The sequence below is a fragment of the Nocardia coffeae genome, from assembly GCF_019890715.1.
Taxonomy (GTDB): Bacteria; Actinomycetota; Actinomycetes; order Mycobacteriales; family Mycobacteriaceae; genus Nocardia; species Nocardia jiangxiensis.
Genome location: NZ_JAINZY010000005.1, coordinates 57,672 through 115,342, shown reverse-complemented (window position 1 = coordinate 115,342; position 57,671 = coordinate 57,672). Strand labels below are relative to the sequence as shown.

The window sequence follows — 57,671 nt, the reverse complement described above, 5'->3', positions numbered from 1 at the left end:
TCGCCGATATGGTCGGCTACACCCGGTTGACGCGGCATCTGGATCGCGACGAGCTCTCGGATCTGCTGGAGACGTTCGAGACCGTCACCACCGAGGCCATCACCGCCAATGGCGGCTGGGTGATCAAGAACGTCGGCGACGAGGTGATGTTCGCCGCCGAGACGGCGGTGGTCGGCGCGCGGATCGCGCTGGACATCCAGACCGCCGCGGCGGCCCGGACCCAGCGCGGTGAATCCGATGCCACGACGATGCCCGAACTGCGGGTGGGGCTGGCCTACGGGCAGGTGTTGCAGCGGTTCGGCGATCTGTACGGCTCGACGGTGAACGTCGCCGCCCGGCTCACTGGTGTGGCGCGTCCGGGGACCGTGCTGATCGATGACGGCGCCGCCACGCAGTTGTCCGGGCAGCGGGAATTCGCGATGCGGCATCTGCGCAGTGTGCGGGTCCGGGGAATCAACCGGCTGCGCTCACATGTGCTGCGCCGCAACGGACGTGGGTGATACGCACCCGATTCGTGAAGGCTCTTCACCTAGTGTGGGCGGGCCGTGGGACGGCCGCCGCCACCGTGCTGAACCGCCTGGAAAATTAGGAGCGGGCCTCGGCGAAGGGGGGGAGTTTGCCGAGGCCCGCGTAGGGTCGGCCCGGGGGGGAGGGGCCGACGTGAATGATCCTACGCGACGATCGGCGATTGTGTGAGTATGAGGGCTGCCACTTTTCGAAAGTTTTTCCGGCGGGCGTGTCGATGGGGCTGCTGAACCGTCGCGAGTGATCACTCGGCTCATGGGCGATGTGGTGAAATCTGTTGTTACACAGTTAGTTCTGATGTTTCAGGTGCCCATTTTCCGGTTCGCTGGATAGTCGCTGTCGACCGGTCGGTATGCGAATTCGCGACACGGTCGCAATTGAGAAGTACACATTCCGGGCGTGTCCGGGAGCGGCCGTGACGGGTGGTCGAGTAGGGCCGGTCGCGGACTCGGGTAGTGCGATACTCGCGCACTTCGCGCGGCCGGACGAGACGATGACATCGGTCGCATCCCGCCGGCACCCCCGAGCACCCGCCGGACCCCCGGGGTGCGGCCCCTGACTTCTGCCCGCATCGACCGGTTCGTCGAATATTCGCCCTGGCAGCGGCGAAATTCGGAGGAAATTGTCGGTGGTCTGGGCAATACTTGCCGCGAGATCCGCCGATATCCGGTTCGCGGCAGGCGGGAACGTCAGGAGAGGTCATGGTCGATGCGATCGTCGCCGAGGGCCTGGTCAAGAAGTACGGCCGCCTCGTCGCCCTGGACGGTCTGGATCTGCGCGTGCCCGAAGGCACGGTGACAGCGCTGCTCGGTCCCAACGGTGCGGGCAAGACCACGACGGTCCGGGTGTTCACCACCCTGCTCACACCCGATTCCGGCCGCGCCACCGTCGCCGGGATCGATGTTCTGCGCGAACCGCGGCGGCTGCGGTCCCGCATCGGCGCTTCCGGGCAGTACGCGGCCGTGGACGAATATCTCACCGGTTTCGAGAATCTGGAGATGGTCGGGCGGCTGTACCACCTGGGCGTGACCCGCAGTAAACAGCGGGCGCGCGAGCTGCTCGACCGGTTCGACCTCGCCGAGGCCGCCGACCGGCCGGTCAAGGGCTATTCCGGCGGTATGCGGCGACGGCTGGATCTGGCCGGTGCGCTGGTCGCCAATCCGCCGGTGCTGTTCCTGGACGAGCCGACCACCGGCCTGGATCCGCGCGCCCGGCTGGATCTGTGGGACGTCATCGAGGAGTTGGTCGCCGCCGGTACCACCCTGCTGCTCACCACGCAGTACATGGAGGAGGCGGATCGGCTGGCCGACGCGATCGCGGTCATCGATCACGGCACGGTGATCGCCCGCGGCACCGCCGACGAGCTCAAGACCATGGTCGGCGGCGATCGCATCGAACTGACCGTCGACCATGTCGGCAGCCTGGACGTCGCGCGGGAGGCGCTGGCCGAGCTGGCGGTCGGGGAGATGCATCTCGAACCGGGCCTGCGCCGGATCACCGTGCCGGTCAGCGACGGCTCGCAGGCGCTGATCGATGCGATCGGGCGGCTCACCGCCCGCGAGGTCAAGATCCACGACGTCGGGCTGCGGCGACCCTCGCTGGACGACGTCTTCCTCACCCTCACCGGGCACGAAGCGCGCGAATCCATTGCGGGCCAGGATGATCCGGCGGACGGGCCGACCACGGAAGGATCCGCACGATGACTTCTGCGACAGGCGTCTGCGACGAGCCCTCGCTCATCGCGCGCGCGGCGATGCTGATCAGCGACAGCGTGACCGTCACCAAGCGCAACGTCATCAAGATTCGCCGGGTGCCCGACGTGCTGATCTTCTCGACGCTCTCGCCGATCATGTTCGTGCTGCTGTTCGCGTACATCTTCGGCTCGGCGATCAAGGTCTCCGGCACGTCCTACCGGGAGTTCCTGATCGCGGGAATCTTCGCGCAGACGGCGGTGTTCGGCGCGACGTTCACCGGGTCCAGCCTCGCGGAGGATATGCAGAAGGGCATCATCGACCGTTTCCGCTCGCTGCCCATGGCCCCGGCGGCGGTGCTGATCGGTCGCACCGTCGCCGATGTGGTGATCAACGTGGTGAGCCTGGTGGTGATGTCGATCACCGGGCTGCTGATCGGCTGGCGGATTCGCGGCTCTTTCCTCGACGGTGTGCTCGGCTATGTGCTGCTGTTGCTGTTCGCCTACGCGGTTTCGTGGATGATGGCCGTGGTCGGTTTGCTGGTCCGGGCGCCCGAGGTGTTCAACAACGCCAGTTTCATGGTGATCTTCCCGCTGACGTTCATCGCCAACACCTTCGTACCCAGTGCTCAATTGCCAACGCCGCTGAAGATTTTCGCCGATTGGAATCCGGTGTCGGCGGTGACGCAGGCGATCCGCGACCTGTTCGGCAACACCAGTTCGCTCACCCCGCCGCCGGACGTGTGGTCCATGCGGCATCCGGTGCTGACCACGCTGATCTGGGTGGTCGTGCTGTTGGCGGTCTTCGTGCCGTTGTCGCTGCGTCAGTTCGAGCGCACCGTCAGCCGGTGACTGCACTCCGGCCCGAGTACTGCCTACTGCGCGAAGTTCGCGGCTGTGACACAGTGGTCCTATGCAGTTGGGCAGTTCCCGCAAGGGCCGGTTGCGCAACCGGTTGATCGTCGCAGTTCTGGCCGCCGTCGCAGGCGGCGCCGCTTGGCGGGTCGCCACCCGTCGCCCGCAACTCCCGGAGCCCGCCCCCGAACCGCCCCGTCTCGGCTACAGCACCAACGGTGCGAGCCCCAGGCACGCGATCCATCACTGATGCGTTCCCGGCTGGTCCGGCCGGGTTTGATCACACTGCGGGACAGCTGATTTCGCGAGAAACAGGGTAGCTCGCACGCGCGCGTCCACAAGTCGGCTCGTCGGCCCGATGCGGATGTCCCGTCGCGTCCGCGACACGCCGAAGTAGCAGGCAAGCGAGGAGCACCGGCCAGTGCGCAGCGGAACGTTGCCTCCCATGTGCCAACATGTTCGGCGTGACTTCACCGAATCAGACCTCCGTGGTAACGCTGCATACGAACCACGGTGATATCAAGATCTCGCTTTTCGGTAACCACGCTCCGAAGACGGTGCGTAATTTCATCGCTCTGGCCGACGGCAGCGCGCCCTACTCGACGCAGAACGCGAGTGGCGAGACCACCGGCCCGTTCTATGACGGCAGCACTTTCCACCGTGTCATGGACGGGTTCATGATTCAGGGCGGCGATCCGACCGGGACCGGACGCGGCGGTCCGGGGTACGAGTTCGGTGACGAATTCCATCCCGAGCTTCGATTCGACCGCGCCTATCTGCTGGCGATGGCGAATGCCGGACCGGGCACCAACGGCTCGCAGTTCTTCATCACCGTCGGCCCGCAGCCGCACCTGAACCGCAAGCACACCATCTTCGGTGAGGTGTTGGAGCCGGATTCGCGCAAGGTCGTGGATTCCATCGCCACCACCGCCGTCGATCGCAACGATCGGCCGAAGGATCCGGTGGTCATCAGTAGCATCACGCTCGGCTGAATTTCTCCGCCCGGGATGAGCGGTCCGATTTGCGAGGGTAGCGTGCAATTACCGCCCTCGCGCCGCTCGTAGTCGATGAACACGGAGTTTCGTGAATCCCCAACCGCCCGCACCGACCTGTTTCCGCCACGCCGACCGGACCACCGGTCTGGCATGCACTCGGTGCGGGCGGCCTGCCTGCCCGGATTGCCTGCGCCAGGCCGCGGTCGGGCAACAGTGCGTGGAATGCGTGGCCCAGGGACAACGTGATGTGCGGCAGGTGCGCACACCCGTGGGCGGCCCCGCCCCGACGCGTCCCACGCCGTATGTGACCTACGCGCTGATCGCGCTGAACGTCGCGGTTTTCGCGATCACCGCCGTACAAGCGCACAGCGTCGCCGCCAACAGTTCGTCGAATCTGTTCCACGACTGGATGCTCTGGCCGCAGGCGGTGGCGCACGGCCAGTGGATTCGCGTGGTCGGGAGTGGGTTCCTGCACTACGGGCCGCTACATCTGGTGGTTAACATGTTCGCGCTGTACGTGCTCGGGCGCGACGCGGAGACGGTGCTGGGTCGCTGGCGCTACCTGGCGATCTATCTGACCTCGCTGCTCGGCGGTGCGGCCACGGTGATGTGGCTGGCCCCGAACGACGCGACCGCAGGGGCATCGGGGGCCATCTTCGGACTGTTCGGCGCGCTGACCGTCGTACTGCTGCGACTGCGGCGCAGTCCCACCCAGATGCTGGTCGTGATCGGGATCAACCTGATCATCAGCATTTCGGTGCCGGGCATCTCGCTGTGGGGGCATCTCGGCGGCCTGGCCGCGGGCACGCTGGCCACGGTCGGATTGCTCTACGGACCGCAGTGGCTGCGGGTTCGCACGCAGGAGACGGGACTGCGGGTCGGATGGGCCGCCGTGGCGCTGGTCGCCGTGTTGGCGCTCGTGCTGATCGGCGGGGCCGCGGCCTCCCTCACTTCCTGACCCGCGATCGGGCAGGTCAGTGTGTGGCCAGGCCGTGCGCTACGAGTGCGTCCATGACGTCCTGGGGATGTGCGCCCAGATCCCAGCGACCGAAGATGAGCAGGCGGTCCTCACCGTCGTGCTCGACGTCGATCTCCAGATTCGGTGATTTGCGCCCGAGTCGGCGAAAGCTCACCACCCGGGCCCGCAGGATTCGCTCCCGGGGATACTCCACCGCGCCCAGCAGCCCGCGCACGACCAGCACAGGGCGTTGACCGGGAACGATGGTGATCCGTGGACGTTGCCGCAGCCCGACTGCGGTCAGTACCAACAGCAGAATCGCCGCGAGTCCGACCAGTAGCCGACTCGGTGCGTCGCCGGTGAGCACGGCGGCCAGGGCCAGCACGATTCCGCCCACACCGGCGGTCACCAGAGCCAGGGGCGGGGTGGACCACTGCAGCCGGGACACCGGTTCGGATGCCGTCACGATCCCCACTCGCTCCTCGGTTTGTCCACAGGCTCATCCACAGGTGTGCATGAATAACACAGGTGTAAGCACGCTCCGCGCGAGATCAGCGCCACCGCATCGTCATGACCAGGCCGACGACCATGAGCCCGAAGCCGATCAGGAAGTTCCAGGCGTCGAGGTTCGCCATCCAGGTCAGCTTGTCGCTGGCCAGGTAGTACACGATCAGCCAGGCCAGCCCGGCCAGCATGAAGCCGAGCATGATGCTGACGTACCAGACCGACGAGGGGCCGCCCTTGATCTTGACCGGGGTGCGACTGGCAGGGTTGATCGTATGATCGGTCTTCTTGCGGACCTTCGACTTGGGCATGACGTCCTCGTATTCGGGTGCGGGTCGTACCGGCGGGGGCGTGCGCGCGCGACGCCCGGCGTCGCCGGTCTGCCCTCAGGCTATCCCAGCTGGGTGTACGTGCGTGGTTCGCGGTGCTCGCGAGCAGGTCACCCGGGCGTCGACGGGGCGGTGCGCAGGTATTCACGCGACGTCCGATCCGGCACCCCGTAGGCTTGCGCCATGCGTGTACTGGTCGTCGACAACTACGACAGCTTCGTGTTCAACCTGGTGCAGTACCTGGGCCAGCTGGGCGTCGAGGCCACGGTGTGGCGCAACGACGATGCACAGCTGGCGGATCCGGACCGGGTCGTCACCGAATTCGACGGTCTGTTGATCAGCCCGGGACCAGGGACGCCGGACCGCGCCGGGGCCAGTATCGAGCTGGTGCGCGCCTGCGCTCGCCATCGGGTCCCGCTGCTCGGCGTATGCCTCGGGCATCAGGCGATCGGCGAGGCGTTCGGCGCGACGGTCACTCGTGCCGCCGAGCTGCTGCACGGTAAGACCAGTTCGGTGTTCCACATCGGCGCGGGTGTGCTGGCCGGGCTGCCGGATCCGTTCACCGCGACCCGCTATCACTCGCTCACCGTGCTCGAGGACACCCTCCCGCCCGAGATCGAGGTGCTCGGCCGGACCGAGAGCGGAATCGTGATGGCCATGCGGCATCGCACCCTGCCCATCCACGGCGTGCAGTTCCATCCCGAATCGGTGCTCACCCAGGGCGGGCACCGGATGCTCGCCAACTGGCTCGAGGTCTGCGGCGAACGTCCGGCCGAAGGATTGATCGAGACGTTGGAGGCGGAGGTCGCGGCGCTGGTCTGAAACCGCGTCGTGAGGTGAGGAGTCTCGTGCGGCTTATGACGAGGTCGAGCGGGTGCGGTCATTGAGCGGTGACGACGACCGGCGACCGTATGTGCTGCTGTCCGCGGCGGTCAGCCTCGACGGTTACCTCGACGATGCGAGCCCGGACCGGCTGCTGCTGTCCAATCCCGCGGATTTCGACCGGGTCGACGCGGTGCGCGCGGATTCCGACGCGATCCTGGTCGGCGCGCAGACCCTGCGCAGCGACAATCCCCGGCTGCTGGTCACCGATCCGGATCGTCGCGCCCGGCGGATCGCCGACGGAAAACCGGAGTACCCGGTGAAGGTCACCGTCAGCGCGAGCGGTGACCTGGACCCGGCCCTGCGCCTGTGGCATCACGGCGGCGACAAGATCGTCTACACCACCGACCTCGGCGCGAGCCGGCTCGGTGACCGGCTCTCAGGTCTCGCCGACGTGGTATCCCTCGGCGCCACAATTGATTTCGGCGCACTGCTGGACGACCTCGGTCGGCGCGGCATCGCCCGTCTGATGGTCGAGGGCGGTGGCCGCACCCACACCGCCTTCCTGTCCGCCGCCCTCGCCGACGAACTCCTGCTGGCAGTGGCGCCAATCCTGGTCGGCGATTCCACCGCGCCCCGATTCCTGCACCCGGCCGCTTATCCGGGAGGTCCCGGGCATCGGATGGTATTGGCCGATGTGACCCGTGTCGGGGATATCGCTGTGCTGCGCTACCTACCCAGGGGACACGACGCCGGTACCTGACCCGACCGCCTGTCCGGTGGTTTCGCGGAGCAGAATGGGAAGTGGCCGATCGGGCCTGCGTCCGCGATATCGCGCACCTGGGCGATCGGCCGATGACATCTGAAGCAGTTGGCTGCTCGAAGGGACTTACCAGCGTGACAACTGATTTCGTGAGGGTACGGGTACTCGAGGTGAGGGGGCGCCGAGATGGCCGCTGAGGATTCGGGGCGGCGGGCTCGTATGCGGCACGCGATCGAACTCGCCCGGCTGTGCCCGAAGAGTCCGGGGGCGTTCTCGGTCGGGGCGGTGATCGTCGACGAGAACGATATCGAACTCGCACACGGGTATTCGCGCGAAACCGATGAGAAGGTGCACGCCGAGGAGTCCGCGCTGAACAAACTCGCCGACGATCCACGCCTGGCGCACGCGACGCTGTACAGCACCCTGGAGCCCTGCTCACAGCGCGCTTCCAAGGACCGCGTGCCGTGCACGGATCGCATTCTGGCGGCCGGGATCCGGCGCGTCGTCATCGCCTGGCGGGAGCCGTCCACCTTCGTCGCGGACTGCGTCGGGGTGGAGAAACTGCGGGAACACGGCGTCGAAGTGATCGAACTGCCCGATATGGCCGATGAGGCCATGTCGATGAACCGCCACCTCGAACTCGGCTGAATCGCGTTCCGAGCCGGGCGCGTTCACCCGGCTCACGCCCGGCTCACGGCGGGCCGAGCACTCCCGTGACGATCGTTATCGTCGCGTCCTTGGAGATCGTCGAATTCGCCTTCGGCTGCTGATCGACGATCCGCCCGACGCTCGCGGCATCGAAGGTGCCCTGGGTGGTCTGGCTGATCTGGCCGACGCCGCCGGTCCACCCGGCCGCACGCAGTTTGTCCAGGGCCTGCGAGGAGGTCAGTCCGGCCAGATTCGGCATGGTGATCTGGTCGCTGGACACCTGCACGGTCACGGTCGAACCTCTGTCCGCCATCGAACCGCCCGGCGGATCGGTGGCGATCACCTCGCCGCTGGGACGCGACGAGGGCACCTTCTGCACGACCACCTTGAAACCACTGCTGTCGGTCAGATTCGGCTCGGCCACGGTGAGCGACTGACCCACCACCTGTGGCACCCGTACCTGTTCGGGACCGCCGCCCAGGGAGATGGTGACCTTACTTCCGGCATCGGTCTTCGAGCCCTCGGGCGGATTCTGGCTCACCACCTTGTCCTTTTCCTCGGCGCTGGACGGGGCGCGGCCGACCTTCGGATCCAACTGCAGCCCCAACGCGTCGAGTTGCTGCTCGGCCTGCTGCTGGGTCAGCCGGGCCAGCCGGGGCACCGGGATCTGCGCCGGACCGGTGGACACCTGCACGGTGACGGTGCTGCCCTTCGGCGCGCGCGAACCGCCCAGCGGCTGCGTCTCGATGACGTTCCCGCTCGCGGTCTTGCCGTCGGACTTCTGCTGAATGGCCACCGAGAATCCGGCCTTCTGCAATTCGTCCTGCGCCTGGGCCGCCGGCCGGTTCGCCAGATCCGGGATGCCCACCTGATTGAAACTGCTGCCCGGCCCGAGGAACACCCAGTACAGCGCGACCAGCACCACCACGACACCGGCGGCGATCCCGCCGATCATCATGGTGCGCCGCGGATCCCGCGGACGGGGCGGCTCGGTGTCCTCGGGATCCTCCTCCGAGCGCGGTGCGTCGATCGCGCCGAGGAACGTCGTGCGATCCTCCTCGGTCATCACCGTCGGCGCCTGCGGCTTCTGCCCGCCGAGCACCCGGATCAGATCCGAACGCATCTCCGCCGCGGTCTGATAGCGGTTCGCCGGATTCTTGCTCATCGCCTTGAGCACGACCGAATCCAACTCGCGCGGCACGCCCGCATGGACGTTGGAGGGCAGCTTCGGATCCTCGCGAACGTGCTGATAGGCCACTGCAATCGGGGAATCGCCGGTGAAAGGCGGTTCCCCGGTGAGGATTTCGTACAGCACACAGCCGACCGAATAGACGTCCGAGCGGGCGTCGACCTGTTCGCCGCGGGCCTGCTCGGGCGAAAGGTACTGCGCGGTGCCGATGACCGCTGCGGTCTGCGTCATCGGATTGGAGCTGTCGGCGATCGCGCGGGCGATGCCGAAGTCCATCACCTTCACCGCACCCTGCCGGTTGATCATGATGTTGGCAGGCTTCATGTCGCGGTGCACGATGCCGTTCTTGTGGCTGAAGTCCAGTGCGGCGCACACGTCCGCGACGATCTCCATCGCGCGCCGCGGAGCCACCGGGCCACTGCCGCGCACCATATCGCGCAACGTGTCGCCGTCCACGTACTCCATCACGATGTACGGCAGCGGACCGCCGTCCACCTCCGCCTCACCGGTGTCGTACACCGCGACGATGGCCGGATGATTCAGCGCGGCGGCATTCTGCGCCTCACGTTTGAACCGCAGATAGAAGGTGGGGTCGCGAGCCAGATCCGCGCGCAGCACCTTGATGGCGACATCGCGGCCCAGCCGTTCGTCCCGGGCCTTGTGGACCTCGGACATTCCGCCGAATCCGATGATCTCGCCGAGCTCATAGCGAGAAGACAGATTCTTCGGGGTGGTCATGGCTGTCCTTGTGAGGAGGTGTCCGGCGGGCTGACGTCGGTGTACTGGTCGTGCGAATGGTGAGTGGGATAGCTGTTCTGGGTGTACCCGTTGTGGCTGTACCCGTTCTGGCTGTATCCGTTGATTCCCGGAACGCCCGGCAACGATGGTATGTCCACCGAGGGGTATGTCGAGTCATCCGTGGCCCACGGCGGCAGGTTCGAATGATGCCGCCCGCTGGTGGTCGTGGTGGGCCCGTCGGTCGTCGTGGTGGCGCCGGTGGTCGTGGGCGGCGCGCTCGTCGTGGTGGGCGGCGCGCTCGTGGTCGTCTCGACCGGGGGAACCACATGCCTGGTCGTGGTCGGTTCCTCGGTGGTGGTCGGCGCCTCGGTCGTCGTGGTCGGCGCCGGGGCGGTGGTGGTGTGGGTGACCACCGGCGTGACCGACGGCTGCGGTGGACTGCCGCTGAGCAGCACCCACGCCGCCGCACCGCCCAGCACCAGCGCGCCGATGCCCAGGCCGAGCATCCACTTGGTGGTGCGGCTCATGCCGGGTTCGTCGTCGTAGGGCAGGTCGTCGTCCGGGTGACCGGGCATCGCGCTGGTCGCTCCGGTCGGACGTGCCTGTGGCCGTTGGGAATTCGAGTAACGATCCTCGTAGTCGCGGGGCAGGACCGTGGTCGCGCCGGTCGGCGGCGGAGGCAGGACCCGCGCCGCGCCGCCCTGCGGCGTCGAACCCATGGTGCGCGGCATCGGCGGACGTCGCCCGGAGCGCACCGCGGCCACGGCGTCGGCGAACTCGCCGCCGCTGCTGTACCGCTGCGACGGATCCTTGGCCATGGTGATCTCGATCAGCTCGCGCACGTTCGGCGGCAGATCCGAGGGCATCGGGGGCGGGGTGTCGCGGACGTGTTTCATCGCCACGGTCAACGCGCCGTCGCCGCTGAACGGGCGATGCCCGGCCAGCGCCTCGTAGCCCACCACGCCGAGGGAGTACACGTCACTGGACGAGGTGGCGTCCTCGCCGGTGGCCTGCTCGGGCGCGATGTACTGGGCGGTGCCCATCACCATGCCGGTCTTGGTCACCGGCGAGGCGTCCACCGCCTTGGCGATGCCGAAATCGGTGATCTTCACCTGACCGGTCGGGGTGACCAGGATGTTGCCCGGTTTCACGTCGCGGTGCACGACGCCCGCGGCATGCGCCACCTCGAGCGCCCGGCTGGTCTGCTCGAGCATGTCCAGGCCCTGCACCACCGACAGGCGGCCGAGCCGGTTCAGCACCGCGTTGAGCGGTTCGCCCTGCACGAGTTCCATGACCAGATAGGCGGTTTCGCCGCCCTGCGGGTCCAGGGTTTCGCCGTAGTCGTAGATTCCGGCGATACCCGGATGGTTGAGCTGGGCGGTGGTCTTCGCTTCGGTCCGGAACCGGTGCCGGAACGTCGGGTCGGCGGAGAATTCGGCCTTGAGCACCTTGACCGCCACCCGGCGGTCCAGCCGGGTGTCCAGCGCCTCCCACACCTGGCCCATACCGCCGGTGGCGATCAGGCGTTGCAGTCTGTAGCGGTCCGCGATCAACGCACCGTTGGTCAGCATGGGAGCCCCCGTAGGCCTATGTACTCGATCATCGTCTCGTTCAGCTCCCCTGCAGGCCGGCCTCGAGCACAGCTCGTCCGACGGGGGATGCCACGAAACCTCCGGTGCCCTTCAGGCCCATGTTGCCGCCGTTCTCCACGACGACCGCGATGGCGATCTTCGGGTTCTGCGCAGGTGCGAATCCGATGTACCAGCAGTGCGCCGGTGTGGTGCCCGGATTCGCGCCGTGTTCGGCGGTACCGGTCTTGGACGCGATCTGAAACGAAGTGGTGTTGCCCTGGAACGTGTTCTTCTCCGAGTCGATCATCATATTCGTCAGCGTCGAGGCCACCTGGGGGCTGATCGCCTGACCGACCGACACCGGCTTGGTCTTGGACAGTTCGGACAGGTCCGGGCCCTGGGTCTGATCCACCAGGTGCGGTTCCATCCGGACGCCGCCGTTGGCGACGGTGGCCGCGACGACCGCGTCGTCCAGCGGGGTGATGGCCACGTCGCGCTGACCGATGCTGCTCTGCGCGAGGGACGCCTGGTCCGGGATCGTGCCGAGGGTGCTGTCGGCCACCGGCATCGGAATACCCGAGTGGGTGCCGATGCCGAACGCCGCCGCGGTGTCCTTGAGTTTGGCCGCGCCCACCTTCATACCGATCTGGGCGAACGCGGTGTTGCAGGACAGGGCGAAGGCCTGCTCCATCGTCGTGGTGGCGCCGTTGCCGCAGTGTTCGCCGTCGAAGTTCTCCAGCGTGGTGTTGGTGTCGGGCAACGTGATGTTCGGATCGGCGGTGAACTGGTCGGAGGTCTGGACGCCCGAGGCCAGGGCCGCGGCCGAGGTGATCACCTTGAACGAGGATCCCGGCGGATAGGTCTGCGAGATGGCGCGGTTCAGCAGCGGCTGCTTCTGGTCGGAGCTGAGCTGCTCCCACGCTTTGGTACTGCTCGCGCCGTCGTGCGAGGCCAGCTGATTCGGGTCGTAGCTCGGCGTGGAGACCATGGCCAGGATGCGGCCCGTGCTGGGTTCGATGGCGACCACCGAACCGGTGTACCCGTTCTTGGTCAGCTGGTCGTAGGCGACCTTCTGCATCACCGGGTTGATGGTGGTCACGACGTTGCCGCCGCGCGGGTCGCGGCCGGAGATCAGGTCGATCAGGCGACGGCCGAACAGTTTGCTGTCCGATCCGTTGAGCACCGAATCCTCGGCGAGTTCGAGTTCGGTGCGGCCGTACTGCATCGAGTAGAAGCCGGTCACCGGCGCGTAGGCCATCGGATCGGTCGGGTAGGTGCGCAGGTACTTGTACCGGTCGTCGGTGGAGACCGAACTGGCCAGCACCGTGCCCGAGGCCGAGATCTGCCCGCGTTGGCGGGAGTACTCGTCCAGCAGCACCCGCGAATTGCGCGGATCGCTGCGCAGGCTGTCTGCCTTGATCACCTGGACGTAGGTCGCGTTGAGCAGCAGGGCGACGGTCATCAGCATGACGGCCATGGCGACGCGGCGCAGTGGTGTGTTCATGCCGGTTCCCCCTTCGCCTGGTGGCTCGAGTCGGTACGCAGTATCTCGGTCGGTGGGTTGCTGGTCGGCGCGCTGTGGACCCTCCGGCTCGGCGCCGGTGCACGAGCCGCGTCGGAGATCCTTATCAACAATGCCAGCACTGCGTACTCGGCCAGCAGCGCAGATCCGCCGTACGACAGGAAAGGCGTGGTCAGGCCGCTGCGTGGAATCAATTTCGTGACACCGCCCACTACCACGAACACCTGCGCGGCGATGGTGAAGGCCAGTCCGGCGGCGAGCAGTTTGCCGAAGCTGTCCCGGACCGCCAGCGCCGTGCGCAGACCGCGCACCACCAACATGGTGAACAGCACCAGCACCGCGGCCAGCCCGATCAGCCCGAGCTCCTCGCCGACCGTGGCGACGATGAAATCGGTCGCGGCGAAGGGCACCTGATCGGGACGCCCGTTACCCAGGCCGGTACCGGCGAGCCCGCCGGTGGCCAGCCCGAACAGTGACTGCGCGATCTGGTAGCCGGTGTTGTTGTAGTCCGAGAAGGGATGCAGCCAGGTGTGCAACTGCGCTCGCAGCGGTCCGGACGTGTTGTAGGCGAAGATCAATCCGATGACCAGAAGTACCCCGCCGACGACGAGCCAACCCACCCGCTCGGTCGCGATGTACAGCAGCGCCAGCACGGTGCCGAAGATCAGCAGCGATACGCCCAGATCCCGTTCGAACACCAGCACCCCGACGCCGACCACCCAGGCCAGCACGAGCGGGCCCAGATCGCGCAGCCGCGGCAGTTCGATGCCGAACGCGTGTCGTCCGGCCGCGGTGAACCAGTCGCGTTTGGACACCAGCAGCGCCGCGACGAACACGACCAGCAGGATCTTCGCGAATTCGACCGGCTGCACGGTGAATCCGGGCAACCGAACCCAGATCTTCGCGTGGTTGGTCGTGGCGAACCGTTCCGGCAGCATCGCGGGCAGCAGCAGCAACACCAGACCCAGCGCCCCGATGGAGTAGTTGTAGCGCGCCAGGGTGCGATAGTCGCGCAGCACCACCAGCACGGTGGCCAGGATCAGGATGCCCGCCGCGGTCCACAGCACCTGATGGTCGACGTCCGCGGAGGGGACCGGGAGTGAGTTGGTGCGCGCGGTCTGCGCCGCAGCCAGATCCAGGCGGTGGATCAGCACCAGGCCCAGGCCGTTCAGCAGCGCCGCGATCGGCAGCAGCAGCGGATCGGCGAACGGCGCGAAACGTCGCACGGCCAGGTGGGCGACCGAGAACAGCGCCAGATAGGCCAGAGCCAGTTCGGCGCACTCCCAGGAGATGCCCTGATCCTGAGCGGCCTCCACCAGCACCAGTGCGACGGTGGTCACGACGACCGCGGTCCCCAGCAGCAGAAGTTCGACGTTACGGCGAGTCGAGGGCGGTGGCGCAGGGGCGAACCCGCCCGGAGGACTCGGGAAGGCCCCCGCAGACAGCGGTGCCGGAGCGGACATCAGTCCGCCTTCCTGCAGTTCTCCCCCGGAGTTTGCGGGGCCTGCGACGCGGTCGTCGGCGTGGCGGGCGCTGTGGTCGTTGGCGCGGGCGCGCCGGGATGTCCGTCGCCGCTGGCGGGCGCCGGCTGGGCGGGGGCCGGTGTGGCGCCGGTCGGAGTGGCGGGACTGGTCGTGGGTGCCGGATTCTGCGCGGGCTGCGGCGTCGAGGCCGGGGTGCTGGTGCACGCGGGCAGCAGATCCTGCTGAGCGAGTTTGGCGAGCTGACGGCGCGCGTCGTCGAGGGCGCCCGGGGGCAGGCCGTTGTTCACCTTGTCCCGGCCGGTCTGCTCGAGATCGGCGACCTGCAACTGCTTGCAGCCCGACGGAAAGCTCTCACCCGGGCTCGCCAGGCCGAGCTCCCCGTCGCGCTGCACGCACGCGATCTGGTTCACCTCGTGGATCGAATAGCCGAGCACCGATCCGGGCAACCCGCGCACGATCACGACGTTGCCGTTGTCCGCGCCGACGTAATAGTTGTTGCGAATCATCTTGTAGCCCACCACGAGTCCGACCGCGACGGCCGCGATCAGCGCGAGGGACAACAGGATCCAGCGCAGCTTGTGACTCTTGCGAGGCTCGGGCTCCGCGGCCACGGCGGGGCGGCGCGGGGCCGCGCGCGGTGGGCGCATCGCCGCGGCACGACCGGCGGCGGTGTTCGGCGGCGGAGTGTCCTCGTCCTCACCGGAGGCGGCGCCGGCCACGATCGGATGGCTCTGGCCGTAGTCCAGATCGATGACGTCCGCGACGACGACGGTGACGTTGTCCGGACCGCCGCTGCGCAGGGCGAGCTCGATGAGACGGTCGGCCGCCTCGTCGGTGTTGCCCTCCCGCAACGTATTTCCGATCGTCTCGTCGCTGACCACGTCGGACAGACCGTCCGAGCACAGCAGGTAGCGATCGCCCGCCCGTGCCTCTCGCATGATCAGTGTGGGATCGATCTCATTGCCGGTGAGCGCCCGCATGATCAGTGACCGCTGCGGATGGGTGTGCGCCTGTTCGGGCGTGATCCGGCCCTCGTCGACCAGCGACTGCACGAACGTGTCGTCGCGGGTGATCTGAGCCAGCTCGTTGTCGCGGAACAGGTACGCACGCGAATCGCCGATATGCGCCAGGCCGAGTTTCTTGCCCGCGAACAGGATTGCGGTGAGCGTGGTGCCCATGCCGTCCAGTTCGGGCTCTTCCTCGACCTGATCGGCGATGGCGGCGTTACCCGCGTGCACCGCGCGATCCAGCTTGCCGAGCAGATCGTCGCCGGGCTCGTCATCGTCGAGATGCGCGAGTGCGGCGATCATCAATTGGGAGGCGACTTCACCGGCGGCATGGCCGCCCATTCCGTCGGCCAGCGCGAGCAGGCGCGCACCGGCGTAGACGGAATCCTCGTTGTTGCCTCGGACGAGTCCGCGGTCGCTGCGCGCCGCGTAACGGAGAACAAGTGTCACGATCGCAGCTCGATCACTGTCTTACCGACACGGACAGGGGACCCGAGCGGAACCCGCACCGGGGTGGTGACCTTCGCGCGGTCGAGATAGGTGCCGTTGGTGGAACCCAGATCTTCGACGTACCAGTCCTCGCCTCGCGGCGAGAGTCGCGCATGCCTGGTCGAGGCATAGTCATCGGTGAGTACCAGCGTGGAATCGTCGGCGCGCCCGATGAGCACCGGTTGGGCGCCCAGGGTGATGCGTGTGCCGGCGAGTGAACCTTGAGTCACCACTAGATACTTGGCGCCCTTCTGGCCACGGCTGAAGGATGGCAGCACCGCGGAACCGCGTGCGGCCCGGGGCTGGATCCGAATGCCGGATGCCGCGTAGATGTCGCTGCGCAGGGTCCGGAGCACCGCCCATACGAACAGCCACAACAGCAGTAGGAACCCCGCACGGGTCAATTGCAGGATCAGTCCCTGCACGGTGCTCCACCTCCTGTTTCGGCCGATGTGGGTGCGACGGTCCGACCCCCAACCGGCTTGCTGGTCAGCACGGACCTGCTGCCGACCGAGGGCTGGCAGCATCATAGGGCCGATGACCGGTTGCGACCACGATAAGGGCGAGTTTTTCGCGCCGCATCGCGACCTGCATCGGCGAGCTTACGGGATCAGACGATTCGGATCAGGATCTCGGAATGTCCGGCGCGGATGATATCGCCGTCGGCGAGCTGCCAATCCTGCACCGGCGAGCCGTTGACCAGCGTTCCGTTGGTGGAACCGAGGTCCGAGAGCATCGCGACCTGACCGTCCCACCGGACCTCGATGTGGCGGCGGGACACCCCGGTATCGGGAAGCCGGAAGTGCGCATCCTGGCCGCGGCCGATGATGTTGCTTCCCTCACGCAGCTGATAGGTCCGGCCGCTGCCGTCGTCGAGCTGGAGGGTCGCCGAGTAGCCCGAACCGCCCGCGGGCGCCTGGCCGGGCGCGGCGTACCCGCCCTGCTGCTGGCCGTAGCCCTGGTCGTAGCCGGGCTGCTGCTGGCCGTAGCCGCCCTGTTCGTACCCGCCCTGCTGCTGGCCGTAGCCCTGCTGGTAGCCCTGGTCGTAGCCGGGCTGCTGCTGGCCGTAGCCCTGGTCGTAGCCGGGCTGCTGGCCGTATGCCTGCTGTTGGCCGTAACCACCCTGGTCCGCGTAGCCCTGTTGTTGCCCGTAGGCCTGGTCGCTGTAGCCCTGGTGGCCCTGGTCGGCATAACCCTGCTGGCCGTAGCCGGCCTGGTCGTACCCGCCGTGCTGGTCATACCCCTGGTCGTATCCGTGCTGGTCGTAGCCCTGCGGCTGGCCGTAACCCCCGCCACCCTGCTGGTAGTCCTGACCGTTCTGGTAGTCGCCGTACCCCTGCTGCGCATCGGGTGCGGCGTATTCACCACCGGCCGGAGCCTGATAGCCACCACCCTGCGGAGCCTGATAGCCACCGCGGCCGTAGTCGTCGTAGCCCGGGGCGGGGCGGCCCGCCGGCGGCGGCGCGTACCCGCGGTTGCGTGGATCGGACTCCGCGGGCTCACGGCTCGGGTCGTAGCCTGAGTTCTGCGTCATGGGGCCAGCTCCTGGTTGCGGGTTTGCGGTTCTTTGTCGGGGTGGTCCAGGTCGGCCGGGTGAGGGTCCGCGGGCCGCCGGGTTTCGGCGGTCCGCGTCGGGATCGACCCGACCGCGAGTCCTGAACTGCCCGGTGTGCAGCGTAGGGGATGGTTCGAATTCGACGTGTACTTCACCGTAGGTCTGCCACCCCTGTTCGCGGATGTAATCCTGCAGGTGTTTGGCGAACGCCCGGGTGGTGAGATCGTGATCGGCATCGAGTTGCTGCAGGTCCGACGCATTGATGGTGATGGTGTAGCTGTTGGGAGCCAGCAGATGGCCACCCTCTAGTTCGGTGACCTGATCGGAAGCCTCACGCTGGAGTGCCGCCTCCACCTCCTGCGGGACGACACTACCGCCGAAGACGCGCGCGAACACGTCCCCGACCGCCCCCTGCAGGCGGCGTTCGAAGCGGGTCACGAACCCCATCTCTGCCTCCTCCGGTGCACATGCGTCAGGTCGTCTGTTCGGGATTGACGACACGCCGATAGGGCGTGTCGACGTGGGGACACGGTCACTGCATGATATCCACGATCGTCCACACCTGTAACTCCCGGCGGTACCCGCGGGTTCCCGATCCTGCACAACACCCCGTGTAGGGCCGTGAACAGGCGATTTCGTCTCGACTGCGCCCCCGTGCTACTGTCTTCCAGTCGCTCGGGCGAGTGGCGGAATGGCAGACGCGCTGGCTTCAGGTGCCAGTGTCCTTCGGGACGTGGGGGTTCAAGTCCCCCTTCGCCCACCAGAACGAGTAAGGGCCGGAGTTCAACTCCGGCCCTTACTCGTTTCCGTATGCCGATGCTGTGCCCGGTACGCCCGATCGCCCGATCGGTGCGGTCTGTCAGGAATTTCACACGCACGGCCGCCGTGATCCGGTTCTGCACGCGTCGCGTGCATTTCGCGGTCGATCTCGCTCGGGGTGAAATTCGACGATACGCTGGTTCCCAGGGTATTCAGGCGGGGATTCATTTCATGGCGATCAGGCAGATTACCGATGTGCGGCACAGTATTTCGTGTGCGCGACGTACGGCGCGAGCAGCCAAGGCCGAAGGCGCGAGCGACCACGAGGCCGCGCTCGAGGTGCACCGGCATTGCGGACTGTCGCTGTTGCGGGCGCACCGGATCGTGCACGGCTACACACTCGTCGAAGCGGTCGACGCGCTCAAAGAACTTCTGCGAGAACGTGGTACGCCCGCCGAGGGGCTGGCTCACCAGCGGATGTCGCAGTGGGAATCCGGTCGCGACACGCCGTCTCCGCATTATCTGGACGCACTGTGCTTCCTCTACCGAACCAGACCCGACCGGCTCGGTTTCGGGCACGACTACTCCGAACCGGATCCGGTCGCACGGAGAGAATCCGAGGACACGGTGGACCGACGTCATTTTCTGAGTTTCGCCGCCGCGGGCGCCACATTCCTGTCCGCACCGGCCGCACTGGGCGGATGGTCGAACGAGGACATCGAGTACCCGGGCGGTAGACGAGCGACCACGGCATATGTGGGGCTGCTCGAGGATCTGACCGAACAGAACGGATACGGCCTCTACACCGCGCCGCCCGCGGAGTTCATCCCCTCGCGCATGGTCGACCTCGCCCGTATCGAGGCATGCCTGTTGACGACCGACTCGCAGGACGCTCGCCGCCGCCTGCATCGGATGTTCGCCAAGAACGCGGGCTTCATCGCGATCCGGCTCAACGACATCGCGGGACCGGAGGAAACCTTCGAGTGGTTCCGGATCGCGCGCCTGGCCGCCGAGCGCGCCGAGGACCGGACGGTGGACGCATGGGTCGCCGGGCATGTCGGCGACGCGTGCACCTGCCAGCGGCACGGTTACGCCTCGGGTCTGACCGCCGCACAGAAAGCGCAGATCGCCGGGTCGCGGACGGCGAATCCGGCGGCGGTGCTCGGCTATCTCGTCGAAGCGGGAGTGCAGGCGCGGCTGGGGCGTCGCCGCGAAACCATCGATGCCGTGCGCAGCGCGGAGCGGATGTTCGACAAACTGCCGGCCGCCGCGACCGCCGCGGACGGGGTCGGTGTGAGCGAATATCTGCTGCGCTGGCATCAGACCAACGCCCTGGCCGCGGCCGGGGCGCATCAGGCCGCGCGGCCCCTGCGGGAACGGGTGCTGGAGTTGCCGTTCATTCGACACGATGAGGTCGGAAAAGCGTTGCTGCACTTGGACGAGGCCGCCGCGGAAATAGATCGGGGACAGGTGGATCTGGGCTGCGACATGATCGGCTCCGCCTGGCAGCGGTTGTCCGGTGAGTTCCGCACCGGGCAGGTTCCGCGACGCGCCTTCGAGATCCTCGACGGTGTGCGACCCGCCCATGCCGCGACGCGCGCGGTGGTGGACGTCCGCGAGTTGTTGACTGTTTGACCGCGTACCCGATCCGCTCAGAAGTAGGAGTCGAGCCGTCCGCGCCGTCGCACGTCCAGCGTCGCGCAGTGGAATGAGCCGCCGAAGCTGTTGAAATGCCGGAAGTCGCACGGGATCGGGGTGAGACCGAAGGCTTGCAGGGTGCGGATCATGGGTTCGTCCTGGCGTTCCACGACGACGCGGGTCTCGTCGAGCATCAGCAGATTCATGTTGATCCACCGGCTGCTCATGTAGAACGGATGCGATTCGGGGACAACCGGTTCCGGAGCCGTCGCGACGTCCCAGTCCTTGAACAGCCGCGGTATCTCGCGGACGCGACTGGGGTTGATCAGCAGTTTTCCGGGTGCGAGCGGCATCAGGGTGGCATCGATGTGCATCGGGTGCGGATCGTCGAATTCGAAGACGTGGATGCGGAATTCGTCGCCGAGATGGCGTTGCAGCCACTCGATGCCGAAGGCGTTGGTGACATTGCTGCGCTGCGCGATGATGTCCCGCCCGCAGCGCAGGAAGTCGGCGCCGTCGAAGGTCGGTTCGAATTCGGTGACTACCAGACGCGGTGCGGCGTCGGCGGCACCGGCTTCGGCCCAGTTCTGGTCGTACTGGTCGTCGAGCAGTTCGGGTTTCGGACCCGCGCTCCATCGCGCTCCGGCCCGGAAGTATTCCTTCAGCAGCGGTCGATAGGCCAGGCATTCGTAATAGCGTGCGCGCCAGGCCATCGGGCACTCGATGATCTCCTCGCCGATCACCAGCAGCGTGTCCCGCGGCATCGCGGCGTACATCCCGGTGCTCGACCACGCATGCGTGGAATAGTCGACTCGCTGCGGGATCGGTTCCGGGCGACGCACGATCACGCCTTCGCCTTCGAGGATGCGCGCGAATTCGGCCAGTTCCGCGGTCGCCGCGTCCACCAACTCACGGGGAAACGGATTACCCGCGCGAACCCGGAACGTGTCGAGTTGATCGGCGGGCAGCACCGGCGGCAGTGCGGTGTGCCAGGGTGGAAAGCTGGCGTCGTCCATGATGCCGAGCACCACCTCTTCGAGGGGATCCCACTCGGTGTAAGAACATACGGGCGCTGCTCGTACTTCCTGCCGCATCCCCGACACCCCCTGAAAAACGCTCGTTCCGAAGGTAATTCGGATCCCGACCGAGCTGGATCAACGATAACCCATGGGGGACAGCCATCGTGGCGAGTCGGACGATCCGGGCTGCGGCAAACCCCTTGCTACTCAACGACACCCGGAATGTATGTGGTGTGCGGACTACCGGCGTCGGCGACCACATTGCGAGGCCGGCCCGCGAGGAAACCGGCCAGGTTGTCGTAGATCTCGTGGAGATTGGCCGTTCGAGCGGTGTCGGTGTGCCACGCGGTGCCGGGCGTGAGGACGACGTTGTCGAGCGCGCGGAGCGTGTCGGCGGCGTCGGCGCCGATGTGGTCGAGGCACGCGCCCGCCAGTCGTCCCGTGCTCAGCATCCGTGCGAGCGCGGTCTGGTCGATCAGTTCGCCGCGGCTCGTGTTGATCAGGACGGTGGATTCCCGCAGCAGGGCGAGTCGTTGTGCGTTCAGGATGCCGCGGGTGGTGGCGTCGAGCGGTAGGTGCACGGACAGCACGTCGGCGCGCCGCAGCAGTTCCTCCAGCGGTACCACCGTGAGACCGTCGACCGGAGCGCCGGTCCGGTTGGTGCCGATGACGCTCATCTCGAATCCCGCGGCGATCCGCGCAACCTGCCCGGCGATCCGGCCGGCGCCCAACAGTCCCATGGTCCGACCGCGCAACTCCAGCTTCGGGAACGGCCGGGACGACTCGCGAACTCCGCCGCGCGCGGCCCGGTCGGCCGCAATCAGGCCGCGGGAGGATTCGAGCAATACGGCGTACACGTATTCGGCGACCGCCTGACGAGAGTGCTCGGGACAGTGCGCGACCGTGATTCCGGCGGCTGTGGCCGCGTCCAGGTCGACACCGTGAAATCCGTTGGTGGCCACCGTCAGATACCGCAGACGGGTGACCCGCCGCAGTAGTTCGCCCGGCAGCGGCGTCGACTCGACGATGGCCAGATCGGCGTCGCACAACCGGCGCACGGCCGTGTCCGGATCGGGGTGGTCGTCGAAGGCCTGGAAGTCGCCGAGTCCGGCGAACCGTTCATGCCACTCCGGCGGCAGGAATGTTGCTTGGTCGAGGTAGATGATTCTCATGCCGCACCTGCCATTCGAAGCTGGGGTGTGTGGTCGATCAGCCGGCGCAGTAGCCGACAGGCCAGCGCGAAGTCGGCGCAATCGCGGGCGAGTGCGAAGCGCACATAGCTGGAACCGGCGTGGTGGTCGTCCCAGTAGAAATGGTTGCCCGGCAGGATGGCGATGCCGATCTCTTCGGCCATGGCGACCAGGTCCAGCGCGCTCAGGTCGGCGCAGCAGATGCGGACCCATTCGACGCTGACCGCACGGTCGGTCGCGGCCGGGGCGAGGACGGATCCGCACAGGGCCTGTTGCAGCTCGCCGCGATTGATACGGATGAGCTCTCGAACGGTGGTGTCCAGGCCGCGTTCATGCGAATCCCGTAGGTAGGCGGTGAGCAGCCGCAGCACGAACGGGCTGACCTCGAGCATGATGTTGTTGTGCAGTTCCCGCATGTCCGGGAACAGGTGGGGGCTGGTGACCAGTGCACTGCATTTCAGCCCGAGGGTCGGCCAGGTCTTGCCGGTGTCCTCGATGCACAGGTAGTCCACGCCGGTGCGATGCAGGATGGCGTATTGGTCCCAGGCGTCGTAGGTTTCGTAGAACCGGAACGCCCAGTCGATGATCAGCAGTGTGCCCGCGGTCTTACAGGCGCGAGCGAGAAGTTCGAAGTCGCTGCGGGACAGGGTGAATCCGGTGGGGTTGTTCGGCAGGGTGAGAAAAAGTGCGTCCGGGCGGTCGCCGCGCTCGAGCAGATTCCGCAGGGTGTCGCCGAATCGGTGGCCGGAGAGCATCGTCTCGTCGACCGCGATCAGCCGCACCCCTCGGCTACGCAGGATCGCCGCCTGGGCGTCGATACACGGCCGGATCAATCCCGCCGACATACCCCTTTTTGCCAGGTAGGTGGCCACCAGATCAATGGACAGGGATGCGGCACCGGTGAGTAACCTGTGCGGGCTCGTCGTCATCGAATGCTGGCCGGACACGGTGAAGAAGGTGTGCTGGAAATCGGCCTCGATATCCTGCTGGGAGCCCAATTCACTGAGCGTGAATGTGTCCGACAGACGTTGCACGATCCGCTGTTGCTCGGCGTCCTGCCACTGGTGCGGGTGAGCGCCGGACAAATTGTGCCGGAGTCGGCTGCCTGACTGCTGAATCCTGGTCAGGTTCGGTAGCGCGCCGGTCGGCGGTGTGCCGGTTGCCAGGAAGGTCTCCAGCTCATGAGCCTCGAGGCGACCAGAGAATGCATCGAACATGGGAGGCACCTCTCCTGCATCAGGGGGCCTTTCATGCGCCAGGCCCTGACAATCCCGAGGGTGAGGCTTGCTGCTTACGGTGTCAAGTCGGGCAACTGGAACAATACCTTTTGGAAAAGTCCTACTTGATTAGTCCCACTTGATCCGAGGCCTACCCTCGGCTACGTAATACCCGCTCAGATCCAGATGCAATCAAGTGTTGATAGAAGTTTCGCCAGAGTTCGTGTTCAGCTGTACAGTGCGGCTTGATCGGTGGTAGTTTGCGTTCGCGTACGTCCGGTCGTTCGGGGAGAGTTGGAGAGGCGTCCATGCGCGAGGTGAAGCTGGCGGCAACGCTCAAGCATCTCGTCGACGACGGTGAGTACCGAGGCAACCGGAAACAGGTCTGCGCCGACCTGGGGATCACCACTGCCGCACTGTCGCAGTACATCAACGGCCAGACGACGCCCAGCGTCGAGAAGCTGGTGGCGCTGGCCGATCTTTTCAAAGTGTCGCTCGATTATCTGATGTTCGGCGAGGACGTCGTGGCCGGGCCCAGCGGTGAGCTCGAATATGGCCCGTTCGCCCGTTATGTCGAGGTCGGAGTGGATTCGCTTCGAGCGGATATCGCGGCGCAATCGGCCTTCGTCACGAAGATCAGCACAATTCTGTCCGAAACGATGGCCGAGCAGATCGACGCGGCGGCGCAGGTGGCCGCGAAACGGCCCTCGACCCTTCAGGGCATGCTCGATCGGGAGCAGATTCTCGAGCTCGAGCGTTACAGCGTGGCCAGTACGATCGTCGCGGTGGATCTCGCTGACGACATCGTCGAGGTCAACAGTAATATCGAACGGGGTGTGACGGCGAGCAATACGATTGCGATCGTCGCCGAGAACATCGCGAAGAAACGCACATATCACTATGTCCTGTCGCCGAGTATGCGGGATACGGATTCGATCATCGAGCGGTATCGGGCACTACTGCGGCGGCACAATCTGCGCGGGCGGCAGAATCTACGGGCGGCGGATTTGAAGCGCTGCACGTTCACCGTCGCCGATGACGAGATATTCGTGAGCTTCGGACTGTACGAGCTCGATGTGACGAGTTTTCGTCAGCAGAGTCCTATTCTGTATCAGTATCTGGCGCCATACATAGGAAACGACGGCAGAATCGGGTATATAGAATCCCCGGCGTCGCCCTTCCAGACTTTCTTCGTTTTCGATTCCGAACGTCAGAAATTGGCGGATCGTGAATTGCGGCGTCTCCAGTCGTCGGAATCCGAGAGTTCTGGAGGGTAGTTTCGAAAGTCCGAGGATTCCGGTGGGTGGCAGAGTCGGTGTTGTGATGATGTCCGATCGACGGAGTTTCTCGCAGGTCACAGTGCGTCGAAATCGTAACCGAATCGTATGACCCGGGCGTCAACCGAGAGAACAGGGTATCGGGAGTGGAGAAACTGTGACGGGGCTGGACGGTGTCGATTACCGACCCGGTGATCGGGCCTATCGCCCTGCTGCGGGAGCGGATCTGCCGACCGAGTGGCTGAAGCGTCAGACGCGCTATTGGGACACGGTCGCTCCGGTTTACGATCGGCACTACTCGACCGAATGGTCTGCCGGCGAGAACGCCATCGTCGCGGCGCGTTTGTCCAGGCTGCTGCCGGATCACCGCGATCCGCGGGTGCTCGATCTGGGCTGCGGTACCGGCCTGGGCTACCACCTGCTCACCGAGCTGCGGCCGCACGTGAATTACACCGGCGTGGACGCATCCGCCGGGATGCTGGAAGTGTTCCGGAAGAAATTCGACACCGACGTACACCTGATCAACCAGCCTGCGGAATGGCTGGCCGCCGGTCGTTTCGCCGATCTGGACCTCGTCATCGCGATATTCACCTCGGCGTCGTACATCGACCTGCCCCTGCCGGACCTTCTGGAGCGGGTCGGCGGGTGGATCAAACCGTCCGGCGGAATTTATCTGTCGTTCCTGAACAGGATGTCGATCGGGTCCCTCGGCAGCACCGGCTTCGGCCGGGTCATCGACTATTCGAGCAGAGGGATGAAATCGGGCACGGTTCCGGCGAGGCGGTACTCCACCCGTGAGCTGATCGAAACGTGCCGCGCTCTCGGTCTGACTGCGAACGTGGTCTCGCTCGGTCCCTTCGCCGGCCTGGTGGAGTCGAGGCTGTTCATGAAGGCCAATGCAGTATTGTCCAACAGTAGTTTGTTCGGACACACCATCGACGTTGTGATAACCGGACGAGGATGAAATGACCCTGCCGTTCTTCGGCCTGATCGATGTACTGGACCTGCTGCCCGCGGATTGGCGTGCGCAGGTCGATCGGGTGTGCCGAGACAGAGCGCGGCCGGCGGAACTACACGGTGGCACCAGTACCAGTCTCGAGCCGGTGGGGACCGTGATCGGTTACCGGCTGCTCACGGGCGGCAATATCGCCGAGTATCTGCCCTGGATGCACGAACTGTACAGAACCAGCTTTCGTCGGATAGCCGAGCGGGTCAGCGGTCTGAATCTGGAAACGGACAGTTCCGTTACTTCCGCTGTGAACATCAACGTGCTGGATCCAGGCGGGCAAGGATACGAGTGGCATATCGATTCCAATCCGGTGACGGGTCTGCTGTTTCTGAGCTCCCACCCGGATGGCGAAGGCGGAAGCCTGGAATTACGCCTATCCGACGACAACCTCTTCAGTATTCCGCCTCGTGCCGGAACTCTGCTTGTTTTCGATGCTCGCCGGTGTCCGCACCGGGTGAGCCCACCGACGCAGGCGGTGCGAATTTCGGCGCCGATGAACTACTTCGTCTCCGGGGAGCCGCGATACCGTCCCGGCGACCTCGACACCGCGCTGTACGCACAGCAGAACTGACGGTCAGACCCGCCCGCCGACCGGAACTGATCATTTGACCAGCTAGGTCCTCTCGGTACGCTTCGTCGGTCGTGGATGATCGTGCCGCGGCCGGTCGGGAATGCGAAACAGTCAGGTGGCAGCCATGAAACGAACTCGTCGGCGTAGCACGGCACGGCTGCGCACGGCGGTCACCGCGATGTGTGCGGCCGGGGTGCTCGTGGCCGGGACGCCCGCGCAGGCCGCGGCGTTCTGGGGTCCGTTCGCCGCGCCGAGTCCCGCGCTGGGGCCCCAGGGAAGCTCGACGATGCATGCCGATGCCGGGTCCTCCGATGCCACTCCGCTGGCCGGGCCCGGAGCGCGTGCGGTGCACACGACGATCTATCCGCTCGCCGCGGCCTGCCCGACCCTCCTGCAGGGATCGGACGGGATGGTGGTGGCGTTGTGCACCACCATGGCGGGGCGGACTCCGACGGTCGAGCTGATCGATCCCGATATGACCGGTTCGCTCGGAACTGCCTCGGCCACACTGCCTCTGGCGAAGGGCGGTCTGCTCGGCGGGGTGTACGCCTATCTGGACAATGCGAATCGGCTGGTGGTCGTGGACGGGCAGCGGCGGCTGCTGCGGATCGCGCATGCGCGGGATGCGGCCGGACGGTGGTCGCTGCAGGTGGCCTCGTCGGTCGATCTGTCCGGGGTGGTGTCCGCCGGGGACAGCGTGGTCGGGCTGGTTCCGGATCCGTCCGGGGCGGTCTGGTTCGCGACCGAACATGCGGTGGCCGGGCGGGTGGATCCGTCCGGACGGGCGGCGGCGATCTCGCTGGGCGGCGGGGAGATGGTGGAGAACAGCATCTCCGCGACCCCGAACGGCCGCATCGCGGTGGCGACAACGCATGCGCTGTACGAACTGCGGTCCGGTGCGTCCGGGCGTCCGGAAGTGCTGTGGCGCAAGGCTTACGATCGCGGCCCCGGCCGCAAGCCGGGGCAGCTCAGCTGGGGCACCGGATCGACGCCGGTGTACTTCGGTCCGGACAGCGGTGCGGACTACGTGGCCATCGTCGACAATGCGGCCGGTGCGGCCCATCTGCTGATATTCCGTTCCGGGACAGGGCAGTCGATGTGCTCGCAGCCGGTCCTGACATACGGCGGGCCGGGTAGTGAGAACGCTCCGATCGGGCTGGGCCGCACGGTCGTGGTGGCGAGTACCTACGGCTATCCGTATCCGGCGCTGCCGCAGGGCGCCGGTCCGGCGGTGCCGCCGACCGCGCCGTTCACCGGCGGGATGACTCGCGTGGATGTCGGGGCGTCCGGTTGTCACACGGTCTGGGACAACAAGGTTCGCAGTTCGGCCGTGCCGATGCTGTCCGCCCGCGACGGCCTGATCTACACGGTGAATCGGATCGGTCCCGCGGCCGCCACCGCGGTGGACGGCTTCGAATTCACCGCCGTGAACGCCGAAACCGGTGCGATCGCCGCGCACAGCCCGCTGCCCGGCACGATCGCGGAGGATCCATTGCAGACCGCGCCGTTGATCACCCGGGATCGCCGGGTGTTGCAGGGCACGCTGAGCGGGATCGTGCGCATCGGGTAATGCGCTGAGTCACTGTCACTCGCCATCTGCCGAGATCAGAGGGTGTGATCTTCGCCGCACTCAGGTCCGCCTTATCGGGGTCGCGCCGACTCTTCGGGGTGATAGCGGGCTGATCTGAAACGTTCGTAGATCAGTGTCTGGCGGCGAATAATCGGGTGCATATGCGCCGATTGCCTGTTACTGCTGGACGGCTTTCCGGAACGCGCCGAGGGTAACAAACTTCAAGTTTGTTTACTGGATGGCTACCCTTTTGTCGCTGTCCGTTGATGTGACAAATATGCAGGTGAACGGCCATTTTTAAGGTATGTGGACATCAAGTGAACAGAATTGGCAAACCTTACCTCGAGACTGAACGGGTTAATCCGTCTCTTCGATCCGGAGGAAAGGGAGAGTTCGGGCGGAGGCCGGATCGGCAGGCCCTGTCAAGTGCATTGATGGCGACGCTATGCGTTTGCCGAAGGTGTCGGACACCCTGTCCGACATGCGATTTTCGGGTGTTGGCATATACGCCGGACCCGCATGAGGGAGGTTGCGTGGGCATAACGATTGTGTAGAGTTGACGGTAACGCTGGCCGCAGCTGAGCTGGACTCGCTGCGGCCAGTGGCTCTCAAATTTCCCGCCTGGATCGTCCCTCTCGGACCCGCGGATCACCTCTTGTTAACCGGCTGTGCGCCCGCTGATAACTGCCGACTCCTGCACCGCACGGCGTCCCACGCCGAACACATAGGTCAGGAAGGCCAGCTCGGCCACCACGCCGATACCGATTCGCACCGGGGCGGGCCAGCCGCTCGGGGTGATGAAGCCCTCGATCGTGCCCGACACCGCCAACACGCCCACCAGACCCAGCGCCACCGTCGCCGAGGCCCGGCCCTGCCGGGCCAGCGCCTGTGCGCGAGAGAATCGGCCCGGGTCGATCAGCGTCCAGCCCAATTTCAGGCCCGTGCCGCCGGCCACGAAAACCGCTGTCAGTTCCAGCATTCCGTGCGGGAGGATGAACCCGAAGAAGGCGTCCAGCCGTCCCGCATCGGCCATCAGGCCCGCCGAGATGCCCAGATTCAGCGCATTCATGAACAGCGCGTACACCGCCGGCAGAATCAGCAGCCCGGTGAACAGGGCGACCGCGGAAACCCACGCGTTGTGGGTCCACACCTGTGCGGCGAACGCCTCGTGCGGATGCTCGGAGTAGTAGGTCTCGAACTCACCGCCCGGTCCGGTCAGATCGTGATTGTCGTTGGCCAGGCCCAGAATCCTTCGGGCCGAACCGGATCCGGACACCCAGGTGCCCAACCCGGCGGTGACGGCCAGGAAGACCGCTGCCACGCCGAGCCACCACGGCCACACGCGATACAGCGCCGCGGGGAAGGTGTGCGTGAAGAACCGTCCGACCGCGCGCCATGCCTCGACCCGCGTGCCGAGCACCCGACCGCGCGCCCTGGTCAGCAAGGCGCTGAGGCCGCCGATCAACTCCGGATCCGGGGAATGCGACTGCAATCGGGACAACTGCTGGGAGGTGCGGCGGTACAGCGTCATCAGCTCATCGGCCTCTGCGCCGGACAGGCGGCGCTGCCGGGTCAGCTGGTCCAGCCGATCCCAGGCAGGCCGGTTGGTATACGCATATGCGTCCACGTCCATCGGATGCCTCCCGTACCCGCCGATTCCGGCCGCTGATCGGATACGAGGCTAGCCTGTCGCACCGACAATCCGTTCCCGACCGGGACGAGGCGAGCCGCGCAACACGATTAGGCTGTCGAGCATCATGGCCGTATTCACCACCGGCGAGGCCGTCGCCCTCGACCTGCCCATCGCGCGCATCCCCACGCGGGCCGCGGCGATGCTGATCGATCTGCTGCTGCAGGCCGTGCTGGGCGCGCTGCTGGTCGTGCTGATCTTCGCGGTGCTGTCGAATCTCGAGCCGGACACCGCCTGGTTGCAGACCGTGGCGCTGGTCGTGTTCGTCGCGATCCTGGTCGGATATCCGGTCACCTGCGAGACCCTGCTGCGCGGCCGCACCATCGGCAAGATCGTGCTGGGGCTGCGGGTGGTGCGCGGGGACGGCGGGCCGATCGATTTCCGGCACGCGCTCACCCGCGGTCTGACCTGGGTCATCGTCGACTTCTGGAGTCTGGGCGGTTTCGGCGTCGTCGCGGTGCTCACCTCGCTGTGCTCACCGCGGGGCCGGCGCGTCGGCGACGTGCTCGCCGGGACCGTCGTCGTCCACGATCGCGCCCGAATCCCGCTGCCCGCCTTGGCCGTCGCGCCGCCCTGGTTGCAGGGCTGGGCACAGCACCTGGACCTGTCCGGCCTCACCGAGGACCTGGCCCTGCCCATCCGCCAGTACCTGACCCGCTACCCGACCCTCACCCCCGAGGTACAACACACCCTGGGCGTCACCCTGGTCGACGCGGTCTGCACCCGGCTACGCGTCCCCGCCCCCAGCGCCTACCCACCCCTGCAGATCCTCGGCGCACTCATCTCCGAACGTCAACGCCGCACCCTCACCCGCCCCCGGGCCCGCACGACCACACCACTTCTCGTCGGCGCGTCATCGCTCACCCCGCCCCCGGGCCCGGTCGACACCACCTGGCACCGCCCGGCCTGAACCGCGTCACCCACGTCCATTCGACGGGTAGCTACGGACGAGACACACACCGCGCCACACCTTCTCCCGCGGCGACAGGCAGATGCGGATGTCGATTGTGCTGCTCATCGCCGAGTGGGGTCAGAACCTGACATCCGTTCCTTACGGGGCGGGTGGTGTCGTGTTCGGCGGGGCCGTCCGGCGGACGCTGTGCTGCCGAAGTCAGCTGGTTGCCGGCGGCCCGGGGTCTTCCAGACTCATCAGGAGCTTGCGTAGCAGGTGATCGAGTTCGGCACGTTCGCGTGTCGTCAGCGGGGTGATGAGCTGCTGTTCGGTGGCGATGTGATCGGCGACGACGGTATCGATCAATGCGAGTCCGGTGGGGGTCAGGGCCACCCGCAGGCTGCGCCGGTCGGCCGGATCGGCCACCCGTTGCACGAATCCCGCCCGCTCGAGCCGATCGACCCGGCTGGTCATGCCCGCGCGCGAGAGCATGAGAGTGTCGGCCAGTGCCGAGGGGGTCACCTCGAACGGTTCGCCGGAACGACGCAGCGCCGCCAGCACATCGAATTCGCCGCGCTGCAAACCATGTCTGCGGTGCGTCGCCTCGACTCGACCGCTGCCCAACTGCACGACCCGGCTCAGGCGTCCGACCACACCCATGACTTCGGCGTCGAGATCGGGACGTTCCCGATGCCACTGGTCGACGATCGCATCCACCCGGTCCGGTGGTTCGGTATTCCGCACTCGACAGAGTGTAGTTCGTCTGCATATAGTTAGACATCGAACTATCAGTTGTCGAACTACTGGAGCGATCATGACCGTGAACCTTTCGAATCCCGTTCTCGCACAGGCCGATGACGCCGAGGTGATCGGTGCGGCCCCGACCGAGGTGCGGCTGCTGATCGACGCGAGTGCCACCGATTCGGCGATCAGCCTGCACGAGGTACGTCTGGACGACGGCGCCGACGGTGCGCACCCGCACTACCACACCCGCTCGCACGAGCTGTTCTACGTCATCGCGGGCGAGTTGCAGGTACTGCTCGACGACACCATCACCACCGTCGCGGCAGGCGGTGCGCTGGTCGTACCGAAGCACATGCCACACGCCTTCGGTGCGGCGCCGGGCGCCTCGACCCGCCTGCTCATCACCCTGACCCCCGGTGTGGAGCGTTTCGAATACTTCCGTCTGCTGGCCCGGATCGAGCGAGGTGAGGCCACTGTTCAGGACCTGCTCGACAGCCAGGAAACCTACGACACCTTCTTCGTCGACTCCCCGCGATGGCGAGCCGAGCGCGACGCGGGACGCATCGGGTGAGACGAGTTCCGTACAGTCCGCTGTCCGGTCGGCTACATGGCGCCGGATTTCTTCAGTTCCAGGTATTCGTCGGCGAGTGCCTCGGGGAGACGGTCCGGGGAGGTGGCGACGACGTCGATGCCCTTGCGGCGCAGGGATTCCTGGACCAGGGCGCGTTCGGCCAGCAGGTTCTCGGCGGCGGCCGCGGTGTAGATCTCGGGGGTGGTGGCGCGGTGCGTGGCCGCGCTGGCGATATCGGGGTCGGTGACCGAGACGAGCAGGACTCGGTGACGCCGGGCCAGTACCGGCAGGACCGGCAGGAGGTTCTCCTCGACCATCGCGCCGTCGAGGCCGGTGAACCAGACGACCAGGCTGCGGCGGCGGGTACGTTGCACCGCGGCGCGGACCATCCCTTCGGTATCGGTATCGACCAGGGCGGGCACGATGCCGGCCAGCGCGTGCATCATTTTGGGTTGCAGGCCCTGGCCGCTGCCGGTGCGCACCTCGGCCCGGACCTGGCGGTCGTAGGCGAGCAGGGCCACGGTGTCGCCGGCCGAGGCGGCCAGTCCGCTCAGCAGGAGTGCGGCCTCGATACTCGTTTCCAACCGGGTGGCCTCGGCACTGCCGGAGGCGCCGCCGCCGACCAGTCCGGCGCTGTATCGGCCGGTATCGAGCAGTACCAGCACGTGCCGATTGCGTTCCGGACGCCAGGTGCGCACCAGGACGTCACTCGCGCGCGCGGTGGCGCGCCAATCGATCGCCCGCACGTCGTCACCGGCGACATACTCACGGAAGGAATCGAATTCGGCGCCATGGCCGCGGATGTTCACCACATTGCGGCCCTCGAGCTGCTGCAGCTGCCGGACCTTCGAAGCCAGGATGCGTTCGCTGTGGAACGGCGGCAGTGCGCGCACCCGCGCGGGCGCCTGCTTGCGGATCTGCCGTCCGGCCAGGCCCAGCGGGCCCAGCAGGCGAATGGTGACCGGTCCGGCCGCCCGGTCACCGCGGCCGGTGGGAGTCATGGCGGTGACGAGTCTGGTCCGGGTGTTCGGCCCGAGGTTCAGCCGATGGGTGCGGCGATCGGCGCGGACGCTGTCCGGCCAGTCGTCCCACAACATGGCGCGCACCGTGCGGCGGCCGCGGTTGGTCACCGTGAGTTCCACCGCGGCCTCGCGGCCGACCCGCACGGTGGTCAGATCCGCGCGGAGGAGTTCCAGGTCCGAGCCCCGGGCCGAGGCGCTCGCGTCGATCACGATCAACACGGCCAGCAGCGCGGTCATCGCGACGACGCCCACCCACGAGGGCAGGACGACCATGACGATCACCGCGGCGACCGCCGCGATCATGGCCGATCGGCCGGTGACAACCATTGCGCTACACCGGAACCGGGACCGACAGCAGCAGCGAGGACATCACGGCCTCGGCCGTCACCCCGTCCAGCTCCGCCTCCGGCCGCAACTGCAGCCGGTGCCGCAGCGCCACTATCGCGACGAGTTTCACGTCGTCCGGGGTGACGAAGCCGCGTCCGTTCAGCCAGGCCAGCGCGCGTGAGGCGGCCAGCAGTGCGGTCGCACCGCGGGTCGAGGCGCCGTGCTGCACCGCGGGGGAGGTGCGGGTCGCGCGGCACAGGTCGACGATGTATGCGAGCACCTCGGGACTCACCGTCACCTGTGCGACCGCGGCCCGCGCCGCGGTGATGTGCGCCGGTCCGGCCACCGGCTGTAGTCCGGCCGCGGTCAGATCGCGGGGATCGAATCCGGCCGCATGACGTTGCAGGATGCGGAATTCGTCCTCCCGCTCGGGCAGCCGGATGTCGACCTTGAACAGGAACCGGTCCAGCTGCGCCTCCGGCAGCGGATAGGTGCCCTCCTGCTCGATCGGGTTCTGGGTGGCGATCACCACGAACGGATCGGGCAGCGGCTGCGGTGTCCCCGCGACGGAGACCTGCCGCTCCTCCATCGATTCCAGCAGGGCCGACTGGGTTTTCGGCGGGGTGCGGTTGATCTCGTCGGCCAAGAGCAGATTGGTGAACACCGGCCCGCGACGGAAGGTGAACTCGGCCGAGTGCGGATCGTAGATCTGCGATCCGGTCACGTCGCCGGGCATCAGGTCGGGCGTGAACTGGACGCGGGAGTGTTCGAGATCCAAGCCCATCGCCAATGCCCGAACCAGCAGCGTCTTCGCCACTCCCGGAACACCTTCCAGCAGGACGTGTCCGCGGCACAGCAGAGCCAGCACCAGGAACATGACGGCCTGGTCGTTGCCGACCACGGCCTTGCCGATCTCGGTGCGCAACGCGCCGAAGGCACGCAGGGCATCCTGCGCGGTCGGGGCGTGATTGGTCTCGGCCTTTGTCATGCGATCTCCGACTCGATTCGGTCCAGTTGTGCGGCAATCATTTCCAGGGTGGCGTCATCGGCCACCGGCCCGAACAGCACCGCGCCCAGCAGGTTCGGGTCCGTACGGGTGCGAGTGCCGAGGGCCGCGATCACTCGATCCGGTGGTGCGTCGGCGGTCAGGCCCAGGATCGGGCGGATCCGGCGCATCGTGGCCGCGCGCAGTTTGGCCGCGGTGTGATCACGATCGGTGGCTCTGCGGTACAGCGCGGCCTGACCGGCGAGCAGTTCGTTCGCCGCGACCTGGACCGGGCGTGGTTCGCCGACCAGTGCGCCGCGTCGGCGGGCCCGCCACCACACCACGATCGCCGCGCAGATCAGCCACTGCAGCCCGCCGTATGCGAGCCAGTGCGGCAGCCGGTCGAAGATCGAGTCGCTGCCCGCGTCGTTCGGGCTCGGCGTCGGCGGCGGGGGCGGCGGTTCGTTCGGAAACGGATTGTGCTGCGGCGGTGGCGGTGTCGGGGGAGCCTTCGGTGCGCCGGACAGGTGCAACAGAACGTAGACGATCAGCGCCAGCACCAGGACGCCCAGCACCGCCGCCCAGAACTTGGGGTTGCGCAGCAGTTCGGGCAGCGGCGGTATGCGCCATTGCCGCGAGCGACGTTCGCGCGTGGGGGTCTCGACCGGTTCGTCCGGAGGTGGTGGTGCGAGCGAGTATCGGTCGGCCTGTTCCAGGCGGCGATATTCGGCCTCGGTGGCTGGGCGGCCGCCGTAGACGACCTCGTCGAAATCGTGTGCCGCATCGGGAAGTTCGGTCGCCTGGGCGGTGGCGGCGGCATTCGCGGCGGTCTCCCGGGCGGTGCGCGAACGCTGGACCTCGAGTACGCCGCCCTCCTCCAGACCGCGGACCACCGCGCGGAAACGCTCACGCAGGGCCGTGCTGAAATCGCTGTGCAGGGCGGCTTGCTCGGCGGCACCGCGATGCGCGCCCGCCGGGCCGAGATGCGGCGGTGGCGGAACCGCGCCGGGATCCGGTTGTCCGGGAACGGGTTCGGGCGGCGGTACGGGAGGCAGATCGCCGCGGGTCACCGAACCGTCTCCGTATTACGGTGTGCCGGACGGGGAATCCGCACATCCCAGGCCTCGCGGCGGCAGCGGCGATCGATGTCGACCACCACGCTCGTCGCCGAATCGACCACCTCGGCGAAGGCCGCGATCAGCAGAACGCTCGCGGTGGACAGCACGATCACCGCCCAGCGGTGGGTGCCGGAGAAGTCCGACACGAACAGCGGCAGCCCGAGCAGCGGCACGGCCACCACCAGCAGCAGACCGCGCAGCGCCAGCCAGAGGCCGGCCAGCCGCCATTCTGCCCCGGCGGCAAGGATTTTCGCCCTCCCCACGGCCCCACCATACGACGTGGTCTCCGCGAACAGCACCGGGACGACGCACATCCGCCGCGCCCGCAGCCAGCTCGCCGTCGGCACGGCTGCCAGTGCCACGACGACGCCCACGATCACAGCCAGGGAGAACAGCGCGTCATTGTGCAGCAGCGAACCGAGTTCCCACAGCGCCACGAGGATCCACGCGGCCGGAACCACCACGCTGGTCGCCGTGTGCAGCAGCCGATCCAGCAGCAGCGGACCGAGTTTACCGCCGAACGCTCGTAGTGCCGCCCGCCAGGTCAGCGCACTGTCCCGGGCCCGCGCCACCCCGATCGGCACCGTGACACCGCGCAGGAACAGCCGCAGCAGCCAGGCGGTGACGGCCGTGGAAAGGATTGCCGACCAGGCGGTTCCGCTATCGGACCCGTCGGTCAGGATGGAGCATCCGGAGGTGATCGCGATGACCAGATCCTCGGCCAGCACCAGCCCGGCGACGACGAAGACGATCAGCTTGCGCACATCCGCCTGGATCACGGCGAACGGCAGATCCACCAATTCCCGAAACGACAGCGGCCGCACCGGAATCGATTCGGGCCCGTCGAGCCCCGACACCGGCGCCGCCGACACCGCACTCGACCCGGTCCGACGCGAGGGCGGACCGGTGTGATCGGCGGTAGTTCCGGGAAACACGCGCCCGAGTCTAACCGTCATTCGCCACCGGAAAACCCTTCCGCCGTACCCGCACTCTCTGCACGAATCCGCACCCCTTTCAGCCCCGCAACCGCACCCTCTCCACAAGTTCGCCGCCCCTGAACCAACCCCGGGCAACCCGCCGGATCACCGGCCGGACGGCTGCGAATTCAGCAATCGCGTGACGACCTCGCGATAACGATCCGGATCGATCGGCGGCAGACCCAGCAGAGCGCGCAGGTACACCCCGTCGCCGACGAGGCGGACGATCTCCGCGTGGACCGGGTCCTCGAATTCGGCGTCGAGGCCGGATTTCCAGGCGTCCATCACCGCGGTCAGGGCCTGTTGCACCTGGTCGTCGCGCTGGTCGTGGGCGTCGACGGTGCGCATGGCGGCGACCATCGAGCGGTACAGGGCCAGCTCCAGCGCATCGGATTCGTTCGAGGAGTCGGGGTTCTGCAGATACCACTCGGCGAGTGATCTGCCTTGGCCGACAGCGTGTTTCACCTGTTCGTCGGCGCGTTCGCCGAGGCGGTGGACCAGTCCGGTCAGCAGGGCGTCCTTGTTCTTGAAGTGGTAGAGCAGCCCGCCCTTCGAGACGCCCGCGGCCGCGGCGACGTTCTCCAGGGTCACCTGGGATATGCCCTGGTCGATAAGCAGATTTTCGAGAGCGTCGAGAATGCGGTCGCGCGTGGCTGTCACGGGAATCACTGTACCGTCCGGACGGTTACCTCTGGTACTGTACCGTCTGGACGGTCAATAAAGGAAGGAATCATGGAAACCCCCACCGCGAGCACCCGGACCGCGCACGCGCGCACCGCGGCGTCTCGCGCCCCGCACCGGGCAACCGCCCGCGACTGGGCCGGACTCGGCGTCCTGGCCCTCGCGCTGCTGCTCATCTCCGTCGACGCGACCGTGCTGGACATCGCGGTCCCGGCGATCAGCGCCCACCTCGCGCCCAGCACACCGCAGCTGCTGTGGATCATCGACGTCTACTCGTTCGTCCTGGCCGGACTGCTGGTCACCATGGGTGTGGTCGGCGACCGGATCGGCCGCCGCAAGTTGTTGCTGCTGGGTGCGGCCGGATTCGGGCTGGCCTCGATACTGGCCGCCTGGTCGGTGAATCCGGGCATGCTCATCGCCGCGCGAGCCCTGCAGGGTGTCGCGGGCGCGACGCTCATGCCCGCGACGCTGGGCCTGATCCGCGCCATGTTCACCGATCCGCGTCAGCGCACCACCGCCATCGCGGTGTGGAGCGCCGTGGCCGGTGGCGGCGCGGCGCTCGGGCCGCTGCTGGGCGGCTGGCTGCTGCAGCACTTCTGGTGGGGTTCGGTATTCCTGGTCAACCTGCCGGTGATGGCGGCACTGATCGCGCTGGGCCCGCTGTTGCTGCCCGAGTCGAAGGATCCGAAGCCGGGCCGGTTCGACGTGCTCAGCGCGGGACTGTCGATGCTGACGCTGGTCCCGATCGTGTACGCGGTCAAGGAGATCGCCGCACACGGCGTCGCGGTCACCCCGCTGCTGATCGCGCTGGTCGGTGTGGTCGCGGGTGTGCTGTTCGTACGTCGTCAGCGTCGTCTGGCCGATCCGATGCTCGATCTGCGGCTGTTCGCGCGGCCCCGATTCCGCACCGCCGTGCTGACCAATCTGCTGGCGGTGTTCGCGCTGGCCGGGGTGCTGTTCTTCGGTTCGCAGTATCTGCAGCTGGTGCTGGGACGTTCGCCGCTGGACGCCGGTGTGCTCCTGCTGCCCGGTATGGCGGCGAGCATGGTGACGGCGTTGGCCTGCGCCTGGCTGGTCCGCTGGTGGCAACCGGGCCGGGTGCTCGGCGGCGCGCTGGCGCTCGCGGCCGTGGGTGCGGCGGTATTCCTGTGGCTCGACGCAGGATCGGGCGTACCGGCCTTCGTTGTCGGCTTCCTGCTGGTCGGCGCGGGTGTGGGTGTGGCGCTGACGATTTCGGCCGATCTGGTGGTCGGCTCCGCACCCGCGGAACGCGCCGGGGCCGCCGCGGCGGTCTCGGAGACCGCCTACGAGGCAGGCGTCGCGCTCGGTGTCGCCGTGCTCGGCAGTGTGGTGATGGCAGTGTTCCGGCACGGCCTGGATCTGACGCCGGTACCCGAGGCGCAGATGGCGACCGCGGGCGAATCCCTCGGTGGCGCAGTGCAGGTCGCACAGCAGCTGCCGGATCGGGCCGCGGCGCTACTGCTGGACTCGGCGCAGCACGCCTTCGTCTCGGGCGTGCACGTCGCGGCGATCGCCACCGCGCTGATCCTGGGTGCGGCGGCCGTCATCGCCTGGCGTGCTGCGAAACCCGCCCGCCGACCCGGATCCAGCCGTCCGGCCGCGGATCGGTCGTGATCTGCGATCCGCGGCCCTGGGTGATGGTCAGCGACCGCCCCAGCGCCGCGGTGAGCTGGATCGCGGCCGCGCCGGTCGCCTCGTCCTCGGCGATGGCGTCACCGCGGCCCGGGAAGGCCCGCGCCCGGACCCGCCCGGCGGCCTCGTCCTGCCAGGCCCACGCGTAGATCCACGCGCCCGGCGGCGGTACCTCGAGCGCGTCCACCGTGGCCGCGGAATCGTATCGGCGCAGCGTGCGCATCGGCGCCCACTCGGGACGCGCTGTGATCCAGGTGAATTCACCATCGTGGCGCACCCCGACCCGCCCCGAGCGAGTGACGAGTTCGGCCGCGTCGAGCAACCAGGCCGTGCCGACGCACGGATGCCCCGCGAACGGCAGCCGCACCGACGGCGTCCAGATATCGATGACGGCCCGCTCGGCGTCATCGACGAATACCGTCTCGCTGAACCTCAGCTCTCGCGCCACTTCCAGCCGCGCAGCATCGGTCGGGAACACCGACCCGTCCCGGATCACCCCCAGCTCGTTCCCGAACTGCCCGCCGGGGCCACAGAAAACGTGAACCACGTCGAAATCGATCACCCGCCCAGTCAACCGCACGTCCGCGAAAAGTACTGGCGAATATCGCGGAACGATCTTCCAGGTGCGACCACCACGCCGTTATCGTCGCCCACCTGGCGATTTCGATACCGTTCGGCGACACCGTGATCGGACGTCGTTCGGGCGGCCGCTCGCCTCGTCCGGTTGCGGTTGTCGATCGCTTCAGGTCATCGTTCGTATCGGATTGAGTGTCATGGGAATTCGCATTCCGGTGCGCCACAGGACGGCGATTCGGGAGTCGGGGCGCTCGCGGGCTTCCCGGGCCAGGGCGCGGGCGAAGGTGGGGACGAATTCGGTTCGGGGGTGGCGGATGTGGATTTCCCGGATGAGGTGGCGAGGGATTTCGGGGAGGCGGGCGCCGACGACGTCCAGGCGGGCGGCGGCGTGCAGGAGATGGGCTTCGATGCCGGTCTCGGGTGGCACGGTGATGTCGAGGTGTCCGGCGATCGCCTCGGACACGCTCCGCGCGAACTCGTCGTCGGCGCCCCAGCCGCGGAGTTCGCGTTGTGCCAGGTCACCGCCGTGGATCGCGAAGCAGGGAGTGTCGTCGCCGGTGGGGCGATATCGGTCGGTGAGGCCGATGTCGTGCAGCAGGCAGGCGATGTAGAACAGTTCGGCGTCGTAGCTGCGGTGTTCCGATTGAGCGAACAGATCTCCCAGGTACCAGCAGCGCAGGCAGTGGTGCAGTAACACCGGGTCGTAGACGTCCTGCGCGGATTCGAGTGTGCGCCGGGTGAGTTCGCTGTCGGGTGGGTCGGCGCGCAGGGCGAGGGCGCTGTTGTCGCCGCCGCGTCGCAGGACCGCTCGCACGCTGCCGGGGAGTTCCCGCAGCTGGGCGAGGGCCGAGCGTCGGGCGAAGGCGAACTTCTCCGATCGGCTCAGGCTCGCTGGGATCGGGCGGGTCATCGTCGTGCGGTCAGTTTCATCGCGTCGACGGCCGCGTAGGTGCCGGTGAGCGCGGTCATGCTGATCGCGGCTCGCCCGGGGACGTCGCGGCGGAGCAGATGCGTGACGCCGGTGAGGGTGTCGCTGGCGTCCACCGCCAGCAGTAACGGTCGCCAGCGGCGGCGTTCCGCCGGAGCGGCAGTCAGATACCCCAGGCCGAGCGCGACCGCGCGGGCGCCGAAAATCCTTGTCAGATAGGTGAGTTCGGGAGCGGTAGCAACGCCGACGATCCGGGCGAACCGCCGAGGGGCAGCCAGCGCTGCGATGCCCAGGAGCACCCGACCGGTTGCAAGCGCATCGAGGGCGTCGACTCGAGGTGCGTCATCGTGTTGTTCGGGATCGCGAAGGCCGGCGCGCTCGCTCCCGGACGGGAAGAATCGCGGCAGCAGTCGCAGCGCGCGGGCGGGGTGCGTGAGTACGGGCAGGGCGAGCGGGGTCGGATCGAAATAGGTGTCGACCGAGGCGATCCGGCCGTCGCGCAGCACGAATCGGTCGATGAGATCGATGCCGACCCGACGACGCCCGAGAGTTCCCGCGAGGGTGAATTCGATGAGTACGCCGTCGTCGGTGGGCGCCCAGCGGTGCACTGTTCCGCGCAGGTCGGGCACGGCCGCGAAGACCGCGGTGAACAGACGGCGGAATCCGGCCGTACCTCGTCCGCTGCGGGCGAGTGGCTGCCGCTGTCGGGCGTCGGGCAGGACCCGGGGCAGGAAGTGGTCGAGGAAGTCCTCGCGGTTGCCCTTGGCCATTCCCTCGGTGAAGAACGCTACGAACTCCGCCTTCTCGCCGTCCGCGTCCTCGGGTGGGAGGGCGGCTTCGGTGCGGGTGTCGGGTGCTGCATCGGTGCTGGTCATCGTGCTGCTCCTGGTCGTGTGCGGTGCGGATCCGGAACGATGACTCGACGCTAACATAAGAAATAGAAGTTAACTACAAGATTATGAAGTCAGATGCAGAATGTGATGTTCCCGCTGGTAACCTCGGGCGCATGGCGCGACGTTCCTATGACCAGTACTGCGGCCTGGCGCACGCGCTCGACGTGGTCGGCGAACGGTGGACGCTGCTGATCGTGCGGGAGCTGATGTCGGGCCCGAAACGGTATTCCGACCTGGAGGCGGCGCTGAGCGGCATCGGGACGAGTCTGCTCGCCGCTCGGGTCAAACAACTCCAGTCCGACGGCCTGGTCGGTCGTCGACTGCTGGACCCGCCGGTGAATGCCGTGGCCTACGAACTCACCACGACCGGACGTGAACTCGGCCGCGCCCTGGCGCCGTTGGCGCTGTGGGGTGCGCGCTACTTCCTGAGCGAGCAAGGCGCCGCCGCCGAACAGTTCCGAGCCGAATGGGCGCTGGTCTTCGTCGCCGACAGTCTGGAACCCGACGCCCTGCGGAACCTCGCGGTCGACTACGAATTCCACATCGACGACAGCGTCGCCCGCATGCACATCAGCGACGGTCGCGCCGAGATCACCACCGGCTCGAGCGAAATCCCGGCCACCGCGGTGCTCCGATCGGACGCCGTCACCGTCGGCGCGATCGCGGGCGGGCGTCTCACCGTCACCGACGCGGTCATGCAGGGTCGCATCCGTCCCGAGGGCGACCCCGAGGCGCTGCAGACACTCCTGACGTTGTTGAACACGCAGGTGAATTCGCTGGTCGCTCAGGTCGGAGGGCCAGAGCACAGCGGTACGGCGTGACGTCGCGCCCTCGGCACGGCCCGCCACTGCGAGGGCGATGCCGCGTCCGCTCCAGGAATGCGGTGCGGATCTGCGGTGTATGACTAGTTGTAACGACGATTACTCGATTACAGCTGGGTGGATTGAAGGGTTCGGGCCGATGACGCTTCGTCAGTACGAATACGCCTTGGCCGTTGCGGAGGCGGGGTCGGTGACCGCGGCGGCGGAGCTGTTGCACGTCGCGCAACCTTCGATGTCCCAGCAGATTCGAGGGCTGGAGCGGGAACTCGGTGTGCAGTTGTTCGCGCGCACGCCGACGGGCCTGGTGCCGACCGTGGTGGGGCGGGCGTTCCTGCGGGAGGCGCAGGTCGCGGTGAGCGCGTCGCGGCGGGCGCGGGCCACGGCGCGCGCGGCTGCCGACGAGTTGGAGGGGGAACTGCTGGTCGCGGTGCAGATGGGGTTGGGGACGCAGCAGTTGCCACGGGCGCTGGCGACCTTGCGCAGCCGGTTTCCCCGGTTGGAGGTGACCGTGTTCGAGGAGCCGAATCCGGCCGAGCTGGAACGGCTCGGCCGGCGCGGCGTACTGGATCTGGTGCTGGTTGCCGCGCCCTGCGAGGAGGGTGCGGCACTGGCCCATCACCTCGGTGACGAGGAATTCGTCGTGGTGCTGGGTGAAGGTCATCGGCTGCTCGCGGCGGACCGGGTCGAGCTGCGGGAGCTGGAGGGCGAGCCGTGGGTGCGGTTCGATCGCGACAGTGCGTTGGACGGGGTGTTGCGAGATGCGTTGCGGGACAACGATCTCGCCCCGATGACGGTCGCCCGGGTGTCCCAGGCGGCGACCGCCGTGCGCTGGGCAGCGCACGGGATGGGCGTGACGCTCGTCCCGGCATCGGCCGTGCCGCACGGATACTGCCATCTCGCGCGGCCGGTGTACCCGCTCGTGTCCCAGCCCGTCGTCGCCGCGGTGCGTCGCGATCCGGGTCCGGCCGAACAGGCGTTGCTGGAACTTCTGCTGCGCGAGGACTGGTGCAGAGCCGTCCCCGACCGTGCGCTGACCTCGGCGTCGAGTGCGCGGGAGTAACCGCGAACCGTGCTTCAGAGTTGCGTCGCCCCTCCGTCCACGACGAGTTCCGTGCCGGTGACGTAGGTGGCCTCGAAGGCGAGAAATGCTGCCGCCCTGGCCATTTCCTCGGGTGTTCCGAAACGTCGCATGGGGTTGGCGGCGATCACCTGCGCCTTGAATCGCGCGGCGGCCTCCTGGTTCATTCCATTCTCCAGAATTCCCGTGTCCACCGGGCCGGGGCCGATCGCGTTGACGCGGATGCCGCGCGGGAGCAGATCCGCGGCGAGGGTGCGGGCCATCGAGCGCACGGCCGCCTTACCCGCCGCGTAGACGCTGGTCGCCGGTATACCCATGACGTTCGCGTTCGAGGTGGTCAGGACGATGCCCGCGCCCGTGCTCAGCAGCGGGGCGAGTTTCTGCACGGTGAAGAACGCGCCCTTGACGTTGATCGCGAACAGTTCGTCGTATTCCTGCTCGGTCGTCTCCTCCAGCGGTGTGGTGCGCGCGATTCCGGCATTGACGAAAAGCGCCTGCAGCGTGCCGAATTCGTGCTTCGCGCGGTCGGCGAGGATATCCAGGTCGGACAGTGTGGCGACATCGCCGCGGACGGTCACCGCATTCTCGCCGAGTCGCTCCTGCGCGGCGTCGAGCGTGGTTCGGGAGCGGCCGGTGATCATCACCCGTGCGCCCTCGTCCACCAGTAGTTTCGCCATCGCGAAACCCATACCGCTGCCGCCGCCGGTGATCACTACATTTTTATCGCTGTATCTGCCCATGTCGGGATTCCTGCGTTTCTTTCTTGGAAATTCGGTGGGGTGCGGGTTTTCGAGCCGGAATATCGTCCGGGTCAGCGGTGGAATTCGCCGCCGTCCACGACGAGGCTGCTGCCGGTCAGCCAGCTCGCGCGGTCGGACAGCAGGAACAGGACCGCTTCGGCGATATCGCCGGGTTGGCCGTCGCGGCCCAGCGGTACGGCGGGCACATCACCCTGACCGGGTGCGGTGTCCAGGCGTGCCCACTCCTCGCGCGTCTGCTCGCCGCCGGGGGTCGCGGTCCTGCCGGGCGAGACGACGTTGACCCGAATTCCGAACGGGGCCAACTCCGCGGACAGCCCTCGGCTGTAGTTCTCCAGGGCCGCCTTCGCCGCGGTGTAGTGCAGGAACGGGGGCACCGGAGTGGGCACCGCCGCTGAGGAGATGTGCACGATCGCGCCCGACTTCCGATCCCGCATGCCCGGTGTGAGCAGCGCGTCCAACCGCACGGCGGACAGCAGGTTCAGGTTCAGCGCATCCTGCCACTCCTGGTCGGGAATGCTCGAACCGCTCGGATGCGGTCGCGCGCCACCCGCGTTGTGCACCAGAATGTCCACCCCGCCGAGCACGTCTCGCGCGGCCGCGGCGAGCGCGTCGGCCCCCGCCTGCGTCCGTACGTCGGCCGCGACGAAATTCGCCTTCTCCGGCACCGTGCTCGTCGCCGTCCTGGCCGTCGTGAGCACCTCGGCCCCCGCGGCCAGCAATTGCCGCACCACGGCCGCCCCGATCCCGCGAGAACCACCCGTCACCAGGGCCCGCTTTCCCGCGAATGCCGTCGTCCCGTTCTCGATTGTGGTCATGCCACAGATCCTCTCGATCGCACAGTTGTCCGCTCGACGGATAAATGAATATGCGCTCGCCGCAAACTATTCGGAGTTTTTTGCGGCGGCGTCTCGTCGAACTGTTTCACGGTAAGTCCGGAAAACAACCGAGAGCAAAGACCAAATATCAGTGGGAGCCAGAGGAGATACCTATACCGTCGCCCACCGGGCTGCGGCGATCCGGTCGCGCCGACGGAACCATCCGGCCGCACATGGTGACGAGGCTTCGATCGCGCGCACGCTCGCGGTATTCCTCGTCCCGGCCGACCGCACAGGGCCGAGAGGTGTTGCGGCAATGCCGATTTTCAGCGGGAGCCCGGAGGAAGTTGGCGGGAGGTGCGGGGGTCGAGTTCGGTGGGGGTGATCGTGCCGGTGACGCGGTCGAGACGGTCGGCCGGAGGCAGGCCGTACGGCGACTGGGCGGTGGGAGTCGGCGATGCGGGGTCCACGACGGTGGCGGGGAGTTGGGGGTTCGAGTCCGACGAATCGACGGTCACCTTGCGAGTGCGGCGGAGGGTGAAGGTTATTTCCTCGGTCTCCTCGAAGACCTGGCGGACCGTGCGCAGGGGGTGGGTCGCGGTATCGATGGCATCGGTGACGAAGGACGGGACCAGCGGGCGGATCCAGCGGGCTGCGGTGTCGGTGAAGGGGACGGTGCCGATGATGGGGAGTTCCAGGCCGCCGGATCCGGCGGCGGGGGCGACCGCGTTCTGCGGCAGCGGCGCGGGGAGATTCGACGGCTGAGACACGGTGTCCTCCTGGGAGTTCGACGTCGGGGTGGCCGGAAGTTCCGCCAGCGCTTCGAATTCGGCGACCGCGCGACGCTGGGGCGCGGTGACGCCGATTTCCATTGCGCCGATCGAGGCGATGACGCGGCGGCGCTCGTTCTCGCGCTCGATGACGGTGTCGGCGTGAACGGCCAGGCGCGTGCTGGTCAACTCTTGTTCGGCGCGCAGCTTTTCGGACTCGACGCGGACCTCGGCGCGTTTGAGCGCGATGGCGGCCTCGGCGTCCTGTGCGGCGCGATCGGCCACCGCCCGCGCCGAGATACGGCGGTCGAAGGTGGTTTCCCCGCGCCACCAGCGCGACAGCAGCGGCAGCAGGGCCAGCGCCACGGTGATCACCAGGGTCGCCAGGCGCAGCAGGAATGCACCGGCATGTCCGAAGGTGTAGCCGTTCAACGCGATCCAGCGTGCGCCGAGGCCGCGATCGCCGGTCCCGGCGGCGGCGCGGGCCTGATCCAGGGCCTGCTGTCGCTGGGCGACGCGATCCTGCGTGGGCTGTACCTGGGACTGCGCGGCGGCCAGGCGGGTACGGGCGTCGTCGAGCATGCTGTTGTCGGTGCGGGTCTCCGGACCCTGACCGGGGATGCCGGTGATCTTGTTCTGCGGGCACTCCGGGGTCGGGTTGTATTCGCAGCGGGCGATGATCAGGGCCTGCTGGATGTCCGACTGTGCGCCGGTGATCGTGCGATTCAGCGTGTCGCGGTCGGATTTCGCCTGGTCCAGGGCATTGCGCGCGGTGATGACCGAGGCCGCGGATTCCGCGTCGTGCCTGGCGTAATCGTCCAGACGGCGATCGATCGTGCCGCCCAGCAGGATGGTGCTCGCGAGTTCGGCCACGACCACGCCCGCCAGCACCGCCACGACGATGCGGCCGATCAGCCCGCCGCCGAAGCGAATTCGGGAGCCGTCGCGTCCGGGCAGCGGTGCGGTCGCGAAGGCGCGCGAGATGGTCCCGATCAACAGCACCGTGAACACCGTCGCGATGATCACCAGGATCGCGGCCCACTGCGCCGCCGCCGATGCCAGCGCTACGACCGTGCCCGATATCGCGGCGAACAGCAGCACCATCGCGCCGGTCACGGCGTATCCGGACCGTTCGTGGTCGTCGGCGATCCCCGTGCCCGCGCCGCCGAGCCAGGTCAGCAGGCCGATGGCCCGATCCCGCAGCGGCTGGATTCCTCCGGCGTGGTGCCTGGTCGATCCGTTGTTCGTCGGGTCCTGATCGATCGGGTCCGAGATGTGGGGGGTGGTCATGGGATTTCACATCCTCTGCATCCCAGGCGGTTTCGCATTCGGCGAAGTCGTCGGCATTCGTGGTCGCCGCAGGTGAACGGTGCGGCGAGACGGTCGGGCGGGCGGACCCGGCCATACGAATCGGGTCCAGCGTGACAGGCCGACGGCGCTCGCGCCGAGTCCCGTCCGCAGGTTGTGGCCAGCCTCACAGCGACATGGCGAGAGTGCGAATGTTCGGCGGGGAAACCAAAATTCGTGTCGGAAATCCGATACCCGCTCGTACCGTGGTGATGTGGCCGCGACGGCGAGGTGTGGCGGCACACGTTCGCATTTCCGCACAATAGCCCGTCAGGAGTGTCTCAGGTGCGTACGTCCGTGTTGATGGTGGCGGCCGCGGCCGCCATCGGGGTGATGTCGGTTGAGGTGGTACCCATGACGATCGATCCGACGGTTTCGGCCGCGCACGCCCAGGGCCCCGTCGATGCCGCCCCGACCAGCTCCGATCCGCTGATCGAGCTGCTGCTGCAGCGCCTGAACACCGCCGATGCGGTGGTCGCGGCCAAATGGGTGGGCTCGCACGGACAGCACCCGATGATCGACGATCCGGAACGCGAACGGGTGGTCTACGACTCGATGAGCCGGGCGGGCGCCGCACTCGGACTCCCGGAGAGCTGGGTGCGGCAGGTCTTCGCCGGACAGATCGAGGCCAACAAGATGGTGCAGCGCGGACTGCTCGCGCGCTGGCGGCTGGATCCGGCGTCGGCGCCGCGGACCTCGCCGGATCTGACCGCGGTCCGGCCGATCATCGATCGGGTGAACGGGCAGATCCTGCAGCAGCTCGCGCAGCGGCGGGCCGAACTGCGCGGGCCGAACTGCGCGGAACGGTTGTCGGCCGGGGTGTTCGGCGTGTTCACCAGCGGTGGGTCCGATGCGTTGCACCAGACGGCGCTGGTCCGCGCGGCCGCCGCGATCTGCGGATGAAACAGCCTCTCGAGCAAGATCTCTCGCGACACCGCCGTCAAGGTCCGTTCCGATCTGCGGGCAGTGTGACATACCCAACACGTCCGATTTGCTGAAGGTATGCCACAATATGAGATTCTTAATGAGACCGTACGGTCTGAACATTACAATGGCTCGTAGTCTTCGTGTCCGCGAGGTCTCTACGGTGTGTCCGGAAAGTTAGCCGCACAACAGTCGGTTTGTCCGGACGCGAGCCGGGGAATTCTCTATCGATGCAGGTTAGAGGGCACCTTGCAGCCTACTTGCAGGCTGCGCGTGCGCGGTCCGGGCGCAACGGGCAACAGTGGCATACACGACTGAGCGATCGCCGATCTCTGCTTTACACTGGAGACCGCGCAGTTAGTGGAGGACCAATGGAGAAGCCCAGGTAGACGCTGTTCTTAGTGGAACCTAAGTTGGTTGGGCGCAGGTCCTGACTTATCGTTTGCTCTTACGCCGGACACGAAATGCCCGGCTGAATCGCCCGAATCGGTCACGAGCCGATGGTCGTGGAGACCGTGCGGCTCGCACAGCCGGACCGAACGGGCGGCGACGGGCACGGCGAGTGGGTACGGAAAGGCTCCGCAACCGCCGAGCACCCGACTACGACACCGGAGCGGGTGGACAACTGGAGAGTTGACTGCACGGTACGACCATCAGCGTCGCTGGTCTGACGAACCCTCCGGGGCGCAGTCTAGACGGAGGCGTTCGACGAAGGCCATATTTCTTCGAAGGCCTGATTTTGAAGGCAGAGGCATGACGCAACTACCTGGCCACAGGTCACCTGGACCCATCGGTCTCTACGACCCGGCGAACGAACACGACGCCTGCGGCGTCGCGTTCGTCGTCGACATGCACGGCCGCCGCAGCCGCGACATCGTCGACAAGGCTATTACGGCATTGCTGAACCTGGAGCACCGTGGTGCTGCCGGCGCCGAACCCAACAGTGGTGACGGTGCGGGCATCCTGATCCAGCTCCCGGACAAGTTCTTCCGGGCCGTGCTGGCGGAGAACGGTGCGCCCTTCGAGCTGCCGCCGGCAGGCTCCTACGCCACCGGTATCGCCTTCCTCCCGCAGGCTCGCCGCGAGGCCGCCCGCGCCTGCTACGGCGTCGAGCGCATCGTCCGGGAAGAGGGCCTCGTGGTCCTGGGCTGGCGTGAGGTGCCGATCGACGAGACCTCGCTCGGCGCGCTGGCGCGCGACGCCATGCCGACGTTCCGGCAGCTGTTCATCGCCTCGCCCAAGGGTTCGGACGAGCAGCTCTCCGGCCTGGACCTGGACCGCCGCGCCTACGTCGTGCGCAAGCGGATCGAGCACGAGCTCGGCCAGTCCGGCGCGGGCGAGGGTTCGGTCGGGCGCGAGACCGTCTACTTCCCGAGCCTGTCCGCACAGACCTTCGTCTACAAGGGCATGTTCACCACCCCGCAGCTGCGGGCGTTCTACCTGGACCTGCAGGACGATCGGGTGGAATCGGCGCTGGGCATCGTGCACTCGCGCTTCTCCACCAACACCTTCCCGTCCTGGCCGCTGGCGCACCCGTACCGCCGCGTCGCGCACAACGGTGAGATCAACACCGTCACCGGTAACGAGAACTGGATGCGCGCCCGCGAGTCGCTCATCAAGTCCGAGGTCTTCGGCGTCGACGAGCAGGGCCGCAACCGGCTGGAGAAGATCTTCCCGGTCTGCACCCCCGGCGCATCGGATACCGCGCGTTTCGACGAGGTCCTCGAACTGCTGCATCTGGGCGGGCGCAGCCTGCCGCACGCGGTGCTGATGATGATTCCCGAGGCGTGGGAGCGCCAGGAGTCGATGGATCCGGCGCGTCGCGCGTTCTACCGCTACCACTCCTTCCTGATGGAGGCGTGGGACGGCCCGGCCTCGGTGTGCTTCACCGACGGCACCGTGGTCGGCGCGGTGCTCGACCGCAACGGCCTGCGTCCCTCGCGCGTCTGGGTGACCGACGACGGCCTGGTCGTGATGGCCTCCGAGGTCGGCGTGCTCGATATCGAGCCGTCCAAGGTGGTCAAGAAGGTGCGGCTGCAGCCGGGCCGGATGTTCCTGGTGGACACCTCGCAGGGCCGGATCATCGGCGACGACGAGATCAAGACCCAGCTGGCCACCGAGCACCCGTACCAGGAGTGGCTCGACGGCGACGCGGACCACGCGGGCCCGACCAAACTGTCCGATCTGCCCGATCGGCCGCACGAGCACATGGTGCACGACCGGGTGAAGATCCGGCAGCAGATCTTCGGGTACAGCACCGAGGATCTCAACATTCTGATCTCGCCGATGGCCACCACCGGCGGCGAGGCGCTCGGCTCGATGGGTACCGACACCCCGATCGCGGTGCTCTCGGCACGGCCGCGCCTGCTGTTCGACTACTTCTCGCAGCTGTTCGCGCAGGTCACCAACCCGCCGCTGGACGCCATCCGCGAGGAGGTCGTGACCAGCCTGCGCAGCATGATCGGACCCGAGTCCGATCTGCTGCATCCCGGACCGGAGTCCTGTCGCCAGATCACGCTGACCCAGCCGATCCTGGACAACGACGAGCTGTCCAAGCTCGTGCACATCAACGACGACGGATCGCGGCCCGGACTGCGTTCGGTGGTCGTGCACGGTCTGTACCCGGTGCGCAAGGGCGGCAAGGGCCTGCGTAAATCGCTGCAGGCGATCAACGAGCAGGTCTCGGCGGCCATCGCCGGCGGCGCGCGGATCATCGTGCTGTCCGACCGCGAGTCCAACGAGAAGCTGGCGCCGATCCCGTCGCTGCTGCTCACCGCCTCGGTGCACCACCACCTCGTGCGCGAACGCACCCGTACCAAGGTCGGGCTGGTCGTGGAGGCCGGTGACGCCCGCGAGGTGCACCACATGGCCCTGCTGGTCGGCTTCGGTGCGGCCGCGATCAACCCGTACATGGTGTTCGAGTCGATCGAGGACATGATCGAGCGCGGCGCGCTGCGGATGCCGGGCAGTGCCGGTGTGGTCTGCGACGACTACGACGCGGCGGTGCGCAACTACAACAAGGCGGCCGGTAAGGGCGTGCTGAAGGTGATGTCCAAGATGGGCATCTCCACCATCGCCTCCTACCGCGGTGCGCAGCTGTTCCAGGTCGTCGGCCTGTCGCAGGAGCTGTGCGACCGGTACTTCACCGGTCTGAAGTCCCCGCTGGACGGTATCGGCCTGGACGAGATCGCCGATGAGGTCGCCGCGCGGCACCGGATCGCCTTCCTGGAGAACCACAACGAGCGCGCGCACCGCGAACTCGAGATCACCGGTGAGTACCAGTGGCGGCGCGAGGGCGAGTACCACCTGTTCAACCCGGACACGGTGTTCAAGCTGCAGCACGCGACCCGGACCGGTCAGTACAAGATCTTCAAGGAATACACCAAGCTGGTCGACGATCAGTCCGAGCGGCTGGCCTCGCTGCGCGGTCTGTTCAAGTTCCGCGGCGACGAGCGCAACCCGATTCCGATCGACCTGGTCGAGCCCGCCTCCGAGATCGTGAAGCGGTTCTCCACCGGCGCGATGAGCTACGGCTCGATCTCGGCCGAGGCGCACGAGACCCTCGCGATCGCGATGAACCGCCTGGGCGGACGCTCCAACTCGGGTGAGGGCGGCGAGTCGCCGGCCCGCTTCGAGCCGGAGGAGAACGGCGACTGGCGGCGCAGTGCGATCAAGCAGGTGGCCTCGGGACGTTTCGGCGTCACCGCGCACTACCTGAGCAACTGCACCGACATCCAGATCAAGATGGCCCAGGGCGCCAAGCCCGGCGAGGGCGGTCAGCTGCCCGCGCACAAGGTGTACCCGTGGGTGGCCGAGGTGCGGCACTCGACGCCGGGCGTCGGGCTGATCTCGCCGCCGCCGCATCACGACATCTACTCGATCGAGGATCTCGCGCAGCTGATCCACGATCTGAAGAACGCGAACCCGCAGGCTCGGATTCACGTGAAACTTGTCGCCGAGCCGGGCGTCGGCACCGTCGCCGCGGGTGTGTCCAAGGCGCACGCGGACGTCGTGCTGATCTCCGGCCACGACGGCGGCACCGGCGCCTCGCCGCTGACCTCGCTCAAGCACGCGGGCGGTCCCTGGGAGCTCGGCCTGGCCGAGACCCAGCAGACCCTGCTGCTCAACGGCCTGCGCGACCGGATCGTGGTGCAGGTGGACGGTCAGATGAAGACCGGCCGCGACGTCATGATCGCCGCGCTGCTCGGCGCCGAGGAATTCGGTTTCGCCACCGCACCGCTGGTGGTCTCGGGCTGCATCATGATGCGCGTATGCCATCTGGACACCTGCCCCGTCGGCGTCGCGACGCAGAACCCGGTACTGCGCGAACGGTTCACCGGCAAGCCGGAATTCGTCGAGAACTTCATGCTGTACATCGCCGAGGAGGTGCGCGAATACCTGGCCTCGCTGGGCTTCCGCAGCCTCGACGAGGCCATCGGCCGGGTCGACCTGCTCGACACCACCAAGGCCAAGGAGCACTGGAAGGCCGCCAAGCTCGACCTGTCGCCGATCCTCGACGACGTCGAGACCGCGTTCATGTACCAGGACCGGCGCAACACCAAGGGCCAGGACCACGGTCTGGACCGGGCGCTGGACAACCAGCTCATCGCCGAATCGGCCGATGCGCTCGAGCGCGGTAAGCCGGTCAAGTTCGAGACCCGGATCACGAACGTCAACCGGACCGTCGGCACCATGCTCGGCCACGAGGTGACCAAGCTGTACGGCGGCGCGGGCCTGCCCGACGACACCATCGACATCACGTTCACCGGTTCGGCGGGTAACAGCTTCGGCGCGTTCGTCCCGGCGGGTATCACTCTGCGAGTGTTCGGTGACGCGAACGACTATGTGGGCAAGGGGCTGTCGGGCGGTCATCTGATCGTGCGGCCGCCGCTGAACGCCCCGAGCGATTTCGTCGCGGAGGACAACATCATCGCCGGCAACGTCATCCTGTTCGGCGCGACCAGTGGTGAGGCGTTCATCCGCGGTGTGGTCGGCGAGCGGTTCGCGGTGCGCAACTCCGGTGCGACCGCGGTCGTGGAGGGCGTGGGCGATCACGGCTGCGAGTACATGACCGGCGGTAAGGTCGTCATCCTCGGTGAGACCGGGCGCAACTTCGGCGCCGGTATGTCCGGTGGCGTGGCCTACCTGTACAACCCGCACGGCACCTTCGAGAAGAACATCTCGCCCGAGCAGGCCGACGAGATCGAGCCGCTGTCCGGTGACGATTTCACCTGGCTGCACGATGTCGTCGCGCGGCACCGCGATCAGACCGGTTCGGCTGTGGCCGAGGCCATCCTGGGCGACTGGTCGCAGCAGGTGACGCATTTCGTGAAGGTCATGCCGCGGGACTACAAGAAGGTCCTGCTGGCCATCTCCGAGGCCGAGAAGGCCGGACGCGACGTGGACGAGGCCATCATGGAGGCCGCACGTGGGTAGAACAGCCGAGTCCGAAATGACGTGGGCGAGGCGCTGTGACCATTCAGGGCCGCACGTGGGTAGGGCGGCTGGGTCCGAAATGACGTGGACGAGGCGCTGTGACTACTCAGGGCCGCGCGTGGATAGAACTTTGGTGCGACGCACCGGAATTGACAGGTGCGCCGAGCCGGCGCTGACGTGTGGAGTCGAGAATGGGTGACGCACAGGGCTTCTTGAAGCACACCAAACGTGAGCTTCCGACGCGGCGGCCGGTGCCGCTGCGGTTGATGGACTGGAAAGAGGTCTACGAGGAGGGTTTCTCGCACGAAGCCCTGCAGACCCAGGCCAGCCGCTGCATGGACTGCGGGATTCCGTTCTGCCACAACGGATGCCCGCTTGGGAACCTGATTCCCGAGTGGAACGACCTGGTCTACAAGGGTCAGTGGCGCGACGGCATCGACCGCCTGCACGCGACCAACAACTTCCCGGAGTTCACCGGGCGGCTGTGCCCCGCGCCGTGCGAGGCGTCCTGCGTGCTGGGCATCAACCAGGACGCGGTGACCATCAAGCAGGTCGAGGTCGAACTCATCGAGAACGCCTTCGACGAGGGCTGGGTGACCCCGGTCTACCCGACCCGGCTGACCGGTAAGAAGGTCGCCGTGGTGGGTTCGGGTCCGGCCGGACTGGCCGCGGCGCAGCAGCTGACCCGCGCCGGTCACACCGTGACGGTCTTCGAGCGCGACGACCGCATCGGCGGTCTGATGCGTTACGGCATTCCGGAATTCAAGATGGAGAAGCGCTTCATCGACCGTCGTCTGGCGCAGATGGAGGCCGAGGGCACCGTCTTCCGGGCCGGGGTGAACGTGGGCGTGGACATCACTGCCGACCAGCTGCGCGAGCAGTTCCACGCGGTGGTGCTCGCCGGTGGTGCGACCATCGCGCGCGATCTGCCGGTGCCCGGACGGGACCTGGACGGGATCCATCAGGCGATGGAATTCCTGCCGCTGTCCAACCGGGTGCAGCTCGGCGACCCGATCACCGACGAGGACGGCCTGCCGCCGATTCACGCCAAGGACAAGAAGGTCGTCATCATCGGCGGCGGCGACACCGGCGCGGACTGCCTGGGCACCTCGCACCGTCAGGGTGCGCAGAGCGTGCATCAGTTCGAGATCATGCCGCGTCCGCCGGAGGAGCGCGCGGATTCCACTCCGTGGCCGACCTATCCGCTGATGTACCGGGTCTCCTCGGCGCACGAGGAGGGTGGCGAGCGGGTCTACTCGGTCAACACCGAACGCTTCGTCGGCGAGGACGGCAAGGTCACCGGTCTGCAGGCGCACGAGGTACAGATGGTGAACGGTCGCTTCGAGAAGGTCGACGGCACCGATTTCACGCTCGAGGCCGATCTGGTGCTGTTGGCTATGGGCTTCACCGGTCCGCAGAAGCCGGGTCTGCTCGAGGATCTGGGTGTCGGCTACGACCAGCGCGGGAACGTCAAACGGGACAAGGGTTTCCAGACCACCGTTCCCGGCGTCTTCGTCGCGGGCGATATGGGCCGGGGTCAGTCGCTGATCGTGTGGGCCATCGCCGAGGGACGGTCGGCCGCCGCCGCGGCGGATGCCTTCCTCGAGGGTGAGTCCGCGCTGCCCGCGCCGATCGCGCCGACGGCCGTCCCGCAGCGCTGATCAGGCGCCGAGCACAGCTCACAGACGACAGAGCGCCCGCGAACATTGTTGTTCGCGGGCGCTTTTCGTCTTTTCGACCGATTTTCCGGCCGATCCGGATTGGAAAACGGACGGGTTTCGGACGCCGGATGGCAATGGCGAGTCCGCCCATCTATTGTTGATCACGGTGCGGTGTCGACGGGCAAACGTTCTGATTCCGGTCTCGCGAGAGTTCGGTAGTCTGTTCGCCCACGGTTAACCAAACTGCAATCCGGCTACCACACCATTGTCTGGAAGAACTTGGGATGCCCACGCCTGGGCAGGCTGAAACTGGAGCGGTATGCGGTTGAAACGGGTTGCTGCGGCTGCGGCCGCGGTTGCGTTGTCGGGATTGTCGGGTGTGATCTTCGGAAGTGGTTCCGCGACAGCGGCTCCCACCTGCCCGAACCTATACGTCGTGGCCATTCCCGGTACCTGGGAGACCGGTCCGGACAAGGCCGAGCACATGCACGGTCCTGGCATGCTCGCGGGTGTCACCAGCAATATGCCCAGCGGCACGCGGGTCGACTACGTCAGCTACGCGGCCACCGCCTTCCCGTGGGAGGGCGACGTCTACGGCAAATCGAAGGCCCAGGCGTCCAACAACGCTCGCGGCATGATCAAGGCCATGGCGGCGCGATGCGCGGCGACCAAGATCGCGATCATCGGCTACAGCCAGGGCGCGGACGCGGCCGGTGACGTGGCTGCCGAGATCGGCACCGGCATCGGCGTGGTGCCGCCGAGCCGCATCTCCGGCGTCGGCCTGATCTCCGACCCGCGTCGTTCGCCCACCGACGTCCAGGTCGGCCCGCATGCCGGCGGCGCCGGTGCGAGCGGTCCGCGCCCGGGTGGTTTCGGCTTCGTCAGCGACCGGGTGCGCACCATCTGCGATCCGCAGGATCTGTACTGCTCCACCAAGTCCGACGACTTCGTCACTCGTTTCGCGGGCTTCCTGGCGGAGACCTCGGATCCGAATCCGGCGAGCATGTGGCGCTACCAGCTCGAGGCCGGATCCATCGTGGGCGACCTGATGTCCAGCGGCGGTATCGGCACGCTGGGGACCCAGCTGAGCGAGGGCGCGAACAAGAAGCGCGTCCAGCAGCTGGAGAAGTTCTACGGGTCCGGTGCGCACACCTCCTACGGCAGCTACCACGTCGGCAACGGGCAGACCGCGGTCACCTGGATGCACGGCTGGCTCTCCGGAATGGCCTAGCGGCGCAGCATATTCGACCGATCGGCGAGGGCCGCTCCCCGCAGCGGAAGCGGCCCTCGCCGTGTCCGGGGTCGATCAGCCCGCGGAACCGGTCTGCGGCAGGAACTGCTGCGGACCCTGCGGGAACTGGGGGAACTGCGGTCCCTGCGGACCGGGGCCGTCGTGGCGGTGGTCGCCGCCACCCGGGCCGCCGCGGTGGTCCCCGCCCGGTCCACCCGGGTGCTGCCAGTCGATGGCGGTCGCGTTCGGGGTGGCGGCGAATGCGGGGACGGCCACGGCCGCCACGGGAACCACGGCCAAGGCGCCGGCGATGGCCACGCGGCTCACGATACGGCGGGTGCGGGTTGTCTTCACGGGACTGCCTTTCGATAGATCTCCGGCCACCTGCTCGGTGGCTGTGGACTCCATCGAAACGTCCGTCACTGGGTCCGCATTAAGTCTCAGCTGGCAATTGGCTGGGATCGCGGTCGAATACCGATCGTGCACGATGATCGGGCGGCTCGAATTGTGCCATGTCCCACATGAAGTCGCATCCGCACGAGGCGTCCGGAGCAACGACGAGAGCCACCCCCGTACGGGAGTGGCCCTCGTTCACCCGGTGGCCGTGTCGTCGGCGGTCACCGAAGTATCAGCCGGCGGAACCGGTGGGCGGCGCCCACGGACCGTGGTTCCAGCCGTGGTTCCAGCCCGGGAAGCCCGGCAGCCCGTGATCCCAGTCGTGGTGATCCCACCCGTGGTTCCAGTCCGGACCGGGAATGCCCGGGAATCCGGGACCGTTGTGGTGGTCCCAGTCGTCGTGGTGCCGATCGACCTGGGTGGCCGAAGGGGCGGTGGTGTCGGCCAGGGCCGGACCGGCCACTGCGGCGAGCGGAACTGCGGCCAGGGCGCCTGCGACGGCGACGCGGGCCACCAGTCGCCGGGAACGTGTCGACTTCCTCATGGAGAGCAACGAACTGCCTTTCTCTGTAGAACATGACCGCACAGCACGGCGGTTCACGGTGTCCCATCGAACGATCGATCGCTAAGAGGACCGTCCGATAAACCTCACAGTTCGCTGTGAATTTCACACCGACTGTTCGAACGCGATATTACGGGGGTTATCCACAGAACCACACATTCGCGGCAGTGCTGGCGCATTTGCGACGATTGGTGCGCGCGTACAGAATTCGTGTGATCGAACTCCGTCGGGAGTGCCGCGGGCGTATGTCGGCGAGTGATGGTGACCCGCAGGCGGATTCGCACTTGTTCGGATGCTGCACTACGCTCGGCCGTCGAGCTGTCCACCGTTAGGGGGATTTCCGGTCCATGACCGATTCCGTGCCCGAATCCACGTCACCGTCCGCGTCGCAATGGGTTGTCCAATCCGTGCCGCCCGAGTGGCAACCACCACAGGGTTTGATCGCCGCGGCGGCGGCCAATGCCGGTGGCTCGGTGATCGATATCGATCCGGCCTGGGTGGACGATCCGGACGGATACGTGCCGCCCGGTGCGGTGCGCGGACTGTTCCCGGTGGACGAGCAGGGACAGCTGATCCGAGAATATCGCCGCAATACCGCACACACGCCGCCGCGGGACGACTTCCGCAATCTGTACGTGGACAACGAGGTTCCACTGATGGTGCTCGGCGACGATCCGGAGGGCACCGTCCGCGCCTATCTGATGAACACGGTGACCTCGCAGGTCGAGGGCACCGAGGTGGAATGGATCTGGGTCGCGGACACACCGGGGCATCAGGTCGCCGGGAAACCGATCGAGAACGATCAGGTCGCCGTCACCCGGGTCGCGCTGGGCATACCGTTCGCCATGTCGGTGCGGCCGCCCGAACGCGACCGTGAGGTGCTCGCGGGGATGTTCACCATCATCTGGGCAGGACTGG

The 57,671-nt window shown here is 67.2% G+C and carries 51 protein-coding genes and 1 tRNA gene (2 of these 52 cut by a window edge); 25 read left to right on the top strand and 27 right to left on the bottom strand.

The window, feature by feature from the left end; translation table 11 throughout:
* The 6 genes from K7711_RS20220 to K7711_RS20195 all read left to right on the top strand — a co-directional run.
* A protein-coding gene (locus K7711_RS20220; RefSeq protein ID WP_222971007.1) for an adenylate/guanylate cyclase domain-containing protein crosses the window boundary here: on the top strand, positions 1–500 show its 3' portion. Its footprint begins 535 nt before the window's first position; only the last 500 of its 1,035 coding nucleotides appear in the window; its start codon lies off the left edge, out of view; its stop codon occupies positions 498–500.
* A 726-nt stretch (positions 501–1,226) separates the two neighbouring features.
* Complete coding sequence (locus K7711_RS20215; protein ID WP_222971006.1) at positions 1,227–2,228, top strand: ATP-binding cassette domain-containing protein; 1,002 nt, start codon at positions 1,227–1,229, stop codon at positions 2,226–2,228.
* Complete coding sequence (locus K7711_RS20210; protein ID WP_222971005.1) at positions 2,225–3,067, top strand: ABC transporter permease; 843 nt, start codon at positions 2,225–2,227, stop codon at positions 3,065–3,067. Before K7711_RS20215 ends, K7711_RS20210 begins: the two co-directional genes overlap by 4 nt.
* A 61-nt stretch (positions 3,068–3,128) precedes the next feature.
* The gene (locus K7711_RS20205) at positions 3,129–3,320 is read left to right on the top strand and encodes a hypothetical protein (protein ID WP_222971004.1); all 192 of its coding nucleotides are present in this window, start codon (positions 3,129–3,131) and stop codon (positions 3,318–3,320) included.
* A gap of 214 nt (positions 3,321–3,534) precedes the next feature.
* Positions 3,535–4,062, top strand: a complete 528-nt coding sequence (locus K7711_RS20200; RefSeq protein ID WP_308014846.1) for a peptidylprolyl isomerase — start codon at positions 3,535–3,537, stop codon at positions 4,060–4,062.
* Positions 4,063–4,153: 91 nt separating this feature from the next.
* Entirely contained in the window at positions 4,154–5,023 is an 870-nt protein-coding gene (locus K7711_RS20195) for a rhomboid family intramembrane serine protease (protein WP_222971002.1), read from the top strand.
* A gap of 16 nt (positions 5,024–5,039) precedes the next feature.
* On the opposite strand, the gene K7711_RS20190 is transcribed toward K7711_RS20195, so the two are convergent.
* Complete coding sequence (locus tag K7711_RS20190; protein WP_308014845.1) at positions 5,040–5,489, bottom strand: PH domain-containing protein; 450 nt, start codon at positions 5,487–5,489, stop codon at positions 5,040–5,042.
* 85 nt (positions 5,490–5,574) lie between these two features.
* The gene (gene crgA / locus K7711_RS20185; RefSeq protein WP_067885096.1) at positions 5,575–5,838 is read right to left on the bottom strand and encodes a cell division protein CrgA; all 264 of its coding nucleotides are present in this window, start codon (positions 5,836–5,838) and stop codon (positions 5,575–5,577) included.
* 201 nt (positions 5,839–6,039) lie between these two features.
* Between crgA and K7711_RS20180 the strand changes: the two genes are divergently transcribed.
* The 3 genes from K7711_RS20180 to K7711_RS20170 all read left to right on the top strand — a co-directional run bounded on the left by K7711_RS20180 (position 6,040) and on the right by K7711_RS20170 (position 8,089).
* On the top strand, positions 6,040–6,678 hold the full coding sequence (locus K7711_RS20180; protein WP_222971001.1) for an aminodeoxychorismate/anthranilate synthase component II: 639 nt from the start codon (positions 6,040–6,042) through the stop codon (positions 6,676–6,678).
* Positions 6,679–6,730: 52 nt separating this feature from the next.
* On the top strand, positions 6,731–7,441 hold the full coding sequence (locus tag K7711_RS20175; protein WP_308014844.1) for a RibD family protein: 711 nt from the start codon (positions 6,731–6,733) through the stop codon (positions 7,439–7,441).
* A gap of 186 nt (positions 7,442–7,627) precedes the next feature.
* Entirely contained in the window at positions 7,628–8,089 is a 462-nt protein-coding gene (locus K7711_RS20170) for a deaminase (protein ID WP_222971000.1), read from the top strand.
* 43 nt (positions 8,090–8,132) lie between these two features.
* On the opposite strand, the gene pknB is transcribed toward K7711_RS20170, so the two are convergent.
* The 7 genes from pknB to K7711_RS20135 form a co-directional block, all read right to left on the bottom strand.
* Positions 8,133–10,016 (bottom strand): Stk1 family PASTA domain-containing Ser/Thr kinase, encoded by a 1,884-nt coding sequence (gene pknB / locus K7711_RS20165; RefSeq protein ID WP_222970999.1) that lies wholly within the window; start codon positions 10,014–10,016, stop codon positions 8,133–8,135.
* Positions 10,013–11,587 (bottom strand): protein kinase domain-containing protein, encoded by a 1,575-nt coding sequence (locus K7711_RS20160; RefSeq protein ID WP_222970998.1) that lies wholly within the window; start codon positions 11,585–11,587, stop codon positions 10,013–10,015. The genes pknB and K7711_RS20160 overlap by 4 nt, the downstream gene beginning before the upstream one ends.
* A gap of 40 nt (positions 11,588–11,627) precedes the next feature.
* Positions 11,628–13,091, bottom strand: coding sequence for a peptidoglycan D,D-transpeptidase FtsI family protein (locus K7711_RS20155; RefSeq protein WP_222970997.1), 1,464 nt, complete (start codon positions 13,089–13,091; stop codon positions 11,628–11,630).
* Positions 13,088–14,572: an FtsW/RodA/SpoVE family cell cycle protein gene (locus K7711_RS20150; protein WP_222970996.1), complete on the bottom strand. Its 1,485-nt coding sequence runs from the start codon at positions 14,570–14,572 to the stop codon at positions 13,088–13,090. Before K7711_RS20150 ends, K7711_RS20155 begins: the two co-directional genes overlap by 4 nt.
* Complete coding sequence (locus K7711_RS48465; protein ID WP_222970995.1) at positions 14,572–16,050, bottom strand: PP2C family protein-serine/threonine phosphatase; 1,479 nt, start codon at positions 16,048–16,050, stop codon at positions 14,572–14,574. Before K7711_RS48465 ends, K7711_RS20150 begins: the two co-directional genes overlap by 1 nt.
* A complete protein-coding gene (locus K7711_RS20140; RefSeq protein ID WP_040817010.1) occupies positions 16,047–16,514 on the bottom strand; it encodes an FHA domain-containing protein FhaB/FipA in 468 nt (155 codons plus the stop codon). Before K7711_RS20140 ends, K7711_RS48465 begins: the two co-directional genes overlap by 4 nt.
* 185 nt (positions 16,515–16,699) lie before the next feature.
* Complete coding sequence (locus tag K7711_RS20135) at positions 16,700–18,091, bottom strand: FHA domain-containing protein (protein ID WP_222970994.1); 1,392 nt, start codon at positions 18,089–18,091, stop codon at positions 16,700–16,702.
* 230 nt (positions 18,092–18,321) lie between these two features.
* Between K7711_RS20135 and K7711_RS20130 the strand changes: the two genes are divergently transcribed.
* Both K7711_RS20130 and K7711_RS20125 read left to right on the top strand, forming a co-directional pair.
* A tRNA-Leu gene (locus K7711_RS20130) sits at positions 18,322–18,407 on the top strand.
* A gap of 227 nt (positions 18,408–18,634) precedes the next feature.
* Positions 18,635–20,038 (top strand): helix-turn-helix domain-containing protein, encoded by a 1,404-nt coding sequence (locus tag K7711_RS20125; protein WP_222970993.1) that lies wholly within the window; start codon positions 18,635–18,637, stop codon positions 20,036–20,038.
* Positions 20,039–20,055: 17 nt separating this feature from the next.
* On the opposite strand, the gene K7711_RS20120 is transcribed toward K7711_RS20125, so the two are convergent.
* From K7711_RS20120 to K7711_RS20110, 3 genes are all read right to left on the bottom strand, one after another.
* Positions 20,056–21,135: a hypothetical protein gene (locus K7711_RS20120; RefSeq protein ID WP_222970992.1), complete on the bottom strand. Its 1,080-nt coding sequence runs from the start codon at positions 21,133–21,135 to the stop codon at positions 20,056–20,058.
* 128 nt (positions 21,136–21,263) lie between these two features.
* Positions 21,264–22,232 (bottom strand): 2-hydroxyacid dehydrogenase, encoded by a 969-nt coding sequence (locus K7711_RS20115; protein ID WP_222970991.1) that lies wholly within the window; start codon positions 22,230–22,232, stop codon positions 21,264–21,266.
* The gene (locus K7711_RS20110; RefSeq protein ID WP_222970990.1) at positions 22,229–23,467 is read right to left on the bottom strand and encodes an aminotransferase class I/II-fold pyridoxal phosphate-dependent enzyme; all 1,239 of its coding nucleotides are present in this window, start codon (positions 23,465–23,467) and stop codon (positions 22,229–22,231) included. Before K7711_RS20110 ends, K7711_RS20115 begins: the two co-directional genes overlap by 4 nt.
* A 308-nt stretch (positions 23,468–23,775) precedes the next feature.
* Here K7711_RS20110 and K7711_RS20105 point away from each other — a divergent pair, with 308 nt between their 5' ends.
* The 4 genes from K7711_RS20105 (at position 23,776) to K7711_RS20090 (ending at position 27,894) form a co-directional block, all read left to right on the top strand.
* Complete coding sequence (locus K7711_RS20105) at positions 23,776–24,744, top strand: helix-turn-helix domain-containing protein (protein ID WP_222970989.1); 969 nt, start codon at positions 23,776–23,778, stop codon at positions 24,742–24,744.
* A 157-nt stretch (positions 24,745–24,901) separates the two neighbouring features.
* Complete coding sequence (locus K7711_RS20100) at positions 24,902–25,708, top strand: class I SAM-dependent DNA methyltransferase (RefSeq protein WP_222970988.1); 807 nt, start codon at positions 24,902–24,904, stop codon at positions 25,706–25,708.
* 1 nt (position 25,709) lies between these two features.
* On the top strand, positions 25,710–26,324 hold the full coding sequence (locus tag K7711_RS20095; RefSeq protein WP_222970987.1) for a 2OG-Fe(II) oxygenase family protein: 615 nt from the start codon (positions 25,710–25,712) through the stop codon (positions 26,322–26,324).
* Between the two features lie 124 nt (positions 26,325–26,448).
* A complete protein-coding gene (locus K7711_RS20090) occupies positions 26,449–27,894 on the top strand; it encodes a hypothetical protein (RefSeq protein ID WP_222970986.1) in 1,446 nt (481 codons plus the stop codon).
* Positions 27,895–28,552: 658 nt separating this feature from the next.
* Here K7711_RS20090 and K7711_RS20085 read toward each other — a convergent pair.
* Positions 28,553–29,527 carry a stage II sporulation protein M gene (locus K7711_RS20085; protein ID WP_222970985.1) on the bottom strand — a complete coding sequence of 325 codons (975 nt, stop codon included), beginning with the start codon at positions 29,525–29,527 and terminating at the stop codon, positions 28,553–28,555.
* Positions 29,528–29,651: 124 nt separating this feature from the next.
* On the opposite strand from K7711_RS20085, the gene K7711_RS20080 reads away from it, so the two are divergent.
* A complete protein-coding gene (locus tag K7711_RS20080) occupies positions 29,652–30,494 on the top strand; it encodes an RDD family protein (RefSeq protein ID WP_222970984.1) in 843 nt (280 codons plus the stop codon).
* Between the two features lie 201 nt (positions 30,495–30,695).
* Here the strand turns inward: K7711_RS20080 and K7711_RS20075 are convergent, their stop codons facing one another.
* Positions 30,696–31,220, bottom strand: coding sequence for a MarR family winged helix-turn-helix transcriptional regulator (locus tag K7711_RS20075; protein ID WP_308014842.1), 525 nt, complete (start codon positions 31,218–31,220; stop codon positions 30,696–30,698).
* Between the two features lie 70 nt (positions 31,221–31,290).
* On the opposite strand from K7711_RS20075, the gene K7711_RS20070 reads away from it, so the two are divergent.
* A complete protein-coding gene (locus tag K7711_RS20070; RefSeq protein WP_222970982.1) occupies positions 31,291–31,791 on the top strand; it encodes a cupin domain-containing protein in 501 nt (166 codons plus the stop codon).
* Positions 31,792–31,823: 32 nt separating this feature from the next.
* Here the strand turns inward: K7711_RS20070 and K7711_RS20065 are convergent, their stop codons facing one another.
* The 5 genes from K7711_RS20065 to K7711_RS20045 form a co-directional block, all read right to left on the bottom strand.
* A complete protein-coding gene (locus K7711_RS20065; RefSeq protein WP_222970981.1) occupies positions 31,824–33,140 on the bottom strand; it encodes a DUF58 domain-containing protein in 1,317 nt (438 codons plus the stop codon).
* A 4-nt stretch (positions 33,141–33,144) separates the two neighbouring features.
* The gene (locus K7711_RS20060; RefSeq protein ID WP_222970980.1) at positions 33,145–34,128 is read right to left on the bottom strand and encodes an AAA family ATPase; all 984 of its coding nucleotides are present in this window, start codon (positions 34,126–34,128) and stop codon (positions 33,145–33,147) included.
* Positions 34,125–35,195, bottom strand: coding sequence for a DUF4129 domain-containing protein (locus tag K7711_RS20055; protein WP_308014841.1), 1,071 nt, complete (start codon positions 35,193–35,195; stop codon positions 34,125–34,127). The genes K7711_RS20060 and K7711_RS20055 overlap by 4 nt, the downstream gene beginning before the upstream one ends.
* Positions 35,192–36,178 (bottom strand): hypothetical protein, encoded by a 987-nt coding sequence (locus tag K7711_RS20050; protein ID WP_308014840.1) that lies wholly within the window; start codon positions 36,176–36,178, stop codon positions 35,192–35,194. Before K7711_RS20050 ends, K7711_RS20055 begins: the two co-directional genes overlap by 4 nt.
* Positions 36,179–36,325: 147 nt before the next feature.
* Positions 36,326–36,880, bottom strand: coding sequence for a TetR/AcrR family transcriptional regulator (locus K7711_RS20045; protein WP_222970979.1), 555 nt, complete (start codon positions 36,878–36,880; stop codon positions 36,326–36,328).
* Between the two features lie 72 nt (positions 36,881–36,952).
* Between K7711_RS20045 and K7711_RS20040 the strand changes: the two genes are divergently transcribed.
* Entirely contained in the window at positions 36,953–38,536 is a 1,584-nt protein-coding gene (locus K7711_RS20040) for an MFS transporter (protein ID WP_222970978.1), read from the top strand.
* Here the strand turns inward: K7711_RS20040 and K7711_RS20035 are convergent.
* From K7711_RS20035 to K7711_RS20025, 3 genes are all read right to left on the bottom strand, one after another.
* On the bottom strand, positions 38,466–39,134 hold the full coding sequence (locus K7711_RS20035) for a PhzF family phenazine biosynthesis protein (protein ID WP_308014839.1): 669 nt from the start codon (positions 39,132–39,134) through the stop codon (positions 38,466–38,468). The genes K7711_RS20040 and K7711_RS20035 overlap by 71 nt on opposite strands.
* A gap of 162 nt (positions 39,135–39,296) precedes the next feature.
* On the bottom strand, positions 39,297–40,040 hold the full coding sequence (locus K7711_RS20030) for an HD domain-containing protein (RefSeq protein WP_222970977.1): 744 nt from the start codon (positions 40,038–40,040) through the stop codon (positions 39,297–39,299).
* A complete protein-coding gene (locus tag K7711_RS20025; RefSeq protein WP_222970976.1) occupies positions 40,037–40,933 on the bottom strand; it encodes a nuclear transport factor 2 family protein in 897 nt (298 codons plus the stop codon). The genes K7711_RS20030 and K7711_RS20025 overlap by 4 nt, the downstream gene beginning before the upstream one ends.
* Before the next feature lie 131 nt (positions 40,934–41,064).
* Between K7711_RS20025 and K7711_RS20020 the strand changes: the two genes are divergently transcribed.
* Together K7711_RS20020 and K7711_RS20015 are read left to right on the top strand one after the other, a co-directional pair.
* On the top strand, positions 41,065–41,772 hold the full coding sequence (locus tag K7711_RS20020) for a winged helix-turn-helix transcriptional regulator (RefSeq protein ID WP_222970975.1): 708 nt from the start codon (positions 41,065–41,067) through the stop codon (positions 41,770–41,772).
* A 139-nt stretch (positions 41,773–41,911) separates the two neighbouring features.
* A complete protein-coding gene (locus K7711_RS20015; RefSeq protein ID WP_222970974.1) occupies positions 41,912–42,832 on the top strand; it encodes a LysR family transcriptional regulator in 921 nt (306 codons plus the stop codon).
* A gap of 14 nt (positions 42,833–42,846) precedes the next feature.
* Here K7711_RS20015 and K7711_RS20010 read toward each other — a convergent pair whose 3' ends face one another.
* The 3 genes from K7711_RS20010 to K7711_RS20000 form a co-directional block, all read right to left on the bottom strand.
* On the bottom strand, positions 42,847–43,590 hold the full coding sequence (locus K7711_RS20010; RefSeq protein WP_222970973.1) for an SDR family oxidoreductase: 744 nt from the start codon (positions 43,588–43,590) through the stop codon (positions 42,847–42,849).
* A 71-nt stretch (positions 43,591–43,661) separates the two neighbouring features.
* Positions 43,662–44,426, bottom strand: a complete 765-nt coding sequence (locus K7711_RS20005) for an SDR family oxidoreductase (RefSeq protein WP_222970972.1) — start codon at positions 44,424–44,426, stop codon at positions 43,662–43,664.
* 326 nt (positions 44,427–44,752) lie between these two features.
* Positions 44,753–46,486 carry a DUF4407 domain-containing protein gene (locus tag K7711_RS20000; RefSeq protein WP_222970971.1) on the bottom strand — a complete coding sequence of 578 codons (1,734 nt, stop codon included), beginning with the start codon at positions 46,484–46,486 and terminating at the stop codon, positions 44,753–44,755.
* 342 nt (positions 46,487–46,828) lie between these two features.
* Here K7711_RS20000 and aroQ point away from each other — a divergent pair, with 342 nt between their 5' ends.
* From aroQ to K7711_RS19980, 4 genes are all read left to right on the top strand, one after another.
* Positions 46,829–47,446, top strand: a complete 618-nt coding sequence (aroQ, locus tag K7711_RS19995) for a gamma subclass chorismate mutase AroQ (protein WP_222970970.1) — start codon at positions 46,829–46,831, stop codon at positions 47,444–47,446.
* 774 nt (positions 47,447–48,220) lie between these two features.
* On the top strand, positions 48,221–52,903 hold the full coding sequence (gene gltB, locus K7711_RS19990; RefSeq protein WP_222970969.1) for a glutamate synthase large subunit: 4,683 nt from the start codon (positions 48,221–48,223) through the stop codon (positions 52,901–52,903).
* A 191-nt stretch (positions 52,904–53,094) separates the two neighbouring features.
* Positions 53,095–54,564 (top strand): glutamate synthase subunit beta, encoded by a 1,470-nt coding sequence (locus K7711_RS19985; RefSeq protein WP_222970968.1) that lies wholly within the window; start codon positions 53,095–53,097, stop codon positions 54,562–54,564.
* A gap of 319 nt (positions 54,565–54,883) precedes the next feature.
* Positions 54,884–55,795, top strand: coding sequence for a cutinase family protein (locus tag K7711_RS19980; protein ID WP_222970967.1), 912 nt, complete (start codon positions 54,884–54,886; stop codon positions 55,793–55,795).
* Positions 55,796–55,870: 75 nt separating this feature from the next.
* Here K7711_RS19980 and K7711_RS19975 read toward each other — a convergent pair whose 3' ends face one another.
* Together K7711_RS19975 and K7711_RS19970 are read right to left on the bottom strand one after the other, a co-directional pair.
* Positions 55,871–56,113: a hypothetical protein gene (locus tag K7711_RS19975; RefSeq protein WP_245567596.1), complete on the bottom strand. Its 243-nt coding sequence runs from the start codon at positions 56,111–56,113 to the stop codon at positions 55,871–55,873.
* A 310-nt stretch (positions 56,114–56,423) separates the two neighbouring features.
* Positions 56,424–56,735 (bottom strand): hypothetical protein, encoded by a 312-nt coding sequence (locus tag K7711_RS19970; protein WP_222970966.1) that lies wholly within the window; start codon positions 56,733–56,735, stop codon positions 56,424–56,426.
* A gap of 365 nt (positions 56,736–57,100) precedes the next feature.
* On the opposite strand from K7711_RS19970, the gene K7711_RS19965 reads away from it, so the two are divergent.
* A protein-coding gene (locus tag K7711_RS19965) for a hypothetical protein (protein ID WP_222970965.1) crosses the window boundary here: on the top strand, positions 57,101–57,671 show its 5' portion. The gene runs 95 nt beyond the window's last position; 571 of the gene's 666 nt are visible here — the first part of the coding sequence; its start codon is at positions 57,101–57,103; its stop codon lies off the right edge, out of view.

What these genes read in the sequence shown, in the direction of transcription:
- K7711_RS20215 (WP_222971006.1), top strand. Translation starts at nt 1,227, where the DNA reads ATGGTCGATGCGATCGTCGCCGAGGGCCTGGTCAAGAAGTACGGCCGC.
- K7711_RS20210 (WP_222971005.1), top strand. Translation starts at nt 2,225, where the DNA reads ATGACTTCTGCGACAGGCGTCTGCGACGAGCCCTCGCTCATCGCGCGC.
- K7711_RS20205 (WP_222971004.1), top strand. Translation starts at nt 3,129, where the DNA reads ATGCAGTTGGGCAGTTCCCGCAAGGGCCGGTTGCGCAACCGGTTGATC.
- crgA (WP_067885096.1), bottom strand. Translation starts at nt 5,838, where the DNA reads ATGCCCAAGTCGAAGGTCCGCAAGAAGACCGATCATACGATCAACCCT.
- K7711_RS20180 (WP_222971001.1), top strand. Translation starts at nt 6,040, where the DNA reads ATGCGTGTACTGGTCGTCGACAACTACGACAGCTTCGTGTTCAACCTG.
- K7711_RS20170 (WP_222971000.1), top strand. Translation starts at nt 7,628, where the DNA reads ATGGCCGCTGAGGATTCGGGGCGGCGGGCTCGTATGCGGCACGCGATC.
- pknB (WP_222970999.1), bottom strand. Translation starts at nt 10,016, where the DNA reads ATGACCACCCCGAAGAATCTGTCTTCTCGCTATGAGCTCGGCGAGATC.
- K7711_RS20160 (WP_222970998.1), bottom strand. Translation starts at nt 11,587, where the DNA reads ATGCTGACCAACGGTGCGTTGATCGCGGACCGCTACAGACTGCAACGC.
- K7711_RS20155 (WP_222970997.1), bottom strand. Translation starts at nt 13,091, where the DNA reads ATGAACACACCACTGCGCCGCGTCGCCATGGCCGTCATGCTGATGACC.
- K7711_RS20150 (WP_222970996.1), bottom strand. Translation starts at nt 14,572, where the DNA reads ATGTCCGCTCCGGCACCGCTGTCTGCGGGGGCCTTCCCGAGTCCTCCG.
- K7711_RS20135 (WP_222970994.1), bottom strand. Translation starts at nt 18,091, where the DNA reads ATGGGGTTCGTGACCCGCTTCGAACGCCGCCTGCAGGGGGCGGTCGGG.
- K7711_RS20125 (WP_222970993.1), top strand. Translation starts at nt 18,635, where the DNA reads ATGGCGATCAGGCAGATTACCGATGTGCGGCACAGTATTTCGTGTGCG.
- K7711_RS20120 (WP_222970992.1), bottom strand. Translation starts at nt 21,135, where the DNA reads ATGCGGCAGGAAGTACGAGCAGCGCCCGTATGTTCTTACACCGAGTGG.
- K7711_RS20115 (WP_222970991.1), bottom strand. Translation starts at nt 22,232, where the DNA reads ATGAGAATCATCTACCTCGACCAAGCAACATTCCTGCCGCCGGAGTGG.
- K7711_RS20110 (WP_222970990.1), bottom strand. Translation starts at nt 23,467, where the DNA reads ATGTTCGATGCATTCTCTGGTCGCCTCGAGGCTCATGAGCTGGAGACC.
- K7711_RS20105 (WP_222970989.1), top strand. Translation starts at nt 23,776, where the DNA reads ATGCGCGAGGTGAAGCTGGCGGCAACGCTCAAGCATCTCGTCGACGAC.
- K7711_RS20095 (WP_222970987.1), top strand. Translation starts at nt 25,710, where the DNA reads ATGACCCTGCCGTTCTTCGGCCTGATCGATGTACTGGACCTGCTGCCC.
- K7711_RS20090 (WP_222970986.1), top strand. Translation starts at nt 26,449, where the DNA reads ATGAAACGAACTCGTCGGCGTAGCACGGCACGGCTGCGCACGGCGGTC.
- K7711_RS20085 (WP_222970985.1), bottom strand. Translation starts at nt 29,527, where the DNA reads ATGGACGTGGACGCATATGCGTATACCAACCGGCCTGCCTGGGATCGG.
- K7711_RS20080 (WP_222970984.1), top strand. Translation starts at nt 29,652, where the DNA reads ATGGCCGTATTCACCACCGGCGAGGCCGTCGCCCTCGACCTGCCCATC.
- K7711_RS20070 (WP_222970982.1), top strand. Translation starts at nt 31,291, where the DNA reads ATGACCGTGAACCTTTCGAATCCCGTTCTCGCACAGGCCGATGACGCC.
- K7711_RS20065 (WP_222970981.1), bottom strand. Translation starts at nt 33,140, where the DNA reads ATGGTTGTCACCGGCCGATCGGCCATGATCGCGGCGGTCGCCGCGGTG.
- K7711_RS20060 (WP_222970980.1), bottom strand. Translation starts at nt 34,128, where the DNA reads ATGACAAAGGCCGAGACCAATCACGCCCCGACCGCGCAGGATGCCCTG.
- K7711_RS20040 (WP_222970978.1), top strand. Translation starts at nt 36,953, where the DNA reads ATGGAAACCCCCACCGCGAGCACCCGGACCGCGCACGCGCGCACCGCG.
- K7711_RS20030 (WP_222970977.1), bottom strand. Translation starts at nt 40,040, where the DNA reads ATGACCCGCCCGATCCCAGCGAGCCTGAGCCGATCGGAGAAGTTCGCC.
- K7711_RS20025 (WP_222970976.1), bottom strand. Translation starts at nt 40,933, where the DNA reads ATGACCAGCACCGATGCAGCACCCGACACCCGCACCGAAGCCGCCCTC.
- K7711_RS20020 (WP_222970975.1), top strand. Translation starts at nt 41,065, where the DNA reads ATGGCGCGACGTTCCTATGACCAGTACTGCGGCCTGGCGCACGCGCTC.
- K7711_RS20015 (WP_222970974.1), top strand. Translation starts at nt 41,912, where the DNA reads ATGACGCTTCGTCAGTACGAATACGCCTTGGCCGTTGCGGAGGCGGGG.
- K7711_RS20010 (WP_222970973.1), bottom strand. Translation starts at nt 43,590, where the DNA reads ATGGGCAGATACAGCGATAAAAATGTAGTGATCACCGGCGGCGGCAGC.
- K7711_RS20005 (WP_222970972.1), bottom strand. Translation starts at nt 44,426, where the DNA reads ATGACCACAATCGAGAACGGGACGACGGCATTCGCGGGAAAGCGGGCC.
- K7711_RS20000 (WP_222970971.1), bottom strand. Translation starts at nt 46,486, where the DNA reads ATGACCACCCCCCACATCTCGGACCCGATCGATCAGGACCCGACGAAC.
- gltB (WP_222970969.1), top strand. Translation starts at nt 48,221, where the DNA reads ATGACGCAACTACCTGGCCACAGGTCACCTGGACCCATCGGTCTCTAC.
- K7711_RS19985 (WP_222970968.1), top strand. Translation starts at nt 53,095, where the DNA reads ATGGGTGACGCACAGGGCTTCTTGAAGCACACCAAACGTGAGCTTCCG.
- K7711_RS19980 (WP_222970967.1), top strand. Translation starts at nt 54,884, where the DNA reads ATGCGGTTGAAACGGGTTGCTGCGGCTGCGGCCGCGGTTGCGTTGTCG.
- K7711_RS19970 (WP_222970966.1), bottom strand. Translation starts at nt 56,735, where the DNA reads ATGAGGAAGTCGACACGTTCCCGGCGACTGGTGGCCCGCGTCGCCGTC.